Consider the following 49,732-nt stretch of genomic DNA (forward strand, 5'->3'; position numbering starts at 1 on the left):
GGGAGTTAAGCCTAGTTTAGATAACAGGCGGTCAATGTCAAAATGCTCATTCATTAACTGGCGAATGCACTGAACTTTAATCGGCTCGTGGACACGCACTTGACCAAAAGTGCGGTCAACGATTTCTACAGTGGTTAGGGTATCGAGATCAACAGATAAAATAGGGATTTCTAGTTCTTCAGCGCGACTGACAATGAACGGGGGAGGTGGTAGTTGCCCGGTGAGAATCAGGCATTGGGTAGAAGTTTCCAAAGCAGCTTGCTGAATTTCCACGCGATCGCCTCCTGTCACCACTGCCATATTCCGGCGTTTGCGAAAATATTTGACAGCGGAGTTTACATTCATCGCTCCAATTGCCAGACTTTCCACCATCAAATCCAGGCGATCGTTACGACACAGAACATCGGCATTTAACTGCTTTACCAGTTCGCCAACACTGACACTACGGAGCAAATCGCTGTTCGGCAGCATTGCTAGCACAGGAATACCCCGCTGTTCCAAAAACGGTCGCAACAGAGTGTCAACAGTTTCCAGTTGTTTGGCAGGAATATCATTGATGACAACACCGAGCAAGCGATCGCCCACCCGCTGTTTAGCAGATAATAACGCCTCTACTGAAAGCAGCGATTTGTAACGGGCTACTAAGAGCACAGCAGCATCCAGTACTTCAGCCACTTGCAGTAAAGACAAATCAAACAAATTGCCTTCTGACAAATCACCAGGTCCCTCTAGCAAAACCAAATCTCCTCGACGCATTTGCAAATATTGCCGGATGAGGGACTGCTGATAATCGGTTTTGTCTTGGCCACGTAAGCGTTTTTGCACATTTGCTTCATCCAGAGCCAGCATTGTAGGTGCAATGCAGTTTTCCGGCAGATTCAGGCTAGAAGCAATGAACTGGACATCTTCCTCAATTACAGTTCCATTAGATGCATTCCAACAAGTACCTAGCGGTTTGCCGTAGGCAATGTCCAGTCCTTTTTGCTGTAGCTGATGAGACAAACCCAGAACAGTTGCAGATTTACCGCTGTAAGTCTCAGTTGATCCAATCAGCAAATATTTAGGGGATTTTGGCACACATGCACTCCTAATTTCAAAAGTCAGAAGAACCCAGTTCGGTGTTTACTAATTCTAGTTTGTTCTGGCGAAAGCCTTCCGCTCTCATGAGCTACTTTCAATAAAGGTAGGTAGGGAGTAGTTATGTCAAACTTTGCTGTAGGGTTGCTAACAATTTCAAATACAGGAGTTACTATCTAACTCGCAACAAATGCAACACCAAATAGTGCTTTTTCTGGCGGTGGAACTGCCATTCATTATAGGGCATTGGGGATTGTAAGGATTTCCCAGTACCCAGTACCTAATCCCAGCCTCTATTCCCCTTATTCTTCTATATGCAGTAACTTGCGGTAAAACCCTTGTGAAAAATCAGTCACGCGATGACGCTTATAGTTGTCCATAAGTTCAATTAAAAAATTAATAAACTCAAAACTAGCCATCATCAGTTCGTAATTCAGATCAGCGTTGCCATCAAACTGAACTCGGCAACGCGTTAAGTCTGACGGTAAAGTAGCAACATTCCAAGTAGCAACAAAGGGAATGTGCTCACTGGCTTCTATTTTCCGATGCCCTTCCAAGACACCTTTTTGATAAAGACTGATGGCATGGGGTAAGAAATTACGCCTAGTACCCTGAATGTAAGGTAAATAGACACTGGCTTGTTGTTGAGTGGCTGGCTGGATTTGCTCTATAGACATTGTTGAATATTCCTCAATTTATTTAACAACTTGGGTTAGTAACTCTCAATAGTGTTCCCAAAAAATGTGTCTTTATTTGCACATAGTAGGGGGAGTGGGGAAGCAGAGAGACAGGGGGGCAGAGGAAGGGGGAGCAGAGGATAAAGAATAGTTAATAACTCCTGTTTCCGCTCTCCCGTCTCCAATGACCAATGATTAATTACTGAAGTTACTACTAAGAAATATGAAAATGTCGGTTACAATTCGGTTACAATAAGGCTGCATTGACTTTTATCGAAGCTAGGGGCAATGACACTAAAAATCTTCGCTGAAAAGCGATAGGTATTGTTATTGCTATATATGCCAACGGCAAGCTGCTGCTACCTTGTCATAACTTTGCCCAAACTAGAGTTTCTATTCAGGGATAACTCTACGAGTTTTATCGTGATTTTAGGAGGTAAACAATTACCACCAATCCCACGGAAGGTTAAAAATGTGTGAAGGTTGCAACATCTAACGTTGTCCGATTTCCAGCTTCTTTATGGGTGTAGACAAATACTGGTTTTTGTATCAAGTAACCTATGCCAGCGAATTCCTGGCCCGAAAAAGATTCTTATACAGAGCTTGATCCGCTCAACTCCTTGTTGTCTGACATATCAGCAGACGAGGAGTCCATGTTAGAGACAGATACCGTGTCTTTAACATCCCGGTTTCAAGGTCGTAGACGTAAAGCCGCTCTAGTTTTGACCATCGTCTGGAGTGGCACGATCGCACTGCATTTAGCTTCTTGGGGTTCTATATTTATCCTAGGATTGACAACTATCCTAGGTCTTCATGCCTTAGTGGTGGTGTTTACTAAACCTTGCCACTATCCTAAAGAAATGCAAGGAGATTTGCCTTGTGTCTCTTTATTAGTGGCAGCAAAAAATGAAGAAGCGGTAATTGCTAAATTAGTCCAAAATCTTTGTAGTCTTGAATATCCAGATGGACAATACGAAGTATGGATAATTGACGATCACAGCACCGACAGCACGCCACAGTTATTAGCAGAACTGGAGCAGAAATACGACCAACTAAAGGTACTTAGGCGCTCAGCAGAAGCAAGTGGCGGCAAGTCGGGGGCGTTAAATCAGGTACTGCCCCAAACAAAGGGTGAAATTATAGCAGTATTTGATGCTGATGCCCAAGTGACACCAGACTTATTACTACAGGTAATACCTTTATTTCAAAGAGAAAAGGTAGGGGCGGTGCAAGTGCGAAAAGCAATCGCCAACGCCAAAGAAAATTTGTGGACTAAGGGTCAAATGGCAGAAATGGCACTTGATACCTGGTTTCAACAACAGCGGACTGCCCTTGGTGGAATCGGCGAACTACGGGGTAACGGTCAATTTGTCAGACGTTCAGCCTTAGATAGCTGTGGTGGATGGAATGAGGAAACCATCACCGATGATTTGGATTTGACAATCCGCTTACATTTAGAGAAATGGGATATTGAGTGTGTGTTCTACCCAGCGGTGCAAGAAGAAGGAGTGACCAATGCGATCGCACTCTGGCATCAGCGTAACCGTTGGGCAGAAGGCGGATATCAGCGCTATTTGGATTACTGGGCTTTGATTCTCAAAAACCGCATGGGAGGGCGTAAAACCTGGGATTTGCTGATGTTTATGCTGATTATGTATATCTTGCCTACAGCAACAGTACCAGATTTACTAATGGCGATCGCTCGGCATCGTCCCCCAATGCTCAGTCCAGTGACTGGCTTGTCAGTCACTATGTCAATGGTCGGTATGTATACAGGTCTGAAGCGGATACGTCAAGATCAAAAATTCCAGGTTTATACATATTTTTTGTTACTGTTTCAGACGCTGCGTGGCAATTTATATATGTTGCACTGGTTAGTGGTTATGAGCAGTACCACAGCCCGGATGTCGGTAAGACCAAAGCGGTTGAAATGGGTGAAGACTGTGCATACGGGTATAGGGCATGGGGTATAGGGCATGGGGCATGGGGCATGGGGCATGGGGCATGCCCAATGCCCTTTTACTCATCATCTTCTGATTCCTCTACCCACTCAGGTGTAGTCATGGAGTCAGAAAACTCTGTGGCGTCATCTGTGAAGCGGATAACTTGTCCATTAAAAAATTCAGCTAACCGCTGAGCTGCGATCGCTACTTCATCAGGTTCCCAATTAGCTACGGATGTTTGGGGTTGCGCTTGCGGCAAAGTTTGCACACCATTTCCATTACTTGCTACTGACTCGGTTTTTGGTGGTGGAGTTGCTGGGTGTGGTACTGACGCTGGAGGCGGTATTTGGCCGTTGTAACTGGGAGTAGGTGGCTGCTGAATGCGAGTAGAGTCTTTTGGTGGAGGAGCTTTTCTAGCTGAGGTAGGAGTTACAGAGCTTACTTGTTCGAGATTCACCTGAACTTCACGCCCAAAAGTCTGCTGGAAAGCTGTCTTCATCATCGGGAGATCAGATTTAAGTGTTTCATACCATTTAGGCCCTTTGACAGCAATACGCGCTACAGTACCGTTAAACTCTATTAGTTGGCACATTTGCCCTAGTAAAGCTTTCCTGGAAGGCATGGGAAAATTAGCACGCACCTGTTGCCAAATCTGAGTTAAGTCATACTCTGCTGCTCCAACAACTTCTGAGGTTACTGGTTCAATTCTTGCAGATGGCAAAGTAACAGATACAGTTTCTGGGCTAGATACTATAACTGAGTTGGTATCAGAAGTATGATTTATTTGCGGTTCATCTGACGCAGATGAAGGGATGGGATGATTTTGGACGACTGCTAAGTGATGGTTTGGGGACAAAGAATTTTGATTTCTTTGCGGTTCAGCTAAAGACGCAGAAAAGACTGCGTGATTTTTCGGAACTGCTGGAGGATAGGAAGATACAGCAGGTGTGTTGACTCGCTGTGAGATAGTTGAGGCTTGTGGCTGAATATTCGTCGCACTGGGTAACAATCCTAGTAATGTTACCTCCAACCACAAACGTGGCTGAGTCGTATTTTTAATTTGCACTTCAGATGTTCGCAGGTGTTGCTGTCCTGCCAAAATAGTACTCATGTCCAACTTTTGGGAAAACTCAACCAGTGCTATCCAGGTTTGGCGAGTGCAAGGAACTAAATCGTGGCGGTTAGGTGCAGTTTTAGCAATAAGTAAATCACGGTAGAAAGCGGCGAGGTTTTGGAGAATAGTTAACGGTTCTCGACCAAGATCTAGGATTTTACGAGTGCAATCCAGAACGGCTTCTGGGTTATCTTGAGCGATCGCCTCTAACAGTGCTAATAAGTCCCGTTCACTCACCGTACCGACTAAATCCCAAACTCTGTCTGGTGTCACCTCACCCGATAATAAAGCTAATTGGTCGAGCAGACTTTCGGCATCTCGCAATCCTCCCTGAGCAATTTGGCCTACTAAAGTAACAGCATCAGGAGAAATAGTAATATTTTCTTTAAGAGCGATCGCGCTTAAATGCCTGACCATCGCCTCTAACTGAATGCGTCTAAAATCAAACCGCTGACAGCGCGAAATAATAGTCGGCAATACTCGCTGTGCATCGGTTGTAGCCAAGACAAAAACTACGTGCTTCGGTGGTTCTTCTAGTGTTTTTAATAGCGCATTGAAGGCTTGGGTACTGAGCATGTGGCATTCATCCACCACATAAACCTTGTAGCGACATTGCACAGGAGCAAACTGCGCCTTTTCAATAAGTTCGCGGATATTATCGACACCAGTATTGCTGGCAGCGTCGATTTCAATTACATCTAGGGAGTAACCTTTAGTGATTCCCTGACAAACATCGCACACGCCGCAGGGTTCCGCAGTGGGTTTGTCACTTTTGAGACAATTAAGAGATTTTGCCAAAATGCGGGCGCTAGAAGTTTTCCCTGTACCTCTTGGGCCAGTGAACAAATAGGCGGGGGCGATTTTGGCTGTACGAATCGCGTTTGTGAGGGTGGTAGCGATCGCCTCTTGACCAACCAGTTCAGCAAAACTTTTTGGGCGATACTTGTGGTGCAGGGGTTCGTAAGACATGGAAAAATAGACTTCAATGCCTTGTAACGTTGATTAGTAGCACCGAGTCGAGTTGTAGGATTTAACTATTTTAACTAATTCCACCAGAAGTCTGCCGCTATAAATATACTCACTTGGCGCTGCTTTGTAGATATTGTCATACCCTAGAAGAAATCAGGATAATTCCCGCCTACAGATTTTATTGATGGGAGCAAGGTTATGATACAGTGCGATCGCTACAATCTTAGGGTAAGCAATACTCAATGGTGCAGCAAATGCTCAGGCGGCTAGTTCAGTGGCTCAAAAGGCTTTTTCAACGCTTGTTTGGTGGAAAACAGACTGCCTCAAAAGCTAGGAGGGATGTGCAAAAAGAACCAGCACCACCCCTAACTGATACGGATTTGGAGTTTCTATTCAATGAACTTTTACAAGGAGTACATCAGGCAAGAGGGCAAGCGTGGGCACTGAAGTGGCTGCATAATATTGAACATCGCATTCCAACTGAACGCTGGATTGAATGGTTACGGCGCTTTGGCGAAAGATTGCTAGCATCACCTACACCTAATAATGAAATAGCTGCGCGGTTGGTACAACTAGGTGAGTTGGGCGTCGGAGAAATCGGAGACGTTGCCTATGATATTGGTATGCAAATGCTGACACGTAATCAAGGCGAACCAATTTGGGAATATGAAGAGCCAGATACTCTTAGCATGATGCCATCTGAAGAAACCTCACCAACCCTAATAGAACTAGATGCCACAGAAAACCTTTCAGAGGAAGAATACCAAAGCGTCACCATAGAAGAGTTGTTTGTGATGTTGCAGCAGGATAAGAACCTATGCCAGCAAATGGCCCAACAACTCGCAATTGAAACAGATGATCCACAAATTATTGTCGATGCATTGTTAAATCAGTTTTATGCTGCTAGTCAATCAACTACAGAGCAAACAGAAACTTGACTAATTCAGTAAATACTCAGGAATGTTGAGTGCTGAGTATTTATTCTCCCCCTGCTCTGTTGATTCCCTGTGACAACTGTCTCAGGGCAACTACTAATTAAGTTTTATGTATTTTTTGCCAGTTATGACGACAGTGTTATCCATATATAGTGGGTTTTTACGTAATTCATGAGTTTTTTAACACAACGATGGCTACAATCTAGGAGAAACAAAATCCAAGAGTGCGGCAGATGCTCAGGCGGCTATTGCATTGGCTAAATAGATATTGGAGGCGCCCCTTTGGCAGTAAGCAAACTCGTTCTCTAAAGGGTGCAAGGCGACACAAGGTCGTAAGACCGCTACCAGAACTAACCAATGCGGATCTGGAACAATTATTTGCCCAGTTGTTGGAAGGTGTGCATCAAGAACGAGGACAGCAATGGGTATTAAGTTATCTGCGGCAAGTAGAAAATCGCGTTCCGGCTGAGCGCTGGATAAATTGGTTGCAGATGTTTGGCGAAACATTGGTAAATTCACGCACACCGAATCATCAGTTAGCAACGCGGATGGTGCAACTAGGTGAATTAGATGTTGGTAAAATAGGGGATTTAGCCTATGACATTGGTACACGGTTATTGATGCAGAATTTACCCACAGAAAACTTACTACCCATAGACTATGAGGACAACAAGGTACAAACCGATGAAGAAACTTTATCAACATCTCCTGGGCAAGAACTGATCCGCAGCTTAGGCGAACAGTTATGGGAATATGATGATGAAATTGCCGAAACAGTAGCACCAGCACTCGAAAATGCAGATGTAGAGGAAAGATTGACGGATAACTTAGAGGAAATAAGAGGGGAGTCTGAAGAGGTAGATACTCAAATTGCAGAACCAGCAGGTTTCCTCCTTCCCACACAAGAAGATTCAATCACCAACTTAGGTGAACTAAGATGGGGGTATGAAGAGGAGGTTGCTCCAACTCCAAAATCATCAGCAAGATCAGCAAATATTATCACTCCAACTGAAGCAACCTCAGATAACTCATTGGTAAATTTAGAACTAGATGTGGCGTATGCTTTAGATGAGTTGTGGGTAAGGTTAGATGAGAGTACTAATTTAGTCCAAAAGCTGGCTTCTAATCTGGCAATTCAAACGGGCAATACCCCAAGTATAATTGAGCAGCAGACCTATCAATCAAATGCTGTTACTTCAGATCAATCATGGTTTTACCAAGGTCTTCAGCAAGCTAAAACTGGTGATTTGTTAGGAGCGATCGCCTCTTACGACAAAGCCATAGAACTTCAACCAAATAATCACGAATATTGGTTTAACCGAGCCTTAACGCTGTTTCATTTAGAACGTTTTACCGAAGCACTCGCAGCTTATGAAAGAGCAATAGAACTGAAACCCAACTTTTACAAAGCTTGGCATAAACATGGTGGAACTCTGGGAGAATTAGGAAACTTTGAACAAGCGATCGCTTCTTTCGATCAAGCCATACAAATCAAGCCGGACTACCCAGAAGCTTGGTCTAGCAGGGGTTTAGCACTACTAAAATTAGGATGGCTGAAGGAGGCAATTGCTAGTTACGACCAAGCGCTAAATCTGCAACCAGAAGACCAAGAAAACTGGTATTACCGAGGTATCGCCCTGGCTGTAGGCGAACAATATGAACAAGCGATCGCATCTTACGACAAAGCACTAGAAATTCAACCAGAATTCCACGAAGTCTGGATCGACCGGGGTGTAGTCCTGTTTAATTTAGGAAAGTGGTCAGAAGCGATCGCCTCTTGGGACAGAGCACTCTCAGACCAACCCGATTTTTACTTAGCCTGGTATAACAGAGGTATAGCTTTAGACAATTTAGGACACCGCGAAGAAGCGATCGCCTCCTATGGCCAAGCCATACACATTAAACCCGACTTTCACTTGGCTTGGTACAACCAGGCGATCGCACTGTTTCATTTAGAACAATTTACCGAAGCGATCGCCTGCTATGACAAAGCTTTGCAAATCAAACAAGACTATTGGGAAGCTTGGATAGGTCGGGGGACTGCTGCGGGATATTTAGTTAACACTGACGCATTGGTGAGCGAGAGTACCGCCCTGCAACAAGGAGGCTATGAGGGAAAATTAGCAAGTTATGAGGAAGGATTAAAACATCTGCGCCCAGATACCCACCCAGAAGGTTGGGGTAGATTACATCTGGCGATCGGCAATACTTATTACGATCAAGGAAAGAAAAATCCTAAACCCCGCAACGATTGGCGCAAAGCTGTAGCTGAATATCATCAGGCGTTGCTAACCCTCACATCAGAAGATTTTGCTTTGTTGCATCTGGAGGTTTTGCAATCTCTGAGCAAAGTGCTTGTGGGTTTGGGACAAACAACACAAGTACCAGAATTACAACAACGCGGTAAAGATTTATTGCAACAATTGCTGAGTGAAGCAACTCGCTCTGATGAAACTAAAAAACAGCTCGCTTTGAAATTTTCCGGCTTTAGTCAATTAGCAGTTGATTTAGCTGTGGAGTCTGGTGATTTGGTGGAAGCCTGGGAAATGGCAGAACAAGGCAAAAATGCTTGTTTAAATTGGCTACTTTTTGGTTGGAGTGACGAGATTTCCTCACTCCATTATGGCGCAGTTCAACAACTGCTTAATCCCACAACAGCGATTGTTTATTGGCATATCAGCCCAGCCGCCTTACACACCTTCATTCTTAAAGACGGAGCGCCATCACCGATTTTGCTCTTTACACCCATACAAGATGTAGGAACAATATCTTCAGGTGAAGCTACTGTACGTCTAAATGAATTACCACTACCCGAAGCAGTAAGACGCTTAGTTGAATTTGAAGATTGGCTGGAAGATTGGCATCAACAATATCAAGAATATAGTACCGCTGAAGACAAAGAAAGTAAAGGTAAACATTCCTGGCGAGTGGAGATGGAACAAAGACTATTGCATCTGAAAAAAATCTTAAATATTTCCACAATTGTACAGGAGCTTGAAGGCATCACCCAACTGATTTTAATTCTGCATCGAGACTTACACAGATTACCTATTCATGCACTTTTCAATCTTTCTTTTCTATCCCAAGAAGAGTTACCTAATGTAGAGTCAAATTTCACAATTACTTATTTGCCTAGCGCCAAAGTAGGTTTGTCAATAGAAACCAGAGACATTATACCTTGGAATCATCAGTTATTACTTAGTGTTGAATATCCCAATAGTGCAGGTTATCCACCACTGAAATTTGCCAAACTTGAATCTGAAATTGTGAGCCAGATGTTCAATAATCCCCAGCGGCTTCAGGAAAAACAAGCCACGAAAAGTTTTGTGGAAAATGCTTTATTGAATGATTACAACATATTTCATTTTACTGGTCATGTAACTAATAATTTTAGTGAGCCTAAAAAATCACAATTGGCATTAGCAGATGAAGACAAACTGACCTTAGAAGAAATCCGCCAAAAAAATCTAGCAAGTTTTAACCTTGTTACCCTATCTGCTTGTGAAAATGTAAGTACTACTAGCCATAATATCAGCACTGAATATGTGAGTTTAGTCAGTAGTTTCATGAGTGGCGGAGTTCCTCATATACTTAGTACTCTTTGGACTATAGAATCATCTGCAAGCGCCTTAGTGATCATAGAGTTTTACCGAAGATTACAGCCCAAAAAATCGGCAGTTACTGCTTTAGATGAAGCAACAATATGGCTAAAAGAACTAACTGCTGGAGAACTGACAAAATGGTATGAAGATTTATTGGATAATCTGCAAGTAGAGGAATTAAGAATTAAAGCTTACTTAGCAACCCAATTATATAGAAGTAGTAAAATGGTATCAGATAAAAAGCTTTATAATCATCCTTACTATTGGGCAGCATTTACAATTACTGGTAAGCCAAATTAAGTTGAAAATTTTCTCCTCTAACCTTTGAGAGAGATGAAAATTATTCCAAGAGGCTGATGAAAATTAGAGTAAAAAATGCAGTAATAGTATTATTACATTTGTTAAGAAATAGTTTTCTCTATAGACCTATGGAAAGCCAAGTACAACAACAAGAATATGTTGATGCTACCTCACCAAAGAGTGTGACAACAATTCAAGGCTCAGAACTAGGAAATTTGTCAACCATACCAATTGCTCAAAAATCTAATAACCAAGTATCTGAAATTGGGAGAAGAATTTCTAACTTTTTGGAACGTCTGCCGGAATACGTAATCAGATTTGTCAATGAATATAAGCTACCAGTTATTAGCTTCGCCTTGCTTGTGGTGGGGGTTACTAGTCTCAGAATACTACTGGCAATAGTAGACGCAATAAATGATATTCCGCTAGTTTCTCCAATCTTTGAATTGATTGGAATTGGTTATGTAACTTGGTCTGTTTATCGCTATTTCTTCAAAGCTTCCACTCGCCAAGAATTAGCCGCAGAAATGCGCTCCATTAAAGAGCAAATTGTGGGCGAAAATGTTTCAGAACCAACGAGCTAACCGCAGCATGGAAATAAAGCAAAAAGCTTGTGCTTTTTTTGCGATTTTCTTCTATACAAAATTGGTGCGGAATGTGAGTTAAAAGAGCAGTTAATAAAGCATGTCTACCTTAGAGACTTGGCAAATTATCTAAGTAGTCATGCTTTTGCACTATTGTTTTAATTAAGTGGATTATTAATTGTAAGTGCCATATCTGCGTTCATCTGCTTAGCTTATAAGTAGCGTTTTGCTCACTAGCAATTTGCTGAATTAGGGTTTTGGTGTTTCATTTGGCGAGATAGAAAAAAAGAGATTTTACGAGTAACCTTGAAAGGGCTAGTCCTAACTTCAATTCAGCAATGCCCTTATTTTAACCGTAAATTCCCAACTCCTCAAAGTTTAAGGAACTACCAGTTGATATAGTTGTTTTGTCCCTAACGGTGTTAACACTGTAGCTTCTACTTTGCGGTTAGAAGGTAAAGGAACAGTAATATCAAATCTGCCATTTAAATTAACATTTTGAGGCTGTTGATTAATTAACAGTAAATTTACCGGATCAACAGTACCAACAATCTGAACTCGTCTACCTCTAGCTAAAAGTTGACTAACATTTAAACGAGTATCTTCTCGTAAAGGAATTGCTGGTGAGGGTGGTTGTCCAGGGATAGTCAGATTTTGAAATCCAGCTTTTACCAGCACTGTTTGTCCTTGAGCAGAGGTAGCTACTACTCCTTTTTTAGTTCCAACACCCATTTTCCCGTCATTTTGAACGCTCACGCCAAACTCAGTCCCTCGGACTCCAGCAATGCCAGCTGGGGTTTTAATTTCTACACGAGAGGCATCATGAGTTAGGGGACGAATTTGTAGGTTTACTTGGCCAGATAGGACTTGTAATTCTGTAATGCGTTGGCCTTTGTTGCCTGTTTCCAGCTTTTTTACGGTTACAGTTGTGTTTTCAGTAACTTTAACTAAACCAGTAGCTGTATCAATTCCCAGCACTACACTAGAACCTTGTTTAGTGGTGATGGTATCACCAACTGATTTTAATCGCATTCCATTGTGGACTGGTTGAGATGTTTGTCCACGGGAATAAATAACTTGTCCGATGGGGCGGCGTACTTCTAGCCAGTGATCACTCTTTACCCTCAGTCGATCAGCTGCTAAAGCATGATAAGCAATCACTAACCCAACCATAACCACCATCAAACCTACCCACCAAGCTTTCATAAAACTTTCTACTTTTACTCAATGGAAATAGACGACTCTTGCATCTAACCCGCGGGATCTCAACACAGAAGATAAACATTCTGCTTCATACCTATTTGCAGATCCTCCAGCATAGACATAAGTACCAAGCCTATGGTGTGCTAAAAATGCGTCGGTAACATAACGTCTAACAACATTTAATAACTGCTCTGATTGACCGGGAACAACGACTACATAAGGGCGATTTGGTACTTTCCCAATGACGATAACATCGCTCTGTCGGAAACTATTAACAGAATTGCTAACTTCTGGCAAGCTTTGAGAAATACATGGGGGTGGTTGTGTCCAACCCTTACATAACAGTGTGTTCCATAATACAGTTGTGACTATTCCTACAATTAGATATATGTTCACTTACTTGTACCCTTTTACACTTTAGAGTTTGTTTGGAAATTTTTGGCAAGAGATGCTCACCCGAAATTTTCCATCATAGATGAATATTGTGCAGAGTATAAAAACCTGTTTAAAGAGGTAATAAATTATGAGTGCTTCAAATATTTACACTTGGGAATAATATCAACGATAAAAAGAAAAGCTTTATCAGAGATAGCTAAGGTGGTAAGTATAAACTCTGCACAGTCATTACATCATTTTCTAGCTAATTTCAGATGAGCTTTTAATCTCAGTCACAGAATAAACTATAGTCAGTTTTTGACTTCCTCGCAATTTTAATTCTTGCAATTTTTGTGTATAAAAATTATCCTTAATTAGCTGGTATGTTGTCTCACTAACTAAAATGTTATTAGAATTTCCTTCTTGCGTATTTTTATTGAGTTGTTCCAAACGAGCAGTAATATTGACAGTATCTCCTAATACAGAATAGTTTAATCGTTGAGATCCGCCAATACTACCAGCAACTACTAAACCTGTATGAATACCGATACCAATGTGAATAGCAGGTTGAGCAAGCTGTTCGAGTTCTTTATTTAATAGGATTAATTTTTCCTGCATAGCTATGGCCGCAGAGACGGCATTAATGGCATCTTGCTGAATTTCTTCTGCTTGGGTGTGGGGAAAGGGAATGCCAAAAACAGCCATAACGGCATCACCAATGTATTTATCAATTACTCCATGATTCTGGTGAACACATTCAACCATTGCCCCCAGATAGGTGTTTAACCAGTTGAGTAACTCTCGTGGCTTCATACCTTCAGAAATGGTGGTAAAGCTGCGGATATCGCTAAATAGAACCGTTACTACCATTTCTTTGGCATCTAGTTGGCCGTTTTGGAAAATTTCGGTGCGATTTTGCCAGATTAATGCTGCTGTCTCCTGAGAAACATGACTAGCAAATAAACTCATCAATTGTTGTTTTTCTTTTTGTTCTTGCCACTGCACGCTTAACCCAGCTAAGAGAATAGTACCAATGGGTGCGGCAGTGGGCAACCAAAGATTGGTTGTAAGGGCTAATACTGATAAACTAAACCAAATTAGGGGTAGTAGTCCTAGTAGCAGAATTCGTTGGTAAAATTTTTGGGGAGTTAGTATTATGGTTCCCGTAATACCTACAGTCAGTATTAGTAAAAGTTCAAATTGCCAAGGTAATTTTCGCAGAAATCGCTGGTTAAGTAGATTATCCAGGACTGCGGCGTGTAGGTAAACACCAGAAGTGGGTACTATTTGCTGGAAGGGAGTTTTGAGAGGATCGTTTGTACCAGTAGCAGTTAACCCAACTAAGACAATTTTGTTTTTAAGTTTGGCTATATCGATTTTTTTCTGTAAAACATCGGCAAAGGAATAAGTGGGGATTTTCTGTGTTGGTTCTACCCAGTTAATCCAGACAGATTTTTTGTTCATTCCTGATTGCAGAGATGGAATGGTAATCAGAGCTTTTTGGTTTTTATTGGTGTTTGCTGTGAAGGTGTGCTGCAAACTCTTGTTGTATATTTCTAGTAACTTAATGCCCAGAGAAGGGACTTGATCGATGTAAAGAAAAAATTGCCGAGTGATGCCATCAAAATCAGCATTATTGACTATGTGTCCTTTGCTAGTGACACGATCTAAAATTGGCACTGGATGCAGAGTTTGTTGCTGTAGACTAGGGGCAACTGCTAAAACAACTGTACCGTTAATCGCCATTGCTTCTGCTAGTTCACTATCATGAATTGTGGGTTCGGTAAAAAGAATATCAAAGCCAATGGCTTGGGGAGGGGTAGCTTCTAGGGTTTCTAATAATTGAGTATAGCGATCGCGTGATAAGGGGAACTGCCCATATTGTTGTAATGTACGATCATCAATACCAATTACTGCTATACGTTGATCCCAACTAGAATGCGGTAGATAGTTACGGGTGCGGAATATTAAGTTAAATCCTAATAATTCCAAGCTATTCCAAGCACTTATTTGCGATAATCCCACTGACAAGAATGCAGTCAACACCCCAGGAAAAAGTGGATATTTTTCTAAGATAGAGTTTTTGAGGTACTTATAAGTATTTCCTAGAGATTGTACCCGGACATTTAAAGCCATTTTATGAGGGAAGATGTCACCTTTTTAGTTTAGATGAGATAGTCAAAAATCCATTGAGATATGCATAACAGTGAGCTAAAACTTGAGGAACATTTTCCTTGTTCCACTAAGCACCAGAGATTTTGGTGCGTCTAAATCATAGAGACACAGAGAGCGCAGAGAGAAAAAAAGAAATTTTACGAGTCACCTTGAAAGGCTAGTCCTGGAATTTGGTCTCACGCAGAGAATAAGAGTTTAGAATAATCGCTACACTAGATAAATGAAACGGGTTGCTCACTAAAGTAGCTTTAGACCTTCATTGGAACTCAGGACACCGCTACAATAGTACCCTAAAGCAGGATTATGCCTAAATAGCGATATTATGACTTCTACTACGACCGTCAAAACTGAGTATGAAGCGATTATTGGGTTAGAAACCCATTGTCAGCTAAGTACTAACACCAAAATTTTCTCTAATAGTTCTACGGCATTTGGTGCTAATCCCAATACCAACATCGACCCAGTTTGCATGGGTTTACCTGGGGTCTTACCTGTACTCAACCAAAAAGTACTAGAATATGCTGTCAGAGCAGGTTTGGCACTTAATTGTCAAATTGCAAAATATAGCAAATTTGACCGTAAACAGTATTTTTATCCTGATCTACCCAAAAATTACCAAATTTCTCAGTATGACTTACCGATCGCAGAACATGGTTGGTTAGAAATTGAGTTGGTAGATGCTGAGGGGAATCCAATTCGGAAACGCATTGGGATTACGCGTCTGCACATGGAGGAAGATGCGGGAAAATTAGTACATGCAGGCAGTGATCGCCTTTCTGGTTCTACTTATTCTCTGGTAGACTACAATCGCGCAGGCATCCCATTGGTGGAAATTGTCTCTGAACCAGATTTGCGTTCGGGACTGGAAGCGGCTGAATACGCCGAAGAATTGCGCCGCATTGTTCGATATCTGGGTGTGAGTGACGGCAATATGCAAGAAGGGTCACTACGCTGTGATGTCAATATCTCTGTGCGTCCGGTGGGACGAAAGGAGTTTGGCACTAAAGTAGAAATTAAAAACATGAACTCGTTCAACGCCATTCAACGGGCGATTGACTATGAAATTGAGCGGCAAATTGCAGCCGTAGAAGCAGGCGATCGCATTATACAAGAAACTCGCCTATGGGAAGAAGGCACTCAACGCACAATTAGTATGCGGGTTAAGGAAGGTTCTAGTGATTACCGCTACTTCCCAGAACCAGATTTAGCACCAATTGAGGTGTCAAATGAACAATTAGAGAAGTGGCGTAGCGAACTACCAGAATTACCAGCCCAAAAACGCCATCATTATGAAAGTGAGTTGGGACTTTCGCCTTATGATGCACGAGTATTGACAGAAGACCGCCCTGTAGCCGAATATTTTGAAGCAGCGATCGCATCTGGAGCCAATCCGAAAGCTGCGGCTAACTGGATTACTCAAGATATTGCCGCATACCTCAATAAGCAAAAACTTGGTATCACAGAAATTGCCTTGACTCCCACTAATTTAGCTGATGTGATCACTCGCATTGAAAAGGGCACAATTAGCAACGCCCAAGCTAAAGAAAAACTGTCAGATTTGTTGAGTGGTATTTCTCCTGAAAAAGCTTTTGCCGGTCAGGAGCTAATCACTGATCCTAGTGTACTGGAACCCATTGTTGATGAAGTCATTGCTGCCAACCCCAAAGAACTAGAAAAGTATCGCAACGGTAACACTAACCTCAAGGGCTTCTTTGTTGGGCAAGTTTTGAAAAAGACTGGCAAACGTGCTGATCCGAAGCTGACTAATGAGTTGGTAGATAAGAAATTGAATGCCTAATTCTTTGAAATGTTTACAAGAATAACCAAAAAGACGGGTGACAACCCTCATACCGCAGATGCTATAATGTGGTATATATATACACCCTGATGATCTGGAGAGCTGCTTAAGCAGCTCTTTTTTTTATTTGATCGTATGTAAAACCCCATCCCCTTGTGGGTGGGCATGTAAGCACGGTTAAATAATGGGGCATTTAACCCCATCATTTAGCTTCCCCCTAAGACGCCAACGTCATCGCTACGCAGAGGGTAGCGAGACGCAACCCATCACGAATGATCATGGCATTTCCACTGCATACTTCTTCGTCATAAGAAAGGTAAAAAAAATTATGCTAATCGTCAATTGGTGCATTATTATTGCCATCAGCACATAAGCTCACAATAAGTAGAAATACTTGATGTAAGAGTTAGCTAGTTAGTAGCTGACTAACTAACCTAAGCTGAATGCACCTACCTACCCAACCTGATAGTCGTGGGGAAAAATAATGACAGATTGGCATAAAATTATTGGTGGCGTCACAGCCCCAAGAGGTTATCGGGCGGCAGGAATTACCGCAGGATTGAAACCTTCCGGGTTGCCAGATTTAGCTTTAATAGTGTCAGATGTAGAAGCGATCGCAGCTGGTGTATTTACCACCAGCCAAGTTAAAGCCGCCTGTGTAGACTATTGTCGCCAACAGTTACGAACTAAACATAGTGCTAGGGCAATTCTCTGCAATGCCGGACAAGCAAACGCCGCTACAGGTACTCAAGGTTGGGTTGATGCCCTAGAATCTACTATGGCAGTAGCCCAAGCACTAAACATCCCGTCGGAATCTATGTTATTAGCTTCTACTGGGGTAATTGGGCAACGAATTCCTATGGATAAACTGAAAGCAGGAATTCCCAAACTAGTGGCAGCACTATCAGAAACAGGCTCAGATGCCGCCGCTGGGGCAATTATTACCACAGACTTAGTAACAAAATCCATAGCCCTAGAAACAGCTCTAGGCGATCGCCCCGTGCGAATTGGCGGTATTGCCAAAGGTTCCGGGATGATTCATCCCAACATGGCAACCATGCTCGCATTTGTCACCTGTGATGCAGCTATTTCACCCACGCTTTGGCAACAGATGTTAAGTAGGGCAGCTGACAAAAGTTTCAATTCTATCACCGTTGATGGTGATACCAGTACCAACGACAGTTTAATTGCTTTAGCAAATGGTCAATCCCGCACCCCAGCAATTACTGAGATGGGTGCAGAAGCAGAAAAATTAGAAGCGATGTTAACAGCAGTTTGCCAGCATTTAGCGAAAGCGATCGCCCGTGATGGTGAAGGTGCAACCTGTCTAATCGAAGTACAAGTGACTGGGGCCCATGATGAACTCTCAGCCCGCCAAATAGCTAAAACCATTGCGGGTTCATCCTTAGTTAAATCTGCAATCTTTGGACGTGACCCCAACTGGGGACGCATCGCCGCCGCTGCTGGACGTGCAGGCGTGCCTTTTGAGCAAGAAAGCCTACAAATTAAATTAGGGGATTTCTTAATGTTAGATCATGGGCAACCTTTAACATTTGACCGTGCAGCAGCAAGCGCTTATTTAAAACAAGCGGCGATGGGTGCTTATCTTGAAGAGGATACTGTTTTAATCTCTGTCAGCGTTGGTAATGGTCATGGTTCTGGTAAAGCGTGGGGTTGTGATTTAAGTTACGACTACGTGAAGATTAACGCCGAGTATACGACTTAAAAGACCAGCCTCTCTGAATTTATTATTTGATCACAAAGGATAATGCACCACAAAATTTTGCAATTCTTAGAAAGATTGCACACCTTTTAGGTAAACAAAAGCATGTCCAAGTTTAACTCCTAACTCTTGAATCTTTTTTGATCATTATCCAGCCGATCGCAACAAGCAACGCACCAAACAAAAGAAATCCTAAATCCCAAGCTAACTGATTCGGCCCTGATTTTACATGGTGGATACCAAGAATTTGGTGGTCAATTAGACCTTCAACCAAGTTAAATAATCCACCACCAATCAGCAACGACCCAACAAAGGTCTGTGATGACCAAGCAACATCATCACGCCCCCCAGCCCGCCATAGCAAGACTACTCCTACTACAGTCAGCAGTAAGTCTAAGGCATGAAATAACCCGTCCCACAGCATATTCAAATCTATATTTGCGGTGGTTGTCAAAGGTAGAATGTTGCTTAGCATGTGATGCCACTGGAGTAGTTGATGCAATAGAATGCCATCAACAAATCCTCCAAGACCCAGACCAAGAAAAATTCCAGCAGCAATTAGCGGTGCGCTTTTGTTGAGAGTTTCACTTTTGACCTCCATCGTTAACCTCATATATATATAGGCTTAATTATCAACATAAAACTTTTTTGAAAGCAATATCTTCTATCTTGAGACAAGTACAATCATTCAATCTCAATTTCTCATTTTTAATTGAGTAGCCCGCGCTCTCACAATCAGCATAGCTCCTGCTGTAAATGATATTCCTAATAACAGATTTTTTAGGCTAAGGTTTTTGCCGCTTTCACTAACTAAAATTCCTTCCAGCATCAGAGAAGGTATTAATGTACCACCATAAACTAAGAACTTAGAAAACATCAACTTTTTTTTTGCCAGTAGAATTATTATGGCTAAACCTACTCCTAGAGGTATAAAAGTCAGTGCATAGTAAAAAATTCTTTGCTTTTTGGGGATTAAATCCAGTAACTTAAAAAAGTAAGAATTATGTAAATTATCTACATAGACTTTAATAGTTGCTCTAGTATAAGTGATGACTATATGATGAAGATTAGTATCTGTAAAAATATTAGGTATATTCAGTTTTAACTCTGATCCATTTTCGCCAGTAATTGGCGTTCGTAGTCGAAAATCTAAGTTATTTCCCTGCTGTGCCACTGTCCAATTGCGATGCAGAGAATTGCCAGAATTTGAGATAATACGCGCAGGCCCAAGCTGCTCTGTATTGGCAGTAGCAACGCTAGTGCTGAGCGTAAATTCTGAAGTCTTGCTGATTCTTTTGCTGAGAAATGCGACAGGATTGGCTGTTTGTAGCCAATGACTGGAACTCAAAAAAGCACCTTTACCTTCCTGAATATCTGAGGGCTGTCCTTGCCACAATAGTTCTGGGAGTTGTTTAGTCTGTTCTTTATAGCAACATTTCCCATTTAATTGATAAGAAGCTAACAGAGAAGTACCAAGTTTATTAAAGTAACTTGAGTCAGCTAATCCTTGTACTACTTCATTTGGTGTTATGGCTCTATCAGCAATGTAAACTTCAGATACATATCCTTGCCAAGGTCTATCTCCTGTGAGTTCATTGCCAATTATTAATGGATAATTGGCATTCCAATTACTCAAATTAGTCGCACTTTGCCAAAACAGCGAAATCAGAAATGTCAGAAATATATATCCCAAAAATAAAGCTGTTATCTGTTTGTTTGAGCGGTTATAATTACCATATTTTATATGCGCTACTGTGTTAGTAAAGCTTTGATGATTCCATATATAAAAGCAAACAAAACCTAGCACCCCACCAATAGTATTATTCAAAATATCTGCTGGAGTAGGCATTCTTGAAGGTAGAAATACTTGCAATAATTCAACTGTCAGTGATAAACCAGTGCTGATCAGGGTAGCTATGAAAATTTGTACTAGCAATCTCATCCTGAGTTTCTGCAAAAAACTTGTGAGACTGAAACCTACAGGTACAAATAAAAAAACATTATTTACTTGGTCTTGAAAATAACTGGTATTGTTAAAACTGGCAAAAACTTCTGCCACTGAGAAACTATCTGGAACGGAAAAATTAAAGGGATAAAGTGTAGCGAATAGTACTAATAATATGCTGATGATAACAATCAGGAAATTAGAAGAGGCTTGATGGAAGATTTGGCTTCGACTCATGAGTTCTCATGTAATTTTTGTGCTTAGTAATTAACTGATTATTAATTACTAATTTTCAGTAAGATATGCTTAAATACAATGTTTAACTGCACGAGATGCCAATGCTGCTTTTATATTATTTATTCGTAGATAAATATGAGCAAAAATTCATGAAGAATTCATAATTCTATGATGAATAACACATAAAGCCCTTTGATTTGCTGAAATAATCATGGTTTGGATTAGCTTTGCAAAAAAATTCTGTAGTCTAAGAGGATGTTTTAAAAGTCTAAATTAATACCAAACTCAGCGATTAGAAATCGCGGGCCACTTGCTACAAGTCGGCGGCACTTCCTTCTCCTGTCGGAGACGCTGCGCGAACAAGTCGGCATAGCCGCAAGGGCGCAGTGGCTACGCAGGCGAAACCCACCTTTCCTTGCGGAACGCTACGCGAACGTGGGTTGGAAAACCTTGATTTTTGGTTAGTCCACGGAGGTGGACTTTGTTTGTGTAGTAGCGAATTATATTCGCCGATAACTTTTAAAACATCCTCTAAGATAGAGTTTTGCAGTTCTGGTTTTTGTGCAAATTCTTTTCCTTCTTTTCCGAGAGAGCAGTATGGATTGTTCTTACAGCAAAAGTTCTGGTTTTTGGCGATCGCCTGGCATTCTTTTTTATATCTGAAGATAGGTTCTAAGTGATATTTCCTACATACAGTTGTCGTAATGCCGTTATCAGTGTCATAAAGAAAAGGTGAAGGGTTAGCCCTTGACACATACCTGACATTAAACTTGCTTACGCTCCCAGCTTCCAGGATAGACATATCACACTCATGACTGAAATCACGCTATGCCTACGAGAAGGAGATACCGAGACAACAATTACAGTAGATCAAGATGTATTCACAATTGGTCGGTTGCCAGAATGTGACTTGTACTTACCTTTTGTCGGAGTTTCCCGCAATCATGCACGGCTTGTTAGAACGGCTGTTGGTATGTGGACAATTGAGGATCTGGACAGCAAAAACGGGACGCAAGTTAATCAATGTCTTGTTAGCTGTCCCCAAGAGTTACATCATGGCGATGTTATCTGGTTGGGCAATGTTAGTCTGGCGGTGCTACTAGCCACTCCTGCGGCACAGTTGACGCCTAACTATGTGCTAACTACGGAAAATAATCAGCACAGAACAATCTTTCGCAACGTCGAACAACTACAACAGCAATGGATTGAAGCTGATAGCAAAGACAGCAACATCTGTAATAAGGACAAAACCATTGCCCGTCTTAAAGACTTAGTTGATATAGCTAAAAATCTCTGTGCTGCGGCATCCATAGAAGAGATTTTCTCCCAGGTGCAACAAGTCGTTTTTCGTTACCTAGATAGTATTGACCGTTTAGCATTATTAATAGATGTCAGTGGTTGTGGACAACTGGAGTTAGTGAACGCTGCTACTAGAAATATTTTCCAACAAAAACACCTTGCAGCCGATGGGAGTTGGATTAGTCGTAGTATTTGTCAAAAGGTTTTTGAGGAAAAAGTTGTTATTCAAACGGCTGATACCCACAAGGATGAACGGTTTTCTAGTGAACACAGTATTTTGGTCAAAGGCATTCGCAGCGCGATGGCGGTACCTTTATGGGATGAAAATAAAGTTGTGGGCGTTCTTTATGCCGATGCTCATCTTTCTTCTTACCATTGGGCAAATGAAGGCGAGGAAGAACTCAGCTTTTTTTCGGCTTTAGCAAACCTTGTAGCTTCTAGCGTGCAACGTTGGCTCTTGGTAGAAAAACTTAGAACTGAAGAGGTGATTCGTCAACGACTAGAACGTTATCATTCTCCAGCTGTTGTACAGCAATTGATATCTGTAGGCGGTTTACCAGGTGGTCGTTTAGCTCCTACAGAAAGCGAAATTAGCATTTTATTTGCAGATTTAGTTGGCTTTACGGCGATTTCTGAACAGTTAACACCAACTGCGATCGCTCAATTATTGAATAATTTATTTGAAGAGATGCTACAAGAAGTGTTCGGCTGTGGCGGCACTTTGGATAAGTATATTGGTGATTGTATCATGGCATTCTTTGGCGCTCCAGAGCCACAACTAGATCACGCCGATCGCGCAACTGCTGCGGCTAAGGGAATGCTTATTCGTCTAGCACGTCTCAATGCGAATGGTTTTTGGCACGAACCCCTAGAATTACGCATTGCTATTAACAGTGGTAAGGCTGTGGTGGGAGATGTTGGTAGTTCGCAGAGGGTAGACTATACGGCATTAGGCGCTACGATTAATCTTGCTGCTCGTATGGAAGCTGTCTGTCCCCCCAGTGAATGCGTAATTAGCGAAGCCACTTATAAAATACTTTCACAACCTTCAGACTTTCAGGAAATGGGGGATCATCGTTTTAAAGGAATTGATCGATTGGTGAAGGTTTATCAAACGAAAATGCGCCAAGATTCATTATTCCTTAGTCAAGATACACAAATCTCAGGAACATCACATTTTCCTACGAATCATTGACTTACATCAAAAGTTACTTTCCTCGCAAGCGGCTATATTACTTAGTATTGTAAATACTCACACTACCTCCCATACCCTCTACAGGCGAGTATACGATAATTTGCTGTATGAGAGGCGATCGCAGTTTATGAGAAATTGGATCAAGAGGGAGAGACAGGGGAAAAATTTACTGTTTGCTCCCCTGCTTTCTTATCTAGTTCCCTTTATTGCACTTTCGTCGGGAAAGCACTAGGTTGCACAGCTAAATTAAGGCTTTGTCCGTTGCGACGCAACTCTAGGCGCAAATCTCTCCCGATTTGGCTATTTTCTACTGCCTTTTGGACACCGCTAGCATCTGTAACTGATTGACCGTTGAGTGTTTGGATAACATCACCAGCACGTACTCCTGCTTTAGCAGCTGGTGAATTTGGCATAACTCTCACAACTAATACACCTTGATCTTCATCTACATTCAAACTCATATTGGGGTCTGAGTTGATATTTTGCTTTAGCTGAGGTGTTAGACCGACCATCTGAATCCCTAGATAAGGATGTTGTACTTTGCCTGTAGCTATCAGTTGACTGGAAATGCGTTGTGTTGTGTTGATGGGAATGGCAAAGCCTATTCCCTGTGCTCCTTGGATAATAGCTGTATTCATACCGATTACCTCGCCACGGGAATTTAGTAGAGGGCCACCAGAATTACCCGGATTAATTGCCGCATCTGTTTGAATAAATTCAACTCGCTTATCAGGAGCACCTATTTGATTGCTACTGCGTCCGGTAGCGCTAATAATCCCTGTAGTGACGGTATTATCTAGACCGAGGGGATTCCCGATCGCGATCGCCCATTCTCCCGGTTGCAGTTTATCTGAGTTACCCAAGACCACTGTCGGCAGATTATCTGCCTGAATCTTGACAACAGCGACATCTGTTAATTCGTCTTTTCCCAACACCTTACCTTGTAAAGTGCGCCCATCTTTAAGTGTCACTGTCACCGTATCGGTACCAGCGACTACGTGAGCGTTAGTAAGAATGCGACCATCAGCACTGATAATAAAACCTGAGCCAGTACCCCGTTCTACCCTTTCTCGTGATTCTGGCAATTGTGAGCCAAAAAAGCGGCGGAAAAATGGGTCGTTAAATTCCTCTGGTATCTGACTTTTTACCGTTCGCGAAGAGTTAATCCGTACCACAGCAGGCCCAACCTTTTGTACTACCTGGATAACAAAGTTAGGATCTGTAGCAATTGGTAATGGAGGAGCTGCATTTACTGGACTCACTGCCAAATTAGAGGCATTCTTAGACACTTGCTGAGGATTAGAAGCCAGATAACCGCCTGTTAATGTCATACCCGATCCCAGCAACACCAGCGATAGAGAGGCAGCAGCCTTTTTCCAGGGAGATTGATTACGGTATTTGGCATCAGAAGTGTTATTTGAAATACTATTTAATTTGTGTTCTCTGTCGCGAGATTCGTTTTGCATTGCTGTCTGGAAGAATATTTAGATTTACTATTAATTGTAGATATTATTTTTGACACTTTTGTTGCGAGGGTATTGCGCTGGTGTGAAAAGTTTGCTATGGAAACCGTGTATTTACTTGATTGGCTAAAAAATAACCTATACATGGATGCCTAAGCCAGGAAGTCACCCCCCTGACTCGGCTACAAAACCGTGCATGAAACGTTAATTTCACACGGCTCCTCAGTGATTTGGTGTTTGTCAAACACACCTATAAATTCAGAATTAGAAGGGATTACAGTTGAGATAATCCTCATCTATTTCTGGAATTGCAACAGCAAATTTATCTGCTGCCGTTTTAGCATCGTGGCAGTGTCCATGAAGTAACTGAAGGTTGTCGTATCTATCCTTACCGCCTTTTGAACGGGGGATTTTATGGTCGATTTCCATCAAGTCTTCATGATGAAAAAACAGTCCACAGTGAGTACACTTTCCTTTTTGCATCTTCAAAAGTGTTGCCACTCTTGTTGGCGCTTCAGGATGTTTACCCATTCTGGAACTCCAGTACACCCAGTCTCCATCAAACGGGCTACGGCTTCCTTGCACCTGTATGTGTCTCACAATAGGAGTTTCACGGTGCTTGAGTAAGCGAATCTTCTGGTTATGGGGTTTAAATACCCAATTATCAGACCCTACAGTTTGCCAATACTTTTGGCAACTCCATCGGGAAGATTTATTAGGGTGACGATGTTCTGCCCATGCTTTTAGCTGGCTGAATAAAGTTGTATCAGCCTGATTAAATATGCGTTTACTGACGACACCTGAGTAATAGTTTGTCCATCCACGGATGACGGGATTCAGATGAGCTTAATAGTGTTGAATATTGCCTTAATCGCATCATGGGCATTTCTTCCTGGTCGAAAACCGAATGAGTTTGGCTCAAAGCGAGCTTCCCATTCAGGTTCTAGGGCTAGTTTTACTAGCGATTGCAAGGCGCGGTCGTACAGAGTGGGTATAGAAAGGGGTCTTTTTTCTCCCTTTGAGCCAGGTTTTGGTATCCACACCCTTCGAGTGGGAGCGGCTTTTTGACCTAGTTTCAGGGAATATACTAAGATAAGACGTGCTTTTGGGGACAAGTTTTTCAACCCATCCACTCCTGCCGTCTTCTTACCTCGGTTGTCTTGTGTTACCCTACGAACCGCCAAACACTTTGCTGACCAGGAGTGCAACAACGTTTTTTGAAGTTGACGAACTGCTTTGACATCACCACGCTGAGAGGCTTTGTAGATACGCTTTTGCAACTTAAATACTATCCTTTCTAGCTTTCGCCAGGGGATAGCATTCCATTCCACCGTAGTCTTGAAACTCGTTTTAGATGTGTACATTGCTACTAGTACCTCTACAATCCAAGTCACCGTGCCTCCGTCTGCATATCCTCTGGCTTTCCCAAAGGCTTTGGCTTCTGAGGCAATCCTTCCCCTTGAAGGCTTGCGGCTGGCTACCTACTCAGGAAATCGACCATTTCCGAAAGAGCGCATCAGGGGGTTACTTCGTTCCCAATTTTTCGTTTGTCGCTGGTTTTAGGGTTCTCTCTCTTCACCGGGTTTATTGTGAGTGCATATTGGTCTGCCGCTTAATCAGCCAACCACTTATCCTTTCCCTTTTGGGACAAGCCTGACAGCCTTTTGGCTTGTTTTGCATTACGATGATTCAGTCAAGAGATTCGTATTCCTACCCATGATCAGCTATGCTAGGCGGGATTCCACATTAGGCTTGTAGTTACCGCCATGATTCCCCGCTTCATCCCAACAAAGAACCACTTTGATGAAATGGGGGACTCGCTGTCACTCCTGCACTTGGAGGGATGGAATTGCACCATCACGAAAAATTGAGTTGTCAAGGTTCTGTCGGAATTTCTCCCGAATATTTCCCTGCCTGTCATCCCCGAATATTTCTATTCGTTTCGACAGAACGAATCACACTTGCGGCTTGCAAACAAGAAAATTTTTGGCTCCAATTATGGGTTTTGGCCTATTTTGGTGATCTCAATCTAACCCCTCTCCTCCCAGGAGAGGGGTTTAAGAATGAAGTTACGCCGGATAAATCCGCAGACGACGATTTGGTTCTTCGCCAAAGCTGTGCGACTTGAGACGATAGTGTTCTACCAACTCATGTTGCATTTTGCGGACTTGGGGAGAACGGGGCAACAACTCAACTGGTTGTCCTTTGGGAATCACAATTTGCTCTACAGCAAGTCTGGCTTCTTCCAAGGCGTCCATTTCGTCATCGCTACCACTGTGTAAAAACAGTTGCAGTTCTCGGTCATCGGCTAATTCCGGGTCATCGATGTTCAGTAACCGCCGCAAGCCGCGGGTAATTTGCGGAATGGTACTGGATTTAATCATGTGGATGGGTACTTGACGGGCTTTTGCCATTTGCCGTAATTTGGCGTGGTTTTTGACGTGCGATCGCAGTGCTAAAATTGCATCTGCACTATCAATGTCTTTTGTCAATACCACTGGTAGAGTTAGCACGCTGATTACCTGTTCTAACTGGTGGCGGCTGACACCATAAGGGTAAACGTGTAGTGGCAAATCTTCGCCATTTGGCCCAGCCTGTCTAGTGGCACTGAAATCAATGCTCTCAGAGTAATTGAAAGATTCATCCAGTAAGCGGTCAAACTCGCTTCGCCCAGTCACCCGCTCCCGTTCTATGGGCAATGCCGGCAGTGCAACCATTTGTCCAGATGAACGCCAGCCATTAGACGGCCGCGGCGGTGGGAAAGATTCTTCCCCTGTGGTCATCTGTCCACCACGACCATTCACAACAGCTAACTGCCGTGTAACCGCAACTTTGCCGTGGTCATCAACAGTTCTCGTTTGTGGGCTAGGCTGACGCCCCCGGAGCAGGTTATCTACTGTGTCAGCAACGCTTTCGTGTACTACCCAGCGTTGCCGTTCTAACATTTCCACAGCAATCTCGAATGTCGGGGGGGCTTTGCGTTCCAAAACGGTTTTTTGAGAACCCCGGCGTCTAGCTTCATCATCTCCCAGCGTCACAGCCTGGATACCCCCAACTAAATCAGCAAGAGTAGGGTTTTTAATCAGGTTTTCAATCTGATTCCCGTGAGCAGTGCCTACCAATTGCACACCCCGTTCAGCAATGGTACGAGCCGCTAAAGCTTCCAGTTCTGTGCCAATTTCGTCAATTACGATGACTTCTGGCATGTGGTTTTCCACTGCCTCAATCATCACCTGATGCTGTTCGTTGGGATGGGCTACTTGCATCCGCCTGGCGCGACCAATGGCGGGGTGAGCAACATCACCATCCCCAGCGATTTCATTGGAGGTATCGATAATCACCACACGTTTATGCAGATCATCTGCCAAAACACGAGCAATTTCCCTTAAAGCGGTAGTTTTGCCAACGCCTGGACGCCCCAGCATGAGAATCGATTTACCAGTTTCTACCAAATCGCGAATCATGCCAATGGTTCCGAATACCGCTCGACCGACGCGACATGTCAAGCCAATAATCTTGCCGGTGCGGTTGCGGATGGCGCTGATTCGATGCAAAGTTCGCTCAATTCCTGCGCGATTATCTCCGCCAAAGATTCCGACTCGCTCAATGCAATCATCTATCTGTTCTTGAGTAACGGGTGTTTCGCTCAGATACTCAGCTTGATTGGGAAAGCGAGCCTCTGGGCGACGACCCAGATCCAAAACCACTTCAACTAAACTATCTCGCTGAGGATGATTCTCTAGTACTTGTTGCAGGTCTTGGGGCAAAATATCTAACAACTTTTGGAGATCGTCTGTAATCGTCATGCTTTCTATGGTGACGTTTTTAGAGATAGCGAGGACATTTCCTTTCTCTGGTCAACAGAGTTAAGGAAAGTATCCAAAACGAGCGATTAACGCTCCTGCTGTGACTTAAGCTGGGAAACGAGAGAATGGGCAAGTTTTACAGCTTGCCAAAGTAATACGTCATCTTCTTCCAGGCGGATAGTCGCCTTAATACTAGTGTTACTCACCTCCTTATTCTCTAACTGATCGAGAATTGGTGACAGCAGTACACGGGCGTAGCTACCGTAAGCTACTCCAGCAATAGAGGATGCGGCGATGCGGGGATGTGGGGATGAGGAAGAATCCCACTGTCCTACTCTCCCACTCCCCCCCTCTTCCCTTCTCTTTAGCAGTCCCATTGCCTTTAACTTAGCAACAGTGTAGCTATTAGTACCACCTGCTAACTGCACATATCCCGGTAACTTAGCTGCCAAAACTTTTTGTCCTAATTTCACCGCTGCTAAAGTAGTGCCATCTCCAATATCTCCACTCATGGGACGACCATCGGTTTGCCAAATTAGAGCACTCTGAAGCGGGGTAATCAGGTCATAAATTGCATGAAGATAGTCAGTCATTCCCTCGCCATCGGGACAGCTAATGGCTATTAGCTTTAGTTGATCTGCCCACGGTGAAATTGTTTGCCATAATCGCTGAAATTCTGCTATTCGCCCGATTTTGGTATGAATTTCTACGGCATCTATTCCCGTTGACATTACCAATGGCGCGATCGCTCCCGGCGTTGACATGTATGACGACGTATAAATTATACCATACGGGCAGATTGGTATGCAGCGGCCACAGCCGTAGCATTTTTGGGAGACAACTCCCGAAAATTCGTCTCTTATACGGTTAAACACGATTGCTTGTGCCGGACAAATCTTTTCACAGGGTCTAGGGCAGTCTGTAGGACATTCCGTAGAATTAAACTCTGCTTTGCGAAAATGGGGGTCTTCTCCATCATTTAGGCTGACCATCAAAAAGGGTAAGTTGCCTTTGTAGCCAAACCCTCGCTCCTGGGCATCTCTAGCCAAATCTCTGGCTACTTGTAGCGCTGCTTGCGCTGCTGCAATCACCGCTGGATCAGCTGCCACATCTATGCAGTCAGCGCCCGCCAAAGTGTAGGCTAATGTTAAACTTCTGACCGCAGGCAAATGCTGGAAGCTGGCTCCGCAGATCAGCTTGAACCAGTTGCCTTGTTTGAGAGATTGTAAAGGGGCGAACAGATCAGTCACCTTTCTATTATGCGTTTATGCGACTGAAAATAGTAGCCTGTGCTCAACAAAAAGTCCGGATTTCCTCATGAAGAGTTTTAAGTGGTCAGTCCATCTTCAATCGGAGTAGGCTTTCACATCTGGTTGATCAAAATTTAACTTTCTGATTACCAGTAGTAAAAGAGACTGGGGAAGGTGGGGCCCCCTCTGGGGATCAGGGTTAAATTTATTTGATCGGAATTTTGATCGCAAACTCTGCTCCTTTTCCTGGGGATGAGGTGCAAGTAATCTGTCCTTGGTGTTTTTGCACGATAATCTGATGGCTAATCGACAATCCTAGCCCACTGCCTTTGCCTACTGGTTTGGTGGTAAAAAATGGGTCAAATAAACGCGATCGCAACGATTCATCTATACCAGAGCCATTATCGGCGATCGCAATGCTGACAAGATTAGAGTCTTTGACTTCTGTGTGAATCCGAATTTGTGGAATTGTCCTTTGTTCTCTATTCTCTACTAATAACATAGGCGCTTCGCCTTCCCGCAGGGTATGACTAGTGACAAATGACTCTTCAATAGCATCAATTGCATTATTCAACAGATGCATAAATACCTGATTTAGTTCACTAGCATAACAATTTACTAAGGGTAAATTACCGTATTCTTTGACTATAGCAATAGCGGGACGATCTGCTGTTTCTCTAAGTCGATGCTGCAACATCACCAAGGTGCTATCAATACCTTCATGAATATTTACCTGCTTCATTTCGGCTTCATCATGTCTAGAGAAGTTTTGTAGCGCTAGTACGATTTCCCTAATGCGATCAGCACCTCTATACATAGCACCTATAAGATTTTGTAGGTCGTTAATCACAAAATTCAGATCTATATCCTTGACCATTTGCTGAATTTTTAGTGTAGGTTCTGGATATTCTTGTTGATAGACCTCAATCATATTTGTTAAATCTTCTACATATTGACCAGCATATTGAAGATTGCCATAAATAAAACTAACAGGGTTATTAACTTCATGAGCAATGCCAGCCACTAACTGCCCCAGTGCCACCATCTTTTCGTTTTGAATTTGTTGGACTTGAGCAGCTTTTAAATTATCCAGAGCCTGTTGTAATAAAAAATTCTTTTCTTGCAGTTTAGTTTGGAGTAAACGTAAATTAATCTGATTTTCAATTCTTAATACAACTTCTGCTCCATAAAAAGGTTTTGTAATATAATCTACGCCACCAACATCAAAGGCTTTTACTTTATCTAAAACATCATCCATGGCACTAATAAAAATCACTGGCACTTCGCAAGTTTTACTGTCTGATTTTAATTGTTGACAAACTTGATAGCCATCCATCTCTGGCATGTTGATATCTAGTAAAATCACATCTGGTAAAACCATTTTACAGGCACTCAATGCAATTTTACCGTTTAAGGCTTTGCGAACTTCAAAACCTTGTGCAGACAACATTGCCGACAAAAGACGCAAATTGTCTGGGATATCATCGACTACCAAAATGTTTCCTTTATGTTGGTTGGTTTGATTTAAATCCATTTAAAAAAAGAATTATTTTTATAAAACCCGTATCTGCATACGCCTACTCAAAATCCAAGCTAAGCGCATTATCTACACCAGAGGGTCTGGATTTGCTTTCCCCAATGACGAACATAAGTTCAGTTAATTTGGAATTAAAGTGTAGATACAAAGAAGTTTCCCAGAAGGTAGGAATAGTCATTACCATTGAGGCGCTGCTATAAGCAAGTTGAGAACCAATTGTTGTTCTAGGGGTCTAGAAAATAAATATCCTTGAGCAAAATTACAGTTTAAACTTCTAAGTTGAGCTAACTGTTCCTTGGTTTCGACGCCTTCAGCGATCGCAGTCAGCCCCATTGAATCGGCAATACCAATCATTGCTGGTACTAACCCCATATTCTCTTGATTTTCCTGCATACGTTTGACGAAAGATTTGTCAATTTTGAGTGCATTCAAAGGAAAGCTATACAAATAACTCAAAGAAGAATATCCTGTACCAAAGTCATCCATAATTAGCTTAATTTTTCGCTGCTTTAATTGCTGAAGAATTGTTTTAATTCCGTTAGTATTTTCCATAATTACACTTTCGGTAATTTCCAGTTCTAAGTTAGCAGGATTAATTTTATTTTCATCAATAATTTGATCAATTTGAGATATAAAATCTGGTTTAGAAAACAACCGCGCACTTAAATTTACACTGATAGTTAGGTTTTCTGGAGTTGCTGGGTGCTTTTGCCAGATGCTTAGTTGATGGCAAGCTGTATCCAATACCCAGATATTGATAACATTAATCAAACCTGTTTCTTCTGCAACAGGAATAAACTCTCCAGGAGCAACTAGACCACGAATCGGATGTTGCCAACGAACTAACGCTTCAAACCCAGAAATTTTACCTGTGGCCAGGGAAATAATTGGTTGATAGTAAACGCGAAATTCTTGCCGTTCAACAGCTCTTCGTAGGTCATTTTCTAACTCTAAAAGTTGGATGGCTTCCTGATACATTACTGGATCGAAAACGTGATATCTAGCTCTACCTTGAGCCTTAGCACGATACATCGCTGTGTCTGCATCCCGCAACAAATACTCTGGACGTTCGTAATCTTTGTTGCCCCAACTAATACCAATACTGACATTCATAAATACTTCATATCTAGATAGTTTAAAAGTCAGTGCTAGTTGTTCTAAGATGCGCTCAGCAAGTTGGATTGCCATGCTGATATCCGTAAGATTTTCTATGAGAATCCCAAATTCATCGCCGCCTAATCGTGCTAAAGTGTCAACGGGCATCAGACATGTTTGCAGACGGTGAGCGATCGCTATCAGCAATTCATCTCCCACGAGATGTCCCAGAGAATCATTAATAACTTTGAAGCGATCGCAGTCCAAAAACAGTACAGCAAACTGATAATTATATTTTTGTTGAGCACGATTTAAAGCTTTTTCCAGTCGCCTGATAAACAACACTCGGTTTGGTAAACCAGTGAGTGAATCATGCAGTGCTATATCTAGCAACTTATTTTGCAGTTCCTGACGAGAACTAATTTCCTCCTGAAGTATTTGCAAAGCTTTTTCTAGCTCCCAAGTACGCTGTTTTACTCTTTGTTCTAGTTCAGCATTTAAGCTCAATATTTCTAATCGTGCCGTCCTCAACGCCAGTTGATTTTGCACACGCACTAAAACTTCTTCAAACTCAAAAGGTTTAGCAATATAGTCTACACCACCTACTTTAAAAGCTTTAACTTTGTCGAAAACATCACCTAAAGCACTAATAAAAATCACCGGAATATCTACAGTTAATTCCCAAGCTTTCAACCTATGACAAACTTCATAACCATCGACTTCTGGCATCATAATATCGAGTAAAATCAGATCCGGTAATACTGTTTGACAAGCCGTCAATGCCATTTGCCAGTTCAAGGCTTTGCGGACGTTATACCCTTCCTTGGTCAGGATAGAGGATAAAACCCGTAGGTTGATCGCCATATCATCAATGATCAAAATATCTTTTTTATCAGAGTCTAATCGCTCGTAATTCATTCTACGTTTGTTATAGTCAATTCCATGATTTTCTCAAACTGGTAATTTCTTGCTAAATACCGGAGAAATTGATAGCTTGACCTTTATTTGGTAGAATTTGCTTGATTAACTCTAAAATCAGGTTATTGCTACAGCTAGCTCCGGCGTGGTGTATCTTTCCCAGACACTCAGGTAAAATTTGCGGCAAAAACTCTAATAGTTCGGCTTCGCTAGCAAACATGTGTACTGTTTGATCAACAACTGCTTGGTTTTCCTTATGCCTGATTTCTCGATTTTTAATCACTTCGTCATAAATTTGCTCTTCTAAGGCTTTAATGGGAATAATTCTGTCAAAATTGGGAATTTTCATATTATTCATCCTAACGTTTTCCCTTGTAGTGCTCTCAAAATCGGCAGACCAGCACTAGGTAAAGTTGATTAGTTCCGGCAAAATAGACTTGAGCTACTTTTGATAATTGTGTGGCGCTAACTTCAGCCACTGCTCCTTGGCCAAGCGTCTGCTGGCAAATTTGATTTGTGTAATCAGATTTATTATCTGTGATCATTACATCCACTGCTCCGGTTTCTAAAATTTGAGTCAGCTGACTCTGACTTTTGGATGGAGCCTCATTTCAAAATTTCTAGGACTTACGCAACTGACACACAAGGCTTCTGGCAAGAGTCAAGGGTCAAGGGGAGCCACTGCGCCCTTGCGGCTCTGCCGACTTGTTCGCGCAGCGTCTTTGACAGGAGAAGGAAGTGGCGTTCAACAATCAAGGTTTTTTGGACTTTTGACCTTTGACTGTGGACAACCTCAACGGAAAAAATATGACACTTGCGTAAGTTCTGATTTCATCTCAGCATTGTTTGCTTCTAAAACAGATTGCCATTATCTCGATGTTCAATACCGATAAATTCACCTTTGGGGCTTAGGGCGTGTCATCAATTAGGTAAACTTGAGTGAGAACTGGTGAAAAAATAAACACAGAACCAGCCCTTTCAAGTTCTTGTAATTTCTCTCAAATTATAGTTAGCTGATTAGTGAGAAATCAAGTAAATAAAATCAAAAGATTTCTTACTTTTTACTTTGACGAAAGGTTAATTTGGTTGAGAAAGTATCTCTACTTCGTTGCCTATTTGTAAAATTTTCCCGGCTTCCGAGGCGGGTAATCTTGTATTGACACTCAATCTGAAAAAGTTATTAAAACGGGACAAGGCTACCCAATCTGGCAAGGTTGCTTGCCGCTGTTTCACAAAGATTTTTTGAAAGTTCGGGTAAGTTTTCCCTAAGTAAGAATCACGTGTTGGGACTACACAACGCTGACACGGATTAACTCCATAAAAACAAACATCTCCTACTCGAAAGGAGACTACATCGCCTTGTTCACTAAATAACCGATCTTCCCAAAACGGCGGTACACCATCAATCTCGATGTTTGCACGTATCCGACGGCGCATTTCATCAACACTCAAGCTAGGGAACCAAGAAGCTACTTCCGCTAGTGTTGCTGTACTAATTACCGTTGGGCCAGGCGAGTTTGTATCGTCAGGAAACCCCATAAGAGAATTTTGCGCTAATGTAACAGCAAACCCGAAAAAATCACTCAAAGACGCTTCTAGACCTTGCCTTTCGTCATCCAGATGAAAAACTTGTTGTGAGTCGCTGTTTGGGAATTGCAGCGAAATAGTTCTATTGAAAAGTGCAGATTGCGATGCTCCAAAGAGGCTTGCGTAATATGCTCGCAGTAAATGAATTTTAGCATTGCGCTTGCCATTTACTAACTTCAAAGCCTTGTCAAAAATGGCAAACTCTCGGTCATGCTGTAGTGCTCCACTAATGAGCACTCTAATATTTTCAACCTCAAAGCCGTCCAATGACTTGATTGGGTAAAGTAAAATTTTAGCTAGGTACGGCATCATATCAATTTGGGATTTTTAGATTTTGCAGAAAGTCTGTAGTAACCCGTAGGATGCGCCGGATAGTGGCGAAGAGAACTTTCCAAGACGGATTTTGGATTTAAAGACTAGTGATTTGTTGATGGTTGATAGTCACCAGCTTTCAATCCATAATCCCCATTGCCCCTTATCCCTAGAGGAAAACCCAAGTTCCACAGTTCCTTCTACATCTCAAATCCCTCGGTTACTTATTCACTTTACCAATATTATTCAAAGGCTAGAAGCGAACTAGAGCACAATCAATGATATTCTCGCGGGGGACAATACCAGAGTTTTCCCTTCAATCACATGGCAGACATGGAGTGGCGTAGACGAGATTTCACAAAAAAATATTTCATGATCTCTCAACCCATAAGCTGCCATCACTCCATAAGCCCAAAGCCAAGCAGGAGAATCAATAAAGAGCGATCGCGCCTGAATTATTTGGTCATCAGTGGGAATTTGGCGCGGCTTAGTTTAGGCATTGCCATAGCTGCCAATGTAGGGTTTGAGGTCAACTGTTATCCCTGCAAGTTCAGCTATAATCTGCAATTTTTCACTGTGCTAATCTTGATCTCAAATTTCTCTGTGATTGCAGGTAATATCGGGTATTTCCAGGTAATAATATTACCCTAAATCACAAAGCAGTTTTACTCAGATATGCAAAAAGCCGCCAGATTGACGGCTTTTCAATGAATGGGCAGTACCAGACTCGAACTGATGACATCCTGCTTGTAAGGCAGGCGCTCTACCAACTGAGCTAACCGCCCGTTTTGTCTTCCAGTTAAACAATATAGCAAAATATCTCGCATCACGCTAGTATTTTTGGGAAAATATTTTTTTGTCTTATAATCACTCAGTACTCAGGATTTAATAATGCCCTCTGGTCGAACGCACGATCGCATTACTATGTATGCTTTGCCGTTCGTGGCGGGCGTAACTTTCTGGCAAACTCGCAGTAGCAATGCGACTTTGTTGGTTGCAGGTGGATTTCTATTTGGGGGGCTAATGTTTGGCCCCGATTTGGATATTTACTCTGTGCAATTTCAACGCTGGGGTTTTTTGCGCTGGATTTGGCTACCTTATCAAAAAAGCCTCCGCCATCGTTCTTTTTTCTCCCACGGGCCGATTATCGGTACAACATTGCGGGTACTTTATCTGGGCGGCTTGTTAGCTATCTTGGCAATTGTCATTTTGGTAGTTGCCGAAAAGTTGTGGAATATTGCTTTTACTTGGCAGGATTTAGGTGTAACTGTAGGGCGATCGCTCACGAGTTACAGTACTGAATATATCTCCCTGTTTTTGGGGTTTGAACTTGGTGCAATGAGTCATTCTCTGAGTGATTGGGGTGGTTCGGCATACAAGCGCGTGCAAAAACAGGGGCTTAGGAGTTTGCTTCCTAGTGGCAAAATTAAGAAGCGTAAAGTTACAAATCGTAGTAGTCGTCGGATTAAGCCAAAAAAATAATTTTAAAACGCAAAGGGAAGCGCAGAGGTATGGAAGTGAATCAAAATGAAAGTTTGGCGGCGTTGCAGGAATTGATTGAGGTGGTGGCGAAATTGCGATCGCCTGATGGTGGTTGTCCGTGGGATTTGGCGCAAACTCCCCAAACGCTGACACCTTATGTGATCGAAGAAGCTTATGAGGTGGTAGACGCGATTAAGAGTGGGGATAAAGAGGCGATCGCAGAAGAGTTAGGCGATTTATTATTACAAGTGGTACTGCAAGCCCAAATCGCTAGTGAATTTGGACAATTTTCTCTTCAAGAAGTTGCTCAAGGGATTTCCCAAAAGTTGATTCGGCGTCATCCCCATGTGTTTGGTGATGTGTCCGTGACAAGTATAGATGAGGTGCGGCAAAATTGGGAACAAATCAAAGCTGCGGAAAAAGGCGAGCCATCCTCAGAGGAGCAAAAACTTAGTGCTAAACTTAGTCGTTATGGACGTACTCTTCCTCCACTAACGGCAGCGATGAAGATTTCCCAAAAGGCTGCTGCTGTTGGGTTTGAGTGGGAAAATATTGATGGGGTTTGGGATAAGTTTCACGAGGAGTTGGGCGAGTTTCAGCAGGCTTTGGCTGAGGAAACACCAGCACGACAACAAGCGGAATTAGGCGATTTACTATTTACAGTGATTCAGCTTGCGCGTTGGCATCATCTCGATCCTAGTGAAGCATTACAAGGTACAAATCAGCGATTCGTGCAACGGTTACAAAAAATGGAGGCAGTTTTTAACCGCCCCCTTTCTGATTACAGTTTGGATGAGTTAGAAACTCTTTGGCAGCAGGCAAAAGCCCAACTAGCCCAAGAGTAGTAATACATTCAGTTTACAACTTGATAGTAACAGTCTTAATTTCTGTATATTGCTGCAAGCCATATTCGCCTAGTTCTCGACCAATACCAGATTGCTTAAACCCACCGAAGGGTGCAGCAGCATCGAATACGTCGTAGCAATTTACCCAGACTGTACCAGCGCGTAAATTGTTAGCGATCGCATGGGCTTTAGTGATATCCTTTGTCCAGACTGCGGCTGCAAGTCCGTACATGGTGGCATTCGCCCGTTGAATTACTTCGTCGAGATCTTTAAACTTGATGATGCTCATCACTGGTCCAAAGATTTCTTCTTGAGCAATTTTCATATCATCGCGGACATCAGCGAAGACTGTGGGGGCGATGAAGAAACCCTGTTCTCCGACTTGATTCCCACCACAAAGCATTTGAGCACCTTCGCGCATCCCAGACTCGATGTAACTCATCACCTTGTCGAATTGGTCTTTGTCAACCTGGGGCCCTTGTTCTGTTTTGGCATCGAAGGGATTACCAACAATCCGATTTTGAGCTTTTTCTACAGTTTTGGCGACAAACTCGTCATAGCATTTTTCTTCCACGAATAGCCGTGAACCAGCACAGCAGCACTGCCCTTGGTTAAAGAATATGGCATCGTGGGAACCTGCGATCGCTGCATCCATATCAGCATCGGCAAAGACAATATTGGGACTCTTTCCACCAAGTTCTAGAGTGACGCGCTTGAGGTTACTCTTGGCGGCTGCTTCCATAATTAGATGTCCTACCTCGGTGGAGCCAGTAAAGGCCACTTTGTCAATATCCTTATGGCGAGCGATCGCAGCTCCGGCTGTTGGGCCATACCCTGATAAGATGTTCACCACACCAGGGGGAAAACCAGCTTCAATAATCAACTCGCCCACTCGTAGCGCTGACAATGGTGTTTGTTCAGCAGTTTTGAGAACTACAGTATTGCCAGTTGCCAAAGCCGGGGCTAGTTTCCACGCTTGCATTAATAGCGGGAAATTCCAAGGGATAATCTGACCAACCACACCTACAGGCTCATGGCGAGTGTAGCAGAAGTACGGCCCGTTAATTGGGATGGTTTTACCTTGAACTTTGTCAGCCCAACCTGCATAGTAGCGGTAGCAGGCGATGACTAGTTCCAAGTCGCCTAATGAATCTTGTAGCGGCTTTCCGTTATCCAGGGTTTCCAGATGCGCCAATTCATCAATATTCTGCTTAATTAAATCGGCTAGTTTGTAAAGTAACTCGCCACGGCGGGTGGCAGAAATCTTAGACCATTCCCCATTGAAAGCTACGCGGGCTGCTTGTACTGCCTGATCTACATCTGCGGCGTCTGCTTCTGCTACTTCACAGATTACTTCACCTGTAGCTGGGTTAATCGTTTCAAATCGGCGATCGCTGATACTATTTACCCACTCGTTATTAATCAGCAGCCGAGTTGGGCCGATTTTGACCTGTTGTCCTGGTACTGTTGCTGTAACCATCAGGCCCTCCTTAAACTTAAGAAAAAGTTTGCTTAAATCTATTAGTTATGTTTCTGTGCATACAGTAATTTGCTAGGTTTCTTTATAAAGTTTTTAGCTTTGCTTAACATACAATTTACATAAAAACGCTTTTCCCAACTCAACAATAAAACTATCACGCAGATAAAATTTAGCCTGTATCCCTATTTTTTAGGATTTTGGGCTTTTACCTCGTTCCAAAGCTTTTGATTCTGGTGGCGGAGGTTCGGGGGACTTTTGAAGGATTTCAATAATTGTAGTAATGACTTCATTAGTTTTTTCGTTCTTAAGTTTCCCTAGACGTCGAATAACATTCCTTTTGTCAACTGTTGCAATAATGTTAGGGCGAATATAGCAAGGACTTAAGTTGAGTTTACCAACCCTGAAATCTTGGTCTTCTAACTTAATTGCATAGTCTCTGCCTGGTTTACTAGTAATAGGACAGACCATGATATTGTTACTATCTGATTCTGCAATTACCAAAGCAGGTCGTCTTTTAGTGGCAGATGCATCAGAAAATGGAAAAGGCACAGAGATGACATTACCTTTGTCAAGGTTTTCTATAGATCCTTCCAAGCTTTATCTTCCTCTGGATCGAGCCACACTTTATTTAGTGATGACTCACTTAATTCTAAAAAATCTTTTACCAGTGTTTGAGAATCATCTAAGTTGCTAACTTGTAAACCCTTCACTCTTTCAAGTGGTAGCCCAGTTAGTTTTGCTACTAAAGCTAAATCGATACCTTCTTGCAGCATATTGAGTGCAACTTGGATTAACCCCTGCTGCAAACCTTGTTCCCATGCTTCGCGTAACGTTTTCGGTTTAATTGCCGAGTCATGCATAATTTTGTTAGTTCGTTGCCCTATGCTTCAATAATATCTGGGAGGTTCTTCCCAAAGAAATGGAGGCAGTTGAGAACCGCCTCCTGATAAATTAAAGCTTGGATGGAATGAGAAATGCTCAGGCAACAGGCTAAAATCTCAGCTATCTGCTGCTCAAAAACATAGTCAAGACCACTCCTAGGATAATCGATCCACCACCGAGGATGAATGACCAGAAGCGATGGTAACTGTTAACGGTGGTGCCATTTTCACTTTGGAGTTGGATAAGATCCATCCAAGGTGCAACGCCTCGGCGGAACCAACCCACAGCCCCAACTTGTTCACCAATTAGGCTTTGGACTCGCTTCATTCCAAATAGAAAATTACCAATGGGGCCAAAACGTGAGGCATAGTGCAGATAAAGCATCCCGCTACGATCTTGAATTTTTAGGTCGGAACCAAATTTATAACCTGCGTCGCCACGACCAATTAGTTGACCTTCTAGTTTGGCTGGTTGTCCACGCAATGGACTGGCGTAGGGGTCTGACATCAAGGTGAGAATGTCCGTTTCTGGTGCTTGCTTGTAGTCGGGGAACATCACCAAGGCTTTAACGCTTCGCGGAAGTCCCCACCCTCAACTTTTAGTAGGGTGGGGATATGGAGCGGGGGGTGAGGATTCCATCTAGAATTGATTTTTTACTTGGTAAAAACAAATTCTGGATGGATGACGAATCCCCAGGATTTTCTGGTAAGATAGATAGCGTCTTGACCATCAATGCCATAAGCGAAAACCAAGCTAATAGGTATATGTTGCATCGCCCTTGGCGTCTCCCCTTGGGAGAAGAAAAAAATTTGGGTCTTGGGAACCAGGACTCCTGCCCTTGGAGGGAATGTCAGACCAAAAAAACTACGGGGTTTTTGAGGCTATTCCCGATGAATTGGGAAGCCCCGTTCGTCTTACGGCGGGGTAGTTCACTCAGAATTCCTATTCCTAAGCCAATGAATGGCGCACCCAGTACTAAACCGGAGTTGGGTGAACTTGACCACAGAATCACACCCATTACCAAACCAACGAAGAAACCAATGGTTTCCGCACCGTAGAGTACAACATCTAAAAAGAAGTTACCGTAAAGTCTACTCTTACTTAGGCTTTTGCCTTCGCCAATGACTCGCCCCATATCGAACTCAGTCGGTAAACCTAGCTGTTCGGCATAGATGCTGAGGGCGCGGACTCGTTTGCCAGTCAAGGGATGAGTGGAATTTAACTCCATCCACCAGCCCCACGGGTTAAACATATCCCACAAAAAGACGCGACCAATTTTTTGCGGATCGGATGCAATGCGGTAGGCGGTTCCTGTAGAAGCAGCGGCTTTCGGGTCATAGATACCCAAGGCGCGAGTACCTTCAATCAAGCGGCTAGGTTCTGGCGTTGGCGCAGCCTCTCCAAAGGAGAATCGCGAACCTTCTTCTAAAATTCCATAAGCAATCTTCACCAAAGCGCGGGATAATCCATTAGGGTTCCCTGTACTTTCTGCTGCAAAGTGGTCAGCAAAGTACTCCCTGGTGCGGGAGAGATACAACAGTAGGTAAGTACCGAGTATATAAAATACATAAGCAACTAAAGCAGCTGTTTGCATAGCATCTTTGATTTTGCTATCGCCACCACGTCCAAATCTTCTAGCTGTGCTGTAAATTAGGTAACAAATTTGTACTAAGGTAGAAGCTACTGTCATCACTGCAAAATCCCAGTGAACGATGTGCCCTAGTTCGTGAGCGTAGACTGTAGCAATTTCATCATCATCAAGGTAAGTGAAAAGTCCTTGACTGACTACTAAGCGGGCGCTGTTAGGCAATGAACCATAAGTAAAAGCCGTGGGATTTTGGTCGTTAATGATTCCCAGTCGGGGGGTTTTAAAATTTTTTTGCTGACAGACTTGACGAATGACTTTAGCTGTCTCTGGACTGAGGCTTTCAATTTCTGCCAACTCTACCCAGCGAGTTTGGTACAGCCAGCTTTGAGTTAAGTCCATCAGGAAGGGAGACAGGAAAAAAGCGGCGATATTAAAAATGAAGGTAATACCAATTGCGATCGCTAGCCCTTGGAGTGGATCGTTACTACCCAAAATAAATACTAAGCTCAAACCTAAAACCAAGACCATGCCAAACAGCAAGGTCATGGTGACACCAGAAGCTAATACCAGACTTCCACCCACACCCCCCATTGCTAATTTCACACCAACAGTAGCAGCACGGCTGGCTTTTTGAGTGGTGCTATGGGTTTCTGGCGGTTGGGAAAAGGATTGACGGGCTTGTTCTGCCCAAGCGCGAACCTGTAGATTTTCGCTGAACATTAACCTTTGACACAGAAGCTTGGCTTTTTCGATTTCGCCTGTACCTTGATAGGCTTTCATCAACCACATCTGTGCTGAAAGATAATCTGAGGAATTGTAATCAACAGCATTCCCGCAAAACTCTTCTAGTAATTGAACTGCTTCCTGATAACGTTTTTGTTGAAAAGCATCTAATCCAGATTGTAATGACATAAAATCTCCCTAGCAAAGGAGTGGTCTTTTATCCATGAATACTCAATAGATCCAGCATTCGTCATCGCAATTTCGGAAATGACCGAAGTATAAATTATTTTTATAAGTAAAAGACTAGAAATATGCGGTTATTTGCTTCTCTCTAGTCTGTTGGACGCCGAAAGCTATTTTTTGATAGTACGTTAAAATACTTAACCAAGATGTAATATAAGTACAAGTGCGTCAGTATAACCTTTAAGTAACCAGTAGGGTGTGGTAAGGGGAAATGACAAATGACCAATGACAAATGACTAGCTAAGGTTGATAGGATGGGGAAAAAGCAAAAATTATTGCTATATTTAAAAGTCTTTTTGTGCCATGACTATTCTCGACATTGCTTCTCCCCTAATTGGAATCGCCCAACGAACCCGCCAAGCTGCAAGTAAGCTAGCACTTCTCTCCGCTGAGGCTAAAAATCAAGCTATTGAAGCGATCGCCCAAGCTTTAGAATCAGCCAGAGATGAAATATGCACAGCAAATATTGCTGATTGTGAAGCCGCTGCTGCTGACGGAATTCCCAAACCACTTTACAAGCGGTTGCAGTTGGATGAACATAAGTTAAGAGATGCGATCGCTGGGGTACGAGATGTAGGTAAACTAGCTGATCCAGTGGGGAAAGTGCAAATTCACCGTGAACTCGATACTGGCTTAGTTCTCAAGCGGATTACTTGTCCTTTGGGTGTTTTGGGGATTATTTTTGAAGCACGTCCAGAAGCAGCAATTCAAATTGTTTCTCTGGCTATTAAATCGGGTAATGGTGTGATTCTTAAAGGTGGAAAGGAAGCTGTCCGCTCTTGTGAAGCAATAGTCAAGGCTATAAAGCAAGGATTATCTCAAACTGCTGTTAACTCTGATGCAGTGCAGTTGCTGACAACTAGAGAGGAAACTCTAGAACTTTTGAAGTTAGATAAATATGTGGATTTAATTATTCCTAGAGGTTCTAACTCTTTTGTGCGGTTTGTACAAGAAAATACGCGCATTCCGGTATTAGGACATGCAGATGGCATTTGTCATCTTTATATCGACAAAGCTGCTGATATTAATAAAGCAATTTCCATTACTGTTGATGCCAAAGCACAGTACCCTGCTGTTTGTAATGCAATTGAAACTTTGCTAGTTCATCAGTCGATTGCCGCAGAATTTTTACCAAAAGTGGCTGAATCTTTAGAAGAATGTCACGTAGAATTAAGAGGTGATCAACGCACTTTGGCAATTTTACCTCATATTAAAACTGCAACAAAAACAGACTGGGAAACAGAATATAGCGATTTTATTTTGTCGATTAAAATAGTGGATGCTATAGAAGATGCGATCGCTCATATTAACCAATATGGTTCTCGCCATACGGATGCGATTATCACTGAAGATTTAACCACTGCCAAAACCTTCATCGGATTGGTAAATTCAGCCAATATATTCCACAATTGTTCCACCCGCTTTGCTGATGGTTTCCGCTACGGTTTCGGTGCAGAAGTAGGGATTAGTACCCAACAAATGCCACCCCGTGGCCCCGTTGGTTTAGAAGGATTGGTGACATACAAGTATCAAATGACTGGCGATGGTCATATTGTAGCGACTTACACCGGAGCGAATGCTAAGTCCTTTACTCATCAGGATTTAGTTTAAGTACTTTTGGAAACCTAAATAATTTATTGCTCATGTAATCTCGAAAGTTATAACAGTTATTTGCAGACAAGGTTGATGACAAACGACACACCAAAAGAATTGATTCCCGACCAAGAGATTGAGCGTTTGATTGACGAGGTAATGTCCTCATCAATAAATGAGCTAACTGATGAACAGTACCGCAAAAAGATGCAGCGGCGTAAAGAAGTACAGGATCGGCGCATAGCACAAGCTGTACCCGAAAAAGGGTTAATTATTGTAAATACTGGGAATGGTAAGGGTAAAACTACTGCGGCTTTGGGGATGGTGTTACGATCGCTTGGTCATGGGTACAAAGTAGCGATCATCCAATTCATCAAAGGAAGCTGGGAACCTTCAGAAAAGAGGGTTTTCAGTTATTGGGAAGACCAGCTAGAATTTCATGCCATGGGTGAAGGCTTCACCTGGGAAACTCAAGACCGCGATCGCGACCTCGACAAAGCTAGCGCTGCTTGGCAGAAATCATTAGAATATATCCGCAACCCAGATTTTCATTTAGTACTATTAGATGAAATCAATATCGCCCTCAAAATGGCTTATTTACAAGTTGAGGAAGTTTTGGCAGGGTTAGCGGAAAAACCAGCTGATAAGCACGTTATTTTGACAGGTAGAGGCGCACCAGCTGCTTTAATTGAGCAAGCTGATCTAGTAACCGAGATGACTCTAATTAAGCATCCTTTCCGCGATCAAGGTGTTAAAGCACAACCAGGAATTGAGTATTGATTGATCTCACAGAAGCCGTCCTTTGTCATTAGTCATTTGTCTGTTATAAATACAAATGACTAATGACTAATGACGATATCCATTATTTAGCGAACTTACCGTAGGAACCTGTTGAAGATTGATTACACATCTGCAATATGCGGCGATCGCTAGCACTGATCCGATTTAATTGATGATAGTCTTGCAATGCTACTGAGTAAGCATAGGTTGTTGACTCATCCTCAGTGACTCTAGGTAGTCTATTAGTTGCAGCTACCCGACTCGAACTGGCTTCATCTGGTGAACCATTCACCGTCATCGCCAACTCTCCAGAGCGATCAAGTGTACCCTGGAAACAACTAAACTCCGATTGTGGCATATATAATGCACCCCTGACTCTGCCCTGCTGCTTCTGAAATATGATGTATCCTTGTCCAAGCTGGTTTGGTTTTGGGGATTGGCCATAGAGATAAATCCCATTTCCTACGGGAAAATTTGTTCTCGGTAGAATTCCTGCTTCGTTTACAGATACCTGACGGCCCAGTGCTATGGTTGTAGGTACTGTTTTTCTTGTTGATAAGTTTGCAGAAGTAACATATTTAGACCGCTGTTGAGAGCGTATGGATACTTTGCTACGAACGGGAGTTGATTTTGCAAGTTTTCTCTGCTCAAACTTTTCTGAACTCTTCCTAACTCTAGAAGCTGTCTTTTGTTGACTTCTTTGCTCTCGAACTTCTCTTAGCCGCGATAACAAAGGGATTTCAGAACTTTTTTGAATTCGAGCAGATGAAATTTGAAAATCTGTAACTAATAACGTAGATGCTTTTTCTATTTGGCTACTCAGCACTGGTTGAGTCTGCTTAGCCACGAAACCAAGGGTGAGAAGTAAGCCCGCAAGGGGAATTCCCAACTTAAGAGAGGGTAAGAACTGACGAATGTTGTTAAGCACCCTACTTCTCCTGTTAAAAAAATAACTAAGTTCTGTAGAACTTATTTGAACCGTAACTAAGTCTTGACTGTTCAAGGCTCCGTCGATGGTTTGATTTCTATTGTCTGAAAAACAAAACCGTCAAAGAATTAAGTTTTTCTAGAATTTAGGTCTGTAATCTTAATCTACCATTGGTTAGATTTTTCAAGCTTCATCCAATAGTTTCACCCGATTGGGTGAGTTTAATCACAAATTAAACACTTCAATGAATATCTTAATATTTATGTTTTAGATTTTTAAGTAAAAAAAACTATATTCCAGATAACTGATAGCGATCGCTCTGAACTTATATTTTCAGAGCTTGTAGGGTAGGCATTACAATGCCCCCAGTGGCCTGTTGATATAAAATATGCTGTAAAAAAACGCCCCCTGAATTCAGGAGGCGTGTTAAAGAAAAGCTTCCAACAAGGGCGGAACTAAAGCTAATCATTAGAACTGTTGGAAGCGATCGCTTTTAGCTAGCAACGTATTCTTTGACATTAGCGCGACGGCGACGCAGATGAGCAAGAGCCTGATGCTCTAATTGGCGGACGCGCTCACGGCTGAGATTTAACCGCTCGCCTACTTTTGCTAAAGACAATTCGTTACCATCCTCTAAACCAAAACGCAGAGCTAAAACTTCCCGCTGTTGGGGGGTTAATTCTGCTAAAAGGTTGTTCAAATCTTGGCGTAAAAATTCCTGGTTGGTGTAATGTTCTGGTGATGGGCCGTCATCTTCCAGCATTTCTTGCAACTCAGTATCTTGGTTATCGCCAACTTTAATATCCAAAGAAACTGGCTGACGCGCCATATTTAGGTATTCGCGGATTTGGGCGGGTTCCAACTCCAGTTCTTTGGCAATTTCCGCCGGAGTGGGCGATCGCCCCAAAGTTTGAGCCAGTTCTCGCTGCACTTTTTTGATTTTATTCAGTTTTTCGGTAATGTGAATCGGTAAGCGGATAGTCCTACCTTGTTGGGCGATCGCGCGGGTAATGGCTTGGCGAATCCACCAGTAAGCATAAGTCGAGAACTTATAACCCCTTGTCGGATCAAATTTCTCTACGCCCCGCTCTAATCCTAGAGTTCCTTCCTGGATCAAATCCAGAAATTCCATGTTCCGCTTTTGGTACTTCTTAGCAATAGCAACGACTAAGCGCAAATTCGCTTCGATCATTTTTTGCTTGGCTCGTTTCCCTTGCGCCACCGTTTGTTTGACATCAGTTTCAGTTTGGTGAACGTTGTCAGCCCACTCTGACATACTTGGTTCACGGTTCAGTTTCTTCGCCAAAGCCTCCTTGGCGTCGATTAACGTCATCATTTGTTGCACCTGCTTCCCGTATACAATCTCTTGTTCACGGTTCAGCAGTGGTACACGACCAATTTCCCGCAGATAGGTTCTCACCATATCAGCGGTGAATTTGGTGTTTAGGTTTTCGGTTTGGGTGTTAACAGTAGACATTGGTACGTAGTCCTCTACTCCGTAAACACAATAAAGAGTTTATTACTAAGGTTTTCTTGCTAGATGGTTTGGGAAAGGTAGTATTTGTATCACGGAACATAGGGCGCTACCAAAAGCAATCAGTTAATACAGCCGTTGTCGAGACGGTACGCCCCTGCGATAGGTTCCCCTACCTTTCCTAAATTTTTTAATTTATTAGAAGCACGCTGGGTTGTTTTTGAGAATTCTTCATTTGGACAGTCACTGGCAGCAACTGGTAAATACGAAGTCAGTATGAGTTCTACTTAACTTTATATTACGATAAATCAGGGGAATAGTAAAGTAGCTTAAATAAAGCTTTTAATTATAATCCGAAATTGCCCGGTTGCAAAAAATTAAATTTCCTTTAGTACGCTTGTATATCTATAGTGACGCCAATAACCCCTCTTCTGTTGCCAGTAATTAGCCGGATAACCGAACTTTATTGGCTGTGCTAATGGGGGATGTTACGAATTTGTCATTGGGCATTGGGCATTGGGCATTGGGGATTGGGCATTGGGCATTGGGCATTGGGCATTGGGCATTGGGGATTGGTTCTGACGTAGATGTGTCAGCTGCTTCCCTACAGCCTAGAACAAAAGACAAAGCGCAAAGTCACAAGCCTTGGCTTCCTTGGATCAGACAGCAGTTCCTTTAAGCGGCGGAACCTCACTACAAACTGCCTCAACTTTGTAACAGAGGACTAATGACTAATGACTAATGACTAATGACTAATGACTAATGACTAATGACTAATGACTAATGACTAATGACTAATGACTCTTTAAAAACCAAGATCAGCTTTGGCTAGTTCAGCAGCGGCAAATACTTCTGTATCAGTCTTTTCTTCCCAGGCTATGTCACCAATTTCGGCGTAGAAAGTTGCATCGTAAGGACGCGTACGTACTACTACTGGCATGGGAACAGCGTGACCTAAAATTAAGGCTTGTTGCTTAGAGTCTAATTTTGCTAACACCGATCGCAGAGCGCCACCACCAGAGACGCCTGTAAAAATCGCTTCAATATCTTTTTCATCATTCAGCAAAGCGGTGATGCGAGTCCCAATCTGGGACATAACCTCATTATCTATCCCTGATGGGCGTTGATCAACTACCAGCAGTGTTACGAAATATTTCCGCAGTTCCCTGGCGATAGTACCAAAGATGGTACTTTGTACTATTGCTGGGTCAAGGAAACGGTGCGCCTCCTCAATAGTAATCATTAGTGGTGTTGGGCGATCGCAGGGATTTTTGCTTTGTAAGAACTTATCTGCTTTCTTGACGTAATGCTCATGAATTCGCCTGGTGATCATATTAGTCACCAACATATAAGAGAGCATATTCGACTGGGAACCGAATTCGATCACAACATTCTTCCCAGCTTCCAGACATTGGACAATTTTACTAATATAATTCTGGGGGCAAACTGCACGCATATACTTCAAACTATCCATACGTAATAGTTTGCGCTGCAATGCCATGATCGAGCCTTTGTGTCCGCGCTTCTCCTCGCAGAACATCTCGATTTCTTCGTTAGTCATATTTAGCAACTGGACAATCCAAGACTTGCCAAACTCGCTATACAGGATATTAGCGTTATCCAGGGCTGCATCTGAGAGTCCTAAATCTCGACTACATAACTTAATATCTTCAACTTCAATTTGCTCGTAGCTAAGATACAGTTCTTGAGCATCACGCACACCCCGACGCTTTGTCGATTCGGGGTCGAGGGTGTATACTTCGACTTTACCAGGAAAAAGTTGCTTTAAACCTTTAACAGTATTTACGTTCTTTCCTTCTGCAACTGCTTCCCAGCCATATTCAGAATGCATATCAAAAATCAAGTTAACCGCCGCACTTTTGCGGATGACGCCAGCTAAAAGTAAGCGTGTCAAAAAGGATTTACCAGTACCAGATTTCCCAAAAACCCCGTTACTACGTTCAACAAAGCGGTTTAAATCGATGCACACTGGTACATCCATATCCAAAGGTTTACCAATGGAAAAATTGCGCCTTTGGGGGTCATCTTCCCAGCCAAATACTCGGCGAAAATCCTCTTCACTAGCTTCGTAAACTTGACTGAAGTGGCTAGGAATAGTTTTAACAGGGAGTAATTCCATCGTAGAACTGGTTTGGGGCACAAATGAAGCCAATCCCGTCGTCGATGGGACGAAGGGATTGGCAGATTTGCCATTTGTGGGTGAGAAAGATTCTTCAGCTTCGGGAGTAAACATCAACATCGGCGCGAGATTGATTGTACCGTAAGTACCACTCCCGGCTAAAACGTCTCGTAAAAAAGTGTCTTCCCAACTGGGGGGATTAGCAATAATTCGCGCATTAGCAGCTCCGAGTGCTACATCTGTCAGCATACAGAAAAAACGCGATCGCATCCCTTGGACAACGAGAAATTTACCCACCCGCATATCTTCGACAGAAATATCAGGGTGTAATCGTACTTCTAATCCTCCTGTGAGCGAACCTTGTGTGACCGAACCTAATGGCTGTCCCGAATTCATTTTGGCCATTTGTCATTTGTCATTTGTCATTAGTTATTCTCCCCCCCCATGTCCAATGC

General features: G+C 42.6%; 40 protein-coding genes, 1 tRNA gene and 3 pseudogenes (1 of these 44 running past the window's edge). 14 read left to right on the forward strand and 30 right to left on the reverse strand.

What is annotated here, in order from left to right:
- Together IQ246_RS01530 and ebsA are read right to left on the reverse strand one after the other, a co-directional pair.
- Positions 1 to 1,077 carry the 5' portion of a phosphotransacetylase family protein gene (locus IQ246_RS01530; RefSeq protein ID WP_193999456.1) on the reverse strand. 18 nt of this gene lie to the left of the window's left edge, so only the first 1,077 of its 1,095 coding nucleotides appear in the window; the start codon lies at positions 1,075 to 1,077; the stop codon falls past the left edge of the window.
- Between the two features lie 302 nt (positions 1,078 to 1,379).
- Positions 1,380 to 1,754: a type IV pilus biogenesis protein EbsA gene (gene ebsA / locus IQ246_RS01535; RefSeq protein ID WP_193999458.1), complete on the reverse strand. Its 375-nt coding sequence runs from the start codon at positions 1,752 to 1,754 to the stop codon at positions 1,380 to 1,382.
- Positions 1,755 to 2,314: 560 nt separating this feature from the next.
- Here ebsA and IQ246_RS01540 point away from each other — a divergent pair.
- The gene (locus IQ246_RS01540) at positions 2,315 to 3,727 is read left to right on the forward strand and encodes a glycosyltransferase family 2 protein (protein WP_193999460.1); all 1,413 of its coding nucleotides are present in this window, start codon (positions 2,315 to 2,317) and stop codon (positions 3,725 to 3,727) included.
- Positions 3,728 to 3,773: 46 nt separating this feature from the next.
- On the opposite strand, the gene IQ246_RS01545 is transcribed toward IQ246_RS01540, so the two are convergent.
- Entirely contained in the window at positions 3,774 to 5,780 is a 2,007-nt protein-coding gene (locus IQ246_RS01545; protein WP_193999462.1) for a DNA polymerase III subunit gamma/tau, read from the reverse strand.
- A 242-nt stretch (positions 5,781 to 6,022) separates the two neighbouring features.
- Here IQ246_RS01545 and IQ246_RS01550 point away from each other — a divergent pair, with 242 nt between their 5' ends.
- From IQ246_RS01550 to IQ246_RS01560, 3 genes are all read left to right on the forward strand, one after another.
- Entirely contained in the window at positions 6,023 to 6,718 is a 696-nt protein-coding gene (locus IQ246_RS01550) for a hypothetical protein (RefSeq protein WP_244141900.1), read from the forward strand.
- Between the two features lie 230 nt (positions 6,719 to 6,948).
- A complete protein-coding gene (locus IQ246_RS01555; protein WP_193999464.1) occupies positions 6,949 to 10,617 on the forward strand; it encodes a CHAT domain-containing protein in 3,669 nt (1,222 codons plus the stop codon).
- 128 nt (positions 10,618 to 10,745) lie between these two features.
- On the forward strand, positions 10,746 to 11,201 hold the full coding sequence (locus IQ246_RS01560; RefSeq protein ID WP_193999466.1) for a CAAD domain-containing protein: 456 nt from the start codon (positions 10,746 to 10,748) through the stop codon (positions 11,199 to 11,201).
- A gap of 378 nt (positions 11,202 to 11,579) precedes the next feature.
- Here the strand turns inward: IQ246_RS01560 and IQ246_RS01565 are convergent, their stop codons facing one another.
- Positions 11,580 to 12,407, reverse strand: a complete 828-nt coding sequence (locus IQ246_RS01565; protein ID WP_193999468.1) for a FecR domain-containing protein — start codon at positions 12,405 to 12,407, stop codon at positions 11,580 to 11,582.
- Between the two features lie 18 nt (positions 12,408 to 12,425).
- Entirely contained in the window at positions 12,426 to 12,800 is a 375-nt protein-coding gene (locus IQ246_RS01570; RefSeq protein WP_193999470.1) for a hypothetical protein, read from the reverse strand.
- On the opposite strand from IQ246_RS01570, the pseudogene IQ246_RS01575 reads away from it, so the two are divergent.
- Positions 12,789 to 13,049 (forward strand): annotated as a pseudogene (locus tag IQ246_RS01575) (hypothetical protein); the annotation flags it as partial. The gene IQ246_RS01570 and the pseudogene IQ246_RS01575 overlap by 12 nt on opposite strands.
- Here IQ246_RS01575 and IQ246_RS01580 read toward each other — a convergent pair.
- Entirely contained in the window at positions 13,041 to 14,915 is a 1,875-nt protein-coding gene (locus IQ246_RS01580; RefSeq protein WP_193999472.1) for a CHASE2 domain-containing protein, read from the reverse strand. The pseudogene IQ246_RS01575 and the gene IQ246_RS01580 overlap by 9 nt on opposite strands.
- A gap of 16 nt (positions 14,916 to 14,931) precedes the next feature.
- Positions 14,932 to 15,048, reverse strand: a pseudogene (locus IQ246_RS31110) (ISKra4 family transposase); the annotation flags it as partial.
- Between the two features lie 228 nt (positions 15,049 to 15,276).
- Here IQ246_RS31110 and gatB point away from each other — a divergent pair.
- The 3 genes from gatB (at position 15,277) to argJ (ending at position 18,478) form a co-directional block, all read left to right on the forward strand.
- A complete protein-coding gene (gene gatB, locus IQ246_RS01585; protein WP_193999474.1) occupies positions 15,277 to 16,752 on the forward strand; it encodes an Asp-tRNA(Asn)/Glu-tRNA(Gln) amidotransferase subunit GatB in 1,476 nt (491 codons plus the stop codon).
- A 184-nt stretch (positions 16,753 to 16,936) separates the two neighbouring features.
- A complete protein-coding gene (locus IQ246_RS01590) occupies positions 16,937 to 17,125 on the forward strand; it encodes a hypothetical protein (protein ID WP_193999476.1) in 189 nt (62 codons plus the stop codon).
- 111 nt (positions 17,126 to 17,236) lie between these two features.
- Positions 17,237 to 18,478, forward strand: a complete 1,242-nt coding sequence (gene argJ / locus IQ246_RS01595) for a bifunctional ornithine acetyltransferase/N-acetylglutamate synthase (RefSeq protein WP_193999478.1) — start codon at positions 17,237 to 17,239, stop codon at positions 18,476 to 18,478.
- A gap of 112 nt (positions 18,479 to 18,590) precedes the next feature.
- On the opposite strand, the gene IQ246_RS01600 is transcribed toward argJ, so the two are convergent.
- The 3 genes from IQ246_RS01600 to IQ246_RS01610 form a co-directional block, all read right to left on the reverse strand.
- Positions 18,591 to 19,076, reverse strand: a complete 486-nt coding sequence (locus tag IQ246_RS01600; RefSeq protein ID WP_193999480.1) for a DUF2243 domain-containing protein — start codon at positions 19,074 to 19,076, stop codon at positions 18,591 to 18,593.
- 93 nt (positions 19,077 to 19,169) lie between these two features.
- A complete protein-coding gene (locus IQ246_RS01605; RefSeq protein WP_193999482.1) occupies positions 19,170 to 20,657 on the reverse strand; it encodes a VanZ family protein in 1,488 nt (495 codons plus the stop codon).
- Between the two features lie 313 nt (positions 20,658 to 20,970).
- The gene (locus tag IQ246_RS01610) at positions 20,971 to 21,459 is read right to left on the reverse strand and encodes a hypothetical protein (RefSeq protein WP_193999484.1); all 489 of its coding nucleotides are present in this window, start codon (positions 21,457 to 21,459) and stop codon (positions 20,971 to 20,973) included.
- Between the two features lie 9 nt (positions 21,460 to 21,468).
- Between IQ246_RS01610 and IQ246_RS01615 the strand changes: the two genes are divergently transcribed.
- Complete coding sequence (locus IQ246_RS01615) at positions 21,469 to 23,151, forward strand: adenylate/guanylate cyclase domain-containing protein (RefSeq protein ID WP_193999487.1); 1,683 nt, start codon at positions 21,469 to 21,471, stop codon at positions 23,149 to 23,151.
- Between the two features lie 203 nt (positions 23,152 to 23,354).
- On the opposite strand, the gene IQ246_RS01620 is transcribed toward IQ246_RS01615, so the two are convergent.
- The 12 genes and pseudogenes from IQ246_RS01620 to IQ246_RS01670 form a co-directional block, all read right to left on the reverse strand.
- Complete coding sequence (locus tag IQ246_RS01620; protein ID WP_193999489.1) at positions 23,355 to 24,617, reverse strand: HhoA/HhoB/HtrA family serine endopeptidase; 1,263 nt, start codon at positions 24,615 to 24,617, stop codon at positions 23,355 to 23,357.
- 261 nt (positions 24,618 to 24,878) lie between these two features.
- Positions 24,879 to 25,214, reverse strand: a complete 336-nt coding sequence (locus IQ246_RS31160) for an HNH endonuclease (protein ID WP_339379248.1) — start codon at positions 25,212 to 25,214, stop codon at positions 24,879 to 24,881.
- A 141-nt stretch (positions 25,215 to 25,355) separates the two neighbouring features.
- A pseudogene (locus tag IQ246_RS31165) lies at positions 25,356 to 25,454 on the reverse strand (group II intron maturase-specific domain-containing protein); the annotation flags it as partial.
- Positions 25,451 to 25,978: a reverse transcriptase N-terminal domain-containing protein gene (locus tag IQ246_RS01630; protein WP_208491960.1), complete on the reverse strand. Its 528-nt coding sequence runs from the start codon at positions 25,976 to 25,978 to the stop codon at positions 25,451 to 25,453. The pseudogene IQ246_RS31165 and the gene IQ246_RS01630, both read right to left, overlap by 4 nt.
- Before the next feature lie 705 nt (positions 25,979 to 26,683).
- Positions 26,684 to 28,420 (reverse strand): R3H domain-containing nucleic acid-binding protein, encoded by a 1,737-nt coding sequence (locus tag IQ246_RS01635; protein WP_193999493.1) that lies wholly within the window; start codon positions 28,418 to 28,420, stop codon positions 26,684 to 26,686.
- Positions 28,421 to 28,506: 86 nt separating this feature from the next.
- Complete coding sequence (gene ldpA / locus IQ246_RS01640) at positions 28,507 to 29,670, reverse strand: circadian clock protein LdpA (RefSeq protein ID WP_193999494.1); 1,164 nt, start codon at positions 29,668 to 29,670, stop codon at positions 28,507 to 28,509.
- A 205-nt stretch (positions 29,671 to 29,875) separates the two neighbouring features.
- Complete coding sequence (locus tag IQ246_RS01645; RefSeq protein WP_193999496.1) at positions 29,876 to 31,204, reverse strand: response regulator; 1,329 nt, start codon at positions 31,202 to 31,204, stop codon at positions 29,876 to 29,878.
- Between the two features lie 180 nt (positions 31,205 to 31,384).
- Positions 31,385 to 33,220: a GGDEF domain-containing response regulator gene (locus tag IQ246_RS01650; protein WP_193999498.1), complete on the reverse strand. Its 1,836-nt coding sequence runs from the start codon at positions 33,218 to 33,220 to the stop codon at positions 31,385 to 31,387.
- 52 nt (positions 33,221 to 33,272) lie between these two features.
- On the reverse strand, positions 33,273 to 33,578 hold the full coding sequence (locus IQ246_RS01655) for a hypothetical protein (protein WP_193999500.1): 306 nt from the start codon (positions 33,576 to 33,578) through the stop codon (positions 33,273 to 33,275).
- A gap of 25 nt (positions 33,579 to 33,603) precedes the next feature.
- Complete coding sequence (locus IQ246_RS01660) at positions 33,604 to 33,774, reverse strand: hypothetical protein (RefSeq protein WP_193999502.1); 171 nt, start codon at positions 33,772 to 33,774, stop codon at positions 33,604 to 33,606.
- 523 nt (positions 33,775 to 34,297) lie between these two features.
- Entirely contained in the window at positions 34,298 to 35,116 is an 819-nt protein-coding gene (locus IQ246_RS01665) for an MOSC domain-containing protein (protein WP_193999530.1), read from the reverse strand.
- A 715-nt stretch (positions 35,117 to 35,831) separates the two neighbouring features.
- A tRNA-Val gene (locus IQ246_RS01670) sits at positions 35,832 to 35,904 on the reverse strand.
- A gap of 106 nt (positions 35,905 to 36,010) precedes the next feature.
- On the opposite strand from IQ246_RS01670, the gene IQ246_RS01675 reads away from it, so the two are divergent.
- Together IQ246_RS01675 and mazG are read left to right on the forward strand one after the other, a co-directional pair.
- The gene (locus tag IQ246_RS01675; protein WP_193999504.1) at positions 36,011 to 36,601 is read left to right on the forward strand and encodes a metal-binding protein; all 591 of its coding nucleotides are present in this window, start codon (positions 36,011 to 36,013) and stop codon (positions 36,599 to 36,601) included.
- 29 nt (positions 36,602 to 36,630) lie between these two features.
- Entirely contained in the window at positions 36,631 to 37,446 is an 816-nt protein-coding gene (gene mazG, locus IQ246_RS01680) for a nucleoside triphosphate pyrophosphohydrolase (protein ID WP_193999505.1), read from the forward strand.
- Between the two features lie 13 nt (positions 37,447 to 37,459).
- Here mazG and IQ246_RS01685 read toward each other — a convergent pair whose 3' ends face one another.
- The 5 genes from IQ246_RS01685 to IQ246_RS01705 all read right to left on the reverse strand — a co-directional run bounded on the left by IQ246_RS01685 (position 37,460) and on the right by IQ246_RS01705 (position 42,308).
- Complete coding sequence (locus IQ246_RS01685; protein WP_193999507.1) at positions 37,460 to 38,926, reverse strand: aldehyde dehydrogenase family protein; 1,467 nt, start codon at positions 38,924 to 38,926, stop codon at positions 37,460 to 37,462.
- 189 nt (positions 38,927 to 39,115) lie between these two features.
- Positions 39,116 to 39,520 (reverse strand): type II toxin-antitoxin system PemK/MazF family toxin, encoded by a 405-nt coding sequence (locus IQ246_RS01690; RefSeq protein ID WP_193999509.1) that lies wholly within the window; start codon positions 39,518 to 39,520, stop codon positions 39,116 to 39,118.
- Positions 39,505 to 39,786, reverse strand: a complete 282-nt coding sequence (locus IQ246_RS01695; RefSeq protein ID WP_193999510.1) for a hypothetical protein — start codon at positions 39,784 to 39,786, stop codon at positions 39,505 to 39,507. The genes IQ246_RS01690 and IQ246_RS01695 overlap by 16 nt, the downstream gene beginning before the upstream one ends.
- Before the next feature lie 142 nt (positions 39,787 to 39,928).
- Positions 39,929 to 40,363, reverse strand: a complete 435-nt coding sequence (locus IQ246_RS01700) for a hypothetical protein (RefSeq protein ID WP_244141901.1) — start codon at positions 40,361 to 40,363, stop codon at positions 39,929 to 39,931.
- Between the two features lie 295 nt (positions 40,364 to 40,658).
- Complete coding sequence (locus tag IQ246_RS01705) at positions 40,659 to 42,308, reverse strand: zinc metalloprotease HtpX (protein ID WP_244141902.1); 1,650 nt, start codon at positions 42,306 to 42,308, stop codon at positions 40,659 to 40,661.
- 357 nt (positions 42,309 to 42,665) lie between these two features.
- On the opposite strand from IQ246_RS01705, the gene IQ246_RS01710 reads away from it, so the two are divergent.
- Both IQ246_RS01710 and cobO read left to right on the forward strand, forming a co-directional pair.
- Positions 42,666 to 43,973 carry a glutamate-5-semialdehyde dehydrogenase gene (locus IQ246_RS01710; protein WP_193999512.1) on the forward strand — a complete coding sequence of 436 codons (1,308 nt, stop codon included), beginning with the start codon at positions 42,666 to 42,668 and terminating at the stop codon, positions 43,971 to 43,973.
- 75 nt (positions 43,974 to 44,048) lie between these two features.
- The gene (gene cobO, locus IQ246_RS01715) at positions 44,049 to 44,735 is read left to right on the forward strand and encodes a cob(I)yrinic acid a,c-diamide adenosyltransferase (protein WP_193999514.1); all 687 of its coding nucleotides are present in this window, start codon (positions 44,049 to 44,051) and stop codon (positions 44,733 to 44,735) included.
- An 82-nt stretch (positions 44,736 to 44,817) separates the two neighbouring features.
- On the opposite strand, the gene IQ246_RS01720 is transcribed toward cobO, so the two are convergent.
- Together IQ246_RS01720 and IQ246_RS01725 are read right to left on the reverse strand one after the other, a co-directional pair.
- A complete protein-coding gene (locus tag IQ246_RS01720; protein WP_193999516.1) occupies positions 44,818 to 45,663 on the reverse strand; it encodes a hypothetical protein in 846 nt (281 codons plus the stop codon).
- 493 nt (positions 45,664 to 46,156) lie between these two features.
- Positions 46,157 to 47,140: an RNA polymerase sigma factor, RpoD/SigA family gene (locus IQ246_RS01725; protein WP_193999518.1), complete on the reverse strand. Its 984-nt coding sequence runs from the start codon at positions 47,138 to 47,140 to the stop codon at positions 46,157 to 46,159.
- Positions 47,141 to 47,615: 475 nt separating this feature from the next.
- Between IQ246_RS01725 and IQ246_RS01730 the strand changes: the two genes are divergently transcribed.
- Complete coding sequence (locus tag IQ246_RS01730) at positions 47,616 to 47,816, forward strand: hypothetical protein (protein ID WP_193999534.1); 201 nt, start codon at positions 47,616 to 47,618, stop codon at positions 47,814 to 47,816.
- Between the two features lie 126 nt (positions 47,817 to 47,942).
- Here the strand turns inward: IQ246_RS01730 and IQ246_RS01735 are convergent, their stop codons facing one another.
- Complete coding sequence (locus IQ246_RS01735) at positions 47,943 to 49,673, reverse strand: ATP-binding protein (RefSeq protein WP_193999532.1); 1,731 nt, start codon at positions 49,671 to 49,673, stop codon at positions 47,943 to 47,945.
- Positions 49,674 to 49,732: the final 59 nt, after the last annotated feature.

Origin of the sequence: aff. Roholtiella sp. LEGE 12411, assembly GCF_015206995.1 — a bacterium.
Classification (GTDB): domain Bacteria; phylum Cyanobacteriota; class Cyanobacteriia; order Cyanobacteriales; family Nostocaceae; genus Komarekiella.

Bases quoted from the DNA above. Each gene is read 5' to 3' on its own strand.
- IQ246_RS01605 (WP_193999482.1), bottom strand. From the start codon at position 20,657: ATGAGTCGAAGCCAAATCTTCCATCAAGCCTCTTCTAATTTCCTGATT.
- IQ246_RS01540 (WP_193999460.1), top strand. From the start codon at position 2,315: ATGCCAGCGAATTCCTGGCCCGAAAAAGATTCTTATACAGAGCTTGAT.
- IQ246_RS01685 (WP_193999507.1), bottom strand. From the start codon at position 38,926: ATGGTTACAGCAACAGTACCAGGACAACAGGTCAAAATCGGCCCAACT.
- IQ246_RS01630 (WP_208491960.1), bottom strand. From the start codon at position 25,978: ATGTACACATCTAAAACGAGTTTCAAGACTACGGTGGAATGGAATGCT.
- ebsA (WP_193999458.1), bottom strand. From the start codon at position 1,754: ATGTCTATAGAGCAAATCCAGCCAGCCACTCAACAACAAGCCAGTGTC.
- IQ246_RS01615 (WP_193999487.1), top strand. From the start codon at position 21,469: ATGACTGAAATCACGCTATGCCTACGAGAAGGAGATACCGAGACAACA.
- IQ246_RS01550 (WP_244141900.1), top strand. From the start codon at position 6,023: ATGGTGCAGCAAATGCTCAGGCGGCTAGTTCAGTGGCTCAAAAGGCTT.
- IQ246_RS01545 (WP_193999462.1), bottom strand. From the start codon at position 5,780: ATGTCTTACGAACCCCTGCACCACAAGTATCGCCCAAAAAGTTTTGCT.
- IQ246_RS01635 (WP_193999493.1), bottom strand. From the start codon at position 28,420: ATGACGATTACAGACGATCTCCAAAAGTTGTTAGATATTTTGCCCCAA.
- IQ246_RS01665 (WP_193999530.1), bottom strand. From the start codon at position 35,116: ATGCCGTACCTAGCTAAAATTTTACTTTACCCAATCAAGTCATTGGAC.
- IQ246_RS01620 (WP_193999489.1), bottom strand. From the start codon at position 24,617: ATGCAAAACGAATCTCGCGACAGAGAACACAAATTAAATAGTATTTCA.
- IQ246_RS01675 (WP_193999504.1), top strand. From the start codon at position 36,011: ATGCCCTCTGGTCGAACGCACGATCGCATTACTATGTATGCTTTGCCG.
- IQ246_RS01590 (WP_193999476.1), top strand. From the start codon at position 16,937: ATGGGGCATTTAACCCCATCATTTAGCTTCCCCCTAAGACGCCAACGT.
- IQ246_RS01600 (WP_193999480.1), bottom strand. From the start codon at position 19,076: ATGGAGGTCAAAAGTGAAACTCTCAACAAAAGCGCACCGCTAATTGCT.
- argJ (WP_193999478.1), top strand. From the start codon at position 17,237: ATGACAGATTGGCATAAAATTATTGGTGGCGTCACAGCCCCAAGAGGT.
- IQ246_RS01710 (WP_193999512.1), top strand. From the start codon at position 42,666: ATGACTATTCTCGACATTGCTTCTCCCCTAATTGGAATCGCCCAACGA.
- IQ246_RS01610 (WP_193999484.1), bottom strand. From the start codon at position 21,459: ATGTCTATCCTGGAAGCTGGGAGCGTAAGCAAGTTTAATGTCAGGTAT.
- IQ246_RS01645 (WP_193999496.1), bottom strand. From the start codon at position 31,204: ATGGATTTAAATCAAACCAACCAACATAAAGGAAACATTTTGGTAGTC.
- IQ246_RS01565 (WP_193999468.1), bottom strand. From the start codon at position 12,407: ATGAAAGCTTGGTGGGTAGGTTTGATGGTGGTTATGGTTGGGTTAGTG.
- IQ246_RS01560 (WP_193999466.1), top strand. From the start codon at position 10,746: ATGGAAAGCCAAGTACAACAACAAGAATATGTTGATGCTACCTCACCA.
- IQ246_RS01725 (WP_193999518.1), bottom strand. From the start codon at position 47,140: ATGTCTACTGTTAACACCCAAACCGAAAACCTAAACACCAAATTCACC.
- IQ246_RS01730 (WP_193999534.1), top strand. From the start codon at position 47,616: ATGGGGGATGTTACGAATTTGTCATTGGGCATTGGGCATTGGGCATTG.
- IQ246_RS01580 (WP_193999472.1), bottom strand. From the start codon at position 14,915: ATGGCTTTAAATGTCCGGGTACAATCTCTAGGAAATACTTATAAGTAC.
- IQ246_RS01655 (WP_193999500.1), bottom strand. From the start codon at position 33,578: ATGAATAATATGAAAATTCCCAATTTTGACAGAATTATTCCCATTAAA.
- IQ246_RS01695 (WP_193999510.1), bottom strand. From the start codon at position 39,786: ATGCATGACTCGGCAATTAAACCGAAAACGTTACGCGAAGCATGGGAA.
- IQ246_RS01555 (WP_193999464.1), top strand. From the start codon at position 6,949: ATGCTCAGGCGGCTATTGCATTGGCTAAATAGATATTGGAGGCGCCCC.
- IQ246_RS01700 (WP_244141901.1), bottom strand. From the start codon at position 40,363: ATGTTCCCCGACTACAAGCAAGCACCAGAAACGGACATTCTCACCTTG.
- IQ246_RS01705 (WP_244141902.1), bottom strand. From the start codon at position 42,308: ATGTCATTACAATCTGGATTAGATGCTTTTCAACAAAAACGTTATCAG.
- gatB (WP_193999474.1), top strand. From the start codon at position 15,277: ATGACTTCTACTACGACCGTCAAAACTGAGTATGAAGCGATTATTGGG.
- IQ246_RS01650 (WP_193999498.1), bottom strand. From the start codon at position 33,220: ATGAATTACGAGCGATTAGACTCTGATAAAAAAGATATTTTGATCATT.
- IQ246_RS01735 (WP_193999532.1), bottom strand. From the start codon at position 49,673: ATGAATTCGGGACAGCCATTAGGTTCGGTCACACAAGGTTCGCTCACA.
- cobO (WP_193999514.1), top strand. From the start codon at position 44,049: ATGACAAACGACACACCAAAAGAATTGATTCCCGACCAAGAGATTGAG.
- mazG (WP_193999505.1), top strand. From the start codon at position 36,631: ATGGAAGTGAATCAAAATGAAAGTTTGGCGGCGTTGCAGGAATTGATT.